Origin of the sequence: Flavobacterium sp. W22_SRS_FP1 (assembly GCF_052113685.1) — a bacterium.
Taxonomy (GTDB): Bacteria; Bacteroidota; Bacteroidia; order Flavobacteriales; family Flavobacteriaceae; genus Flavobacterium.
Genome location: NZ_JBGQOE010000026.1, coordinates 1 through 44,482 on the forward strand (window position 1 = coordinate 1; position 44,482 = coordinate 44,482).

General features: G+C 34.5%; 40 protein-coding genes and 2 tRNA genes. 31 read left to right on the top strand and 11 right to left on the bottom strand.

All coding sequences use genetic code 11. The features are described 5' to 3' along the window. The first annotated feature begins 1 nt into the window (after position 1). Positions 2-74, top strand: a tRNA-Gly gene (locus ACEN2H_RS12765). A 33-nt stretch (positions 75-107) separates the two neighbouring features. On the opposite strand, the gene pepE is transcribed toward ACEN2H_RS12765, so the two are convergent. Further along, positions 108-815, bottom strand: coding sequence for a dipeptidase PepE (pepE, locus tag ACEN2H_RS12770; protein ID WP_441732952.1), 708 nt, complete (start codon positions 813-815; stop codon positions 108-110). A 158-nt stretch (positions 816-973) separates the two neighbouring features. Here pepE and ACEN2H_RS12775 point away from each other — a divergent pair, with 158 nt between their 5' ends. From ACEN2H_RS12775 to ACEN2H_RS12805, 7 genes are all read left to right on the top strand, one after another. After that, positions 974-1,711, top strand: a complete 738-nt coding sequence (locus tag ACEN2H_RS12775) for a hypothetical protein (RefSeq protein ID WP_441732954.1) — start codon at positions 974-976, stop codon at positions 1,709-1,711. Next, the gene (locus ACEN2H_RS12780) at positions 1,683-2,423 is read left to right on the top strand and encodes a carboxypeptidase-like regulatory domain-containing protein (protein WP_441732956.1); all 741 of its coding nucleotides are present in this window, start codon (positions 1,683-1,685) and stop codon (positions 2,421-2,423) included. The genes ACEN2H_RS12775 and ACEN2H_RS12780 overlap by 29 nt, the downstream gene beginning before the upstream one ends. Beyond that, positions 2,413-3,168, top strand: coding sequence for a hypothetical protein (locus ACEN2H_RS12785; RefSeq protein ID WP_441732958.1), 756 nt, complete (start codon positions 2,413-2,415; stop codon positions 3,166-3,168). The genes ACEN2H_RS12780 and ACEN2H_RS12785 overlap by 11 nt, the downstream gene beginning before the upstream one ends. Continuing rightward, positions 3,165-3,668, top strand: coding sequence for a DUF6702 family protein (locus ACEN2H_RS12790; RefSeq protein ID WP_441732960.1), 504 nt, complete (start codon positions 3,165-3,167; stop codon positions 3,666-3,668). The genes ACEN2H_RS12785 and ACEN2H_RS12790 overlap by 4 nt, the downstream gene beginning before the upstream one ends. Before the next feature lie 62 nt (positions 3,669-3,730). Continuing rightward, positions 3,731-5,971 (top strand): M1 family metallopeptidase, encoded by a 2,241-nt coding sequence (locus ACEN2H_RS12795; protein WP_441732962.1) that lies wholly within the window; start codon positions 3,731-3,733, stop codon positions 5,969-5,971. A 106-nt stretch (positions 5,972-6,077) separates the two neighbouring features. Beyond that, a complete protein-coding gene (locus tag ACEN2H_RS12800) occupies positions 6,078-6,404 on the top strand; it encodes a Sec-independent protein translocase subunit TatA/TatB (RefSeq protein ID WP_441732964.1) in 327 nt (108 codons plus the stop codon). After that, entirely contained in the window at positions 6,404-6,973 is a 570-nt protein-coding gene (locus ACEN2H_RS12805; RefSeq protein WP_441732966.1) for a phosphatase PAP2 family protein, read from the top strand. Before ACEN2H_RS12800 ends, ACEN2H_RS12805 begins: the two co-directional genes overlap by 1 nt. A gap of 171 nt (positions 6,974-7,144) precedes the next feature. Here the strand turns inward: ACEN2H_RS12805 and ACEN2H_RS12810 are convergent, their stop codons facing one another. Beyond that, positions 7,145-7,786, bottom strand: a complete 642-nt coding sequence (locus tag ACEN2H_RS12810; RefSeq protein WP_441732968.1) for an O-methyltransferase — start codon at positions 7,784-7,786, stop codon at positions 7,145-7,147. Between the two features lie 80 nt (positions 7,787-7,866). Between ACEN2H_RS12810 and rlmN the strand changes: the two genes are divergently transcribed. Beyond that, positions 7,867-8,910 carry a 23S rRNA (adenine(2503)-C(2))-methyltransferase RlmN gene (rlmN, locus tag ACEN2H_RS12815; protein ID WP_441732970.1) on the top strand — a complete coding sequence of 348 codons (1,044 nt, stop codon included), beginning with the start codon at positions 7,867-7,869 and terminating at the stop codon, positions 8,908-8,910. A gap of 22 nt (positions 8,911-8,932) precedes the next feature. Continuing rightward, positions 8,933-9,910, top strand: a complete 978-nt coding sequence (locus tag ACEN2H_RS12820; RefSeq protein WP_441732972.1) for a polyprenyl synthetase family protein — start codon at positions 8,933-8,935, stop codon at positions 9,908-9,910. A 218-nt stretch (positions 9,911-10,128) separates the two neighbouring features. Here the strand turns inward: ACEN2H_RS12820 and ACEN2H_RS12825 are convergent, their stop codons facing one another. From ACEN2H_RS12825 to ACEN2H_RS12835, 3 genes are all read right to left on the bottom strand, one after another. Next, positions 10,129-10,758: a LuxR C-terminal-related transcriptional regulator gene (locus tag ACEN2H_RS12825; RefSeq protein WP_441732973.1), complete on the bottom strand. Its 630-nt coding sequence runs from the start codon at positions 10,756-10,758 to the stop codon at positions 10,129-10,131. Between the two features lie 69 nt (positions 10,759-10,827). Beyond that, positions 10,828-11,901: an ATP-binding response regulator gene (locus tag ACEN2H_RS12830; RefSeq protein ID WP_441732975.1), complete on the bottom strand. Its 1,074-nt coding sequence runs from the start codon at positions 11,899-11,901 to the stop codon at positions 10,828-10,830. Then, the gene (locus tag ACEN2H_RS12835) at positions 11,894-13,882 is read right to left on the bottom strand and encodes a sensor histidine kinase (protein WP_441732977.1); all 1,989 of its coding nucleotides are present in this window, start codon (positions 13,880-13,882) and stop codon (positions 11,894-11,896) included. The genes ACEN2H_RS12830 and ACEN2H_RS12835 overlap by 8 nt, the downstream gene beginning before the upstream one ends. 122 nt (positions 13,883-14,004) lie before the next feature. On the opposite strand from ACEN2H_RS12835, the gene ACEN2H_RS12840 reads away from it, so the two are divergent. The 3 genes from ACEN2H_RS12840 (at position 14,005) to ACEN2H_RS12850 (ending at position 16,030) form a co-directional block, all read left to right on the top strand. Further along, on the top strand, positions 14,005-14,760 hold the full coding sequence (locus ACEN2H_RS12840; RefSeq protein WP_441732979.1) for a response regulator transcription factor: 756 nt from the start codon (positions 14,005-14,007) through the stop codon (positions 14,758-14,760). A 162-nt stretch (positions 14,761-14,922) separates the two neighbouring features. Continuing rightward, positions 14,923-15,075 (top strand): hypothetical protein, encoded by a 153-nt coding sequence (locus ACEN2H_RS12845; protein ID WP_441732981.1) that lies wholly within the window; start codon positions 14,923-14,925, stop codon positions 15,073-15,075. A gap of 499 nt (positions 15,076-15,574) precedes the next feature. Next, positions 15,575-16,030: a hypothetical protein gene (locus ACEN2H_RS12850; RefSeq protein WP_441732983.1), complete on the top strand. Its 456-nt coding sequence runs from the start codon at positions 15,575-15,577 to the stop codon at positions 16,028-16,030. A 19-nt stretch (positions 16,031-16,049) separates the two neighbouring features. Here the strand turns inward: ACEN2H_RS12850 and ACEN2H_RS12855 are convergent, their stop codons facing one another. Together ACEN2H_RS12855 and ACEN2H_RS12860 are read right to left on the bottom strand one after the other, a co-directional pair. Then, the gene (locus ACEN2H_RS12855) at positions 16,050-16,406 is read right to left on the bottom strand and encodes a response regulator (RefSeq protein ID WP_441732985.1); all 357 of its coding nucleotides are present in this window, start codon (positions 16,404-16,406) and stop codon (positions 16,050-16,052) included. Between the two features lies 1 nt (position 16,407). Continuing rightward, positions 16,408-19,983, bottom strand: coding sequence for a PAS domain-containing sensor histidine kinase (locus tag ACEN2H_RS12860; protein ID WP_441732987.1), 3,576 nt, complete (start codon positions 19,981-19,983; stop codon positions 16,408-16,410). Between the two features lie 243 nt (positions 19,984-20,226). Here ACEN2H_RS12860 and dnaG point away from each other — a divergent pair, with 243 nt between their 5' ends. Continuing rightward, complete coding sequence (gene dnaG / locus ACEN2H_RS12865) at positions 20,227-22,209, top strand: DNA primase (RefSeq protein ID WP_441732988.1); 1,983 nt, start codon at positions 20,227-20,229, stop codon at positions 22,207-22,209. A 120-nt stretch (positions 22,210-22,329) separates the two neighbouring features. Here the strand turns inward: dnaG and ACEN2H_RS12870 are convergent, their stop codons facing one another. Continuing rightward, on the bottom strand, positions 22,330-22,959 hold the full coding sequence (locus ACEN2H_RS12870; RefSeq protein WP_441732990.1) for a LuxR C-terminal-related transcriptional regulator: 630 nt from the start codon (positions 22,957-22,959) through the stop codon (positions 22,330-22,332). A gap of 91 nt (positions 22,960-23,050) precedes the next feature. Then, positions 23,051-23,851, bottom strand: coding sequence for an NAD(+) synthase (nadE, locus tag ACEN2H_RS12875; protein WP_441732992.1), 801 nt, complete (start codon positions 23,849-23,851; stop codon positions 23,051-23,053). A 98-nt stretch (positions 23,852-23,949) separates the two neighbouring features. On the opposite strand from nadE, the gene gldB reads away from it, so the two are divergent. Both gldB and gldC read left to right on the top strand, forming a co-directional pair. Beyond that, entirely contained in the window at positions 23,950-24,906 is a 957-nt protein-coding gene (gene gldB / locus ACEN2H_RS12880) for a gliding motility lipoprotein GldB (RefSeq protein ID WP_441732994.1), read from the top strand. After that, positions 24,906-25,241 (top strand): gliding motility protein GldC, encoded by a 336-nt coding sequence (gene gldC, locus ACEN2H_RS12885; RefSeq protein WP_441732996.1) that lies wholly within the window; start codon positions 24,906-24,908, stop codon positions 25,239-25,241. The genes gldB and gldC overlap by 1 nt, the downstream gene beginning before the upstream one ends. A gap of 85 nt (positions 25,242-25,326) precedes the next feature. Here gldC and yihA read toward each other — a convergent pair whose 3' ends face one another. Further along, positions 25,327-25,947, bottom strand: a complete 621-nt coding sequence (gene yihA, locus ACEN2H_RS12890; RefSeq protein ID WP_441732998.1) for a ribosome biogenesis GTP-binding protein YihA/YsxC — start codon at positions 25,945-25,947, stop codon at positions 25,327-25,329. 31 nt (positions 25,948-25,978) lie between these two features. After that, a complete protein-coding gene (locus ACEN2H_RS12895) occupies positions 25,979-26,752 on the bottom strand; it encodes an alpha/beta fold hydrolase (RefSeq protein ID WP_441733000.1) in 774 nt (257 codons plus the stop codon). A 393-nt stretch (positions 26,753-27,145) separates the two neighbouring features. On the opposite strand from ACEN2H_RS12895, the gene ACEN2H_RS12900 reads away from it, so the two are divergent. From ACEN2H_RS12900 to ACEN2H_RS12970, 15 genes are all read left to right on the top strand, one after another. Then, positions 27,146-27,619: a division/cell wall cluster transcriptional repressor MraZ gene (locus ACEN2H_RS12900; RefSeq protein ID WP_441733002.1), complete on the top strand. Its 474-nt coding sequence runs from the start codon at positions 27,146-27,148 to the stop codon at positions 27,617-27,619. After that, a complete protein-coding gene (gene rsmH, locus ACEN2H_RS12905) occupies positions 27,594-28,502 on the top strand; it encodes a 16S rRNA (cytosine(1402)-N(4))-methyltransferase RsmH (RefSeq protein ID WP_441733003.1) in 909 nt (302 codons plus the stop codon). The genes ACEN2H_RS12900 and rsmH overlap by 26 nt, the downstream gene beginning before the upstream one ends. A gap of 100 nt (positions 28,503-28,602) precedes the next feature. Continuing rightward, a complete protein-coding gene (locus tag ACEN2H_RS12910) occupies positions 28,603-28,950 on the top strand; it encodes an FtsL-like putative cell division protein (RefSeq protein ID WP_441733005.1) in 348 nt (115 codons plus the stop codon). Further along, on the top strand, positions 28,941-30,944 hold the full coding sequence (locus ACEN2H_RS12915; RefSeq protein ID WP_441733007.1) for a penicillin-binding protein: 2,004 nt from the start codon (positions 28,941-28,943) through the stop codon (positions 30,942-30,944). The genes ACEN2H_RS12910 and ACEN2H_RS12915 overlap by 10 nt, the downstream gene beginning before the upstream one ends. After that, on the top strand, positions 30,941-32,404 hold the full coding sequence (locus tag ACEN2H_RS12920; protein WP_441733009.1) for a UDP-N-acetylmuramoyl-L-alanyl-D-glutamate--2,6-diaminopimelate ligase: 1,464 nt from the start codon (positions 30,941-30,943) through the stop codon (positions 32,402-32,404). The genes ACEN2H_RS12915 and ACEN2H_RS12920 overlap by 4 nt, the downstream gene beginning before the upstream one ends. Before the next feature lie 8 nt (positions 32,405-32,412). Next, positions 32,413-33,642 (top strand): phospho-N-acetylmuramoyl-pentapeptide-transferase, encoded by a 1,230-nt coding sequence (gene mraY, locus ACEN2H_RS12925; RefSeq protein WP_441733010.1) that lies wholly within the window; start codon positions 32,413-32,415, stop codon positions 33,640-33,642. 1 nt (position 33,643) lies between these two features. Then, positions 33,644-34,975 carry a UDP-N-acetylmuramoyl-L-alanine--D-glutamate ligase gene (gene murD, locus ACEN2H_RS12930; protein ID WP_441733012.1) on the top strand — a complete coding sequence of 444 codons (1,332 nt, stop codon included), beginning with the start codon at positions 33,644-33,646 and terminating at the stop codon, positions 34,973-34,975. 38 nt (positions 34,976-35,013) lie between these two features. Further along, on the top strand, positions 35,014-36,303 hold the full coding sequence (locus tag ACEN2H_RS12935; RefSeq protein WP_441733014.1) for an FtsW/RodA/SpoVE family cell cycle protein: 1,290 nt from the start codon (positions 35,014-35,016) through the stop codon (positions 36,301-36,303). Positions 36,304-36,354: 51 nt separating this feature from the next. Continuing rightward, positions 36,355-37,446, top strand: coding sequence for an undecaprenyldiphospho-muramoylpentapeptide beta-N-acetylglucosaminyltransferase (gene murG / locus ACEN2H_RS12940; protein WP_441733015.1), 1,092 nt, complete (start codon positions 36,355-36,357; stop codon positions 37,444-37,446). A gap of 48 nt (positions 37,447-37,494) precedes the next feature. Next, positions 37,495-38,844 carry a UDP-N-acetylmuramate--L-alanine ligase gene (gene murC, locus ACEN2H_RS12945; protein WP_441733017.1) on the top strand — a complete coding sequence of 450 codons (1,350 nt, stop codon included), beginning with the start codon at positions 37,495-37,497 and terminating at the stop codon, positions 38,842-38,844. Continuing rightward, entirely contained in the window at positions 38,831-39,553 is a 723-nt protein-coding gene (locus ACEN2H_RS12950) for a cell division protein FtsQ/DivIB (protein WP_441733019.1), read from the top strand. The genes murC and ACEN2H_RS12950 overlap by 14 nt, the downstream gene beginning before the upstream one ends. Before the next feature lie 7 nt (positions 39,554-39,560). After that, complete coding sequence (ftsA, locus tag ACEN2H_RS12955; RefSeq protein ID WP_441733020.1) at positions 39,561-40,943, top strand: cell division protein FtsA; 1,383 nt, start codon at positions 39,561-39,563, stop codon at positions 40,941-40,943. Positions 40,944-41,001: 58 nt separating this feature from the next. Continuing rightward, a complete protein-coding gene (ftsZ, locus tag ACEN2H_RS12960) occupies positions 41,002-42,936 on the top strand; it encodes a cell division protein FtsZ (protein ID WP_441733022.1) in 1,935 nt (644 codons plus the stop codon). Positions 42,937-43,250: 314 nt separating this feature from the next. Next, on the top strand, positions 43,251-43,700 hold the full coding sequence (locus ACEN2H_RS12965; RefSeq protein ID WP_441733023.1) for a GatB/YqeY domain-containing protein: 450 nt from the start codon (positions 43,251-43,253) through the stop codon (positions 43,698-43,700). 59 nt (positions 43,701-43,759) lie between these two features. Continuing rightward, a tRNA-Arg gene (locus ACEN2H_RS12970) sits at positions 43,760-43,833 on the top strand. Positions 43,834-44,482 lie beyond the last annotated feature (649 nt).

Genomic DNA, 44,482 nt, shown 5'->3' on the forward strand with positions numbered 1-44,482 from the left:
TGCGAAAGTAGCTCAGTTGGTAGAGCTCCAGCCTTCCAAGCTGGTTGTCGCGAGTTCGAGCCTCGTCTTTCGCTCTTCAAAGCCGAAACATTTATGTTTCGGCTTTTTTATTTGATATAACTCAGGTTTGTTTCATTCTCAATTTCCTCAGCAACTTGATTTTGCCTAAAAAGCCGAGCCGATAAATTCCCTTTTAAAAGTATTGTAGAGCCTTTTACGTCCAGCCAGCTGCCTTCTCTTAATCCTAAAACTGGAATTGTGTTGAAGGCGTGAAATTCTTTTATCCTCGTTTCTCTAGTCTCCCCCATATGTTTAGACTCTAAGTCAGGATCTGAATAATGTGCATTTATGTTAAATGGGATTAATCCTGTAGTTTGAAAACTTGGAGGATAAAGGATGGGCATATCGTTTGTGTTTTGCATGCTTAAGCCACAAATTACGCTCCCTGCACTTGTACCTAAATACGGGATTCCTTTTTTAATGGCTTGACCAAGTACGGTCATGATGTTGTTTCGGTATAATTCATTCACTAATACAAAGGTATTACCGCCTCCGGTAAATATTCCTTCTGCGTTTTCAATCGCTGAAGCTGGGTCTTTAAATTCATGAATGCCTTTTACACTTATGTTTATTTTAGCGAAAGCTAAAGAAGCTTTGGATGTATACTCTTCATGGGATAAGCCACTAGGTCGTGCGTACGGGATGAAAAGAACGGTTTTGCAGTCTTCGAAATGCTTACTCAATTCAGGTAAGAGGTATTCTAAATATCCGCCCCCGTGCAGTGTTGACGTACTTGCTATGATTATGTTTTTCATTTTTTTTCTTTGAAATTTATGAGTTAAAGGTATAAAATCAGGCTTGTTTTTTGGCTTGTTTTTTATTAACATTTTTTTACCAAGTCCTTAGTAGTTAATTTAGAAAGGCTTAGGATAATTTTACAAGTAATGAATAATTAAATGTAATTACAATGTAGATGGGTAAATTTAGTTGTGTCTTTTTTGTATTATTTGCAGCTGCAGCATTGGCACAAACAGCGATTCCAAGAAAATTAAGTGGAAAAGTGAGGACCAATTTTGGAACTCCAGAAGGTTTCTATGTGATAAACTTAAAAACGGAACAAGCAGAGATGACTGATGACGGAGGCTATTTTTCAGTACTAGCAACTGTTGGGGATACTCTACTGTTTTCGGCAGCGCAATTTAGGAGAACTCGGATTGTTCTGACTGTCGATGATTTTGTAGAAAAATTATTTTCGGTACAAATGGAGCCTATAATGAATCAACTGAACGAAGTTGTAATCAGGCGGTATAACAATATCAATTCGGTTTCCTTAGGAATCATTCCTTCAAATCAGAAATCGTATACAGCGGCAGAGCGAAAATATGCAACTGCAAGTTCAAGCAGATTGAATCCGATGGGACTTGATCCTTTGCTGAATTTCATTTCTGGAAGAACTACTATGCTTAAAAAAGAGCTCGTAGTAGAAAGGAAAGAAACTTATTTGGCAATGTTAGATAATATATTTGACGAAAATCACTTCGTAAAGAAGTTAAATATACCTTTGGCTTACGTGAAAGGGTTTGAATATTACGCCGTAGAAAATGAAAAGTTTACTAAAATTTTAAGTTCTAAAAACGTACTATCGACTGAATTCCTGTTAGCAGAGCTAGCCACAAAATATAATGAAATCATCGCTTGTGAAAACGAATAATACTTTCCTCTTCTTTTTGATACTACTTTTTCAGATTACTTTTGGTCAAACTTTTAGTGAAAGTGAGATTCACGGAAAGATAATTGTCGACTCAATTGCTGTCGAAGGAATAAATATAGTGAACACTTCTAATGAAAAAGCGGCAAGTTCAGATAAAAACGGAATGTTTTCAATTTTGGCAAAAGAGGGAGATGTTTTGGTTATTTCTGCTGTAAATCTTGTAACTTTACATAAGAGGTTAACCAGTGCTGATTTGGCTCTGGGAGTTATTGATTTTCAAATGACTTCTAATAGTATAAAGCTAGATGAAGTGATTATAAATGAGAATTCAAAAATCAGTGCTGTAAATTTGGGAATTGTACCTATCGGACAAAAAAAGTACACTCCTGCCGCAAGGAAATTATATACAGCAAGGTCTGGTTTGTTGGATAGACCTTTGAATTGGATGTCTGGACGAACCTCTATGCTTAAAAAAGAAGTTGCGGTGGAATATAAAGAGCAGCTTATGAATAGACTAAAGTATGTTTTTGAAGACAAGTACTACGTCCAGACGCTCAAAATACCGAAAGATTATATCAGAGGGTTTCAATATTATTGCATTGAAGACATCGATTTTGTTGCAGCTTTAAATGCTAAAAACAAGACACTTTGCATGTTTCTGATCATTACTTTAGCTAAAAAATATATTAAAACCATAGCAAATGAAAACTAAAATAGTAATAGTACTTTTGAGCCTGTTGAGTCAATTTTGCTTTAGCCAAATTGATTCAGCAATACCGTTAAAAGGACAAGTTAGAAATGATCTTGCACCTGTAGAAAATGTGATTGTTTTTAACGTAAATTCTAAAACAGGTGTAATTGTCAATAGTTATGGTTTTTTTAAGATTTTAGCTAAAGTTAACGACACCTTGGTTTTTTCAAGTTTGACGTTTAAATCTAAGAGGGTCGTCCTCACGGAAAAAGAGTTTATTGTTCCTGAATTTGTGGTAGAAATGGACGTTTTTACCAATGAGTTAGCTGAGGTGCTAATTCTAGCCAAAAAAGAGGTGAATCCCATATCTGGGGGTACCCAGAAATATGTTGACATGCAGTTTTTTGACGACGAAAGATCGTCGCCAAAAAACAGTACTATGTCTCGGGACGGAAGTATCGAAAAAGGCATGGACTTCGTGCGCATCTATAAAGATGTTTTGAAAATGCTTAGAAAGAACAATCCTGAGAAAGTTGATTTTTACAAGGATACTAGCTTTTCAGAGCTCGCCATAGAAAGGGTCAATTATGCTTTTTTTGCTAATACCTTAAAGTTAAATGATGATGAAATCAAGCTTTTTCTTGTTTTTTGCGAGAATGACCCAAAATCGAGAACTTTAATGGCTCCAAGTGATGAGTTCCAACTTATAGATTTCCTCATTTCAAAAAACAAGGAATACAAAAGAATTACTACTTTTGAAGAATGAAAAAAACAATCTTTTACTTACTTTTGGCAATCTTTTTTGTAACATTGACTTCTTTCAGTGTTCATAAATTCTACATGGGTATTTATCAAATAAATTATGCACCCGAAAAAAAAATGCTCCAAATTACAGCTAGAATTTTTGTGGATGACCTAGACAAAGCACTTGAGAAAAAATACAATAAAAAATTGCATCTAGGAACGCAAACAGAATTGCCTGCAGAAATGGTTTTGCTGAAAAAATACCTTGCTGAAAAACTTTCGATTAAGGTAAATGGAAAATACAGTACAATGAACTTTTTGAGTAAAGAACTAGAAGGGGATGTTCTAGTTTGTTATTTAAGTATTGATGGGATCAATAAAATCAATTCGCTGGAAACCTTTAATTCTATTTTAATTGATTGGAATTTAGAACAGCAAAACATTACGCATTTTACCATTTTGGGAGAGAAACAAAGTTTTCTTTTCACGGAATCTTCCACTAAGCATATGTTAAAATTCTGATTAAAGAATGGTGCTTTGTTAAAAAACAGTATTTTCACGTCCTAATTATTTTAATCCTACCCATGAAAAAAATCATATTATTTTTTATTCTTCCAGTAGCTTTATTTGCGCAAGAAAAAACAACAACGGTAACCTCAAAACAACAAGGTTCTTACGACACAAATAAGTTTAGTCAGATGTATGACTTATTAGCGACGCCTAATATGTTCCGTACGGCATCTGGTGCCCCCGGCCCTGCTTATTATCAACAACAAGCTGACTATAAAATTGATATAGAGTTGGATGATAAAAAGGCAAAATTGAGTGGTTCTGAAACTATTACATATTATAATAACTCACCAGATAGCCTTGAGTATTTATGGATACAATTGGATCAAAATCAAGCCTCGGAAGATTCTGAGTCTCCTTTGGCAGAAAGCGATAAAATGGATCAGACCTATCCAGCTTCAACTTTTGCTAACAAATTTTTAGAAAAAGGATTGGATCGTGGATTTAATCTAGAGTATGTAAAAGACGCTAATGGCAAAGCCATGTCCTATACAGTAAACCACACCATGATGAGAATCAATTTGGCTTCTCCAATGAAACAAAATTCAACAATCTCATTTTCTATCAAATGGTCTTACAATATCAATGATTATCAAAAAGACGGAGGTCGTTCTGGTTACGAGTTTTTTGAAAAAGAGGGAAATAGATTGTATGTAATTGCTCAATTCTATCCTAGAATGGCTGTTTATAATGATGTGGAAGGATGGCAAAACATGCAGTTTTGGGGAAGTGGAGAGTTTGCTCTTCCTTTCGGAGATTTTGACGTAAATATCACTGTTCCTGCTGATCACGTTATGGAAGCAACAGGGGAGTTAATGAATAGAAGTGAAGTTTTCACGCCGGCACAAGTAAAAAGATATGAATTGGCGCAGAAATCATTCGATAAGCCAGTTGTAATTGTTACGCAAGCTGAGGCTGAAGCCAGTGAAAAAGGCTTCTCTGACAAGAAGAAAACATGGAAATTTAGCGCTAAAAATGTTAGAGATTTTGGAATTGCTACATCTAGAAAATTTATCTACGATGCAATGGCAGTACAATTGAGCGATAAAGTAGTGATGGCGGCTTCCGTTTATCCTAAAGAAGCAAATCCACTTTGGGGCGAAACGTCAACAATAACCGTTGCGCATACTTTAAAAAGTTATTCTTCTCATACATTTGATTATCCTTATCCAAAAGCGGTATCTGTATCGGCAGAGGATCAAGGAATGGAATATCCGATGATTTGTTGGAATTTTGGGCGTCCAGATGCAAATGGAGTGACCAGCGAGCAAGTTAAAAACGGAATGATGGGAGTTGTGATACATGAAGTAGGACACAACTTTTTCCCAATGATTGTGAATTCTGATGAGCGTCAATGGACTTGGATGGATGAAGGCTTAAACTCTTTTATGGAGTTTATGGCTGAACAGGAATTAGGTACAGACTTTCCTTCTAGACGTGGTCCTGCGAAAAACATTGTTCCTTACATGAGTGGAGATCAAAAGTTCCTAGAGCCTATAATGTCTAACTCTGAAAGTATTATTCAATTTGGTAATAATGCATACGGAAAACCGGCTACAGGACTTAATATCTTGAGAGAAACCATTATGGGTAGAGAGTTATTCGATTATGCTTTTAAAGTGTATTCTAACCGTTGGAAGTTCAAGCACCCAACTCCGGAAGATTTTTTCAGGACTATGGAAGATGCGTCGGCAGTAGATTTAGACTGGTTCTTTAGAGGCTGGTTTTACTCAACTGATTTTGTTGACATTGGTATTAAAGAGGTGAAACAATATTATATTTCTGAAACACCAACTGTAGCACTTAAAGATGCAAAAGTAAGAAAAGGACGTTTCGGAGTTGATAGAGGCCCGTTTGTATATTTGATAGAAGAAAGTAACTCGGAGTTAAAATCAAATCAAAAGAAAGCATTAAAAATCGAGGATGTAAAATTGCTTTCGGATTATGTAAGTGCTCTTACTGCAGAAGAAAAAGGAGCTTTAAAATCACCAAAATACTTCTATGAAGTGGAGTTCAATAAACCAGGTGGTATGATAATGCCAATTCTTGTTGAAATTACTTATGAAGACGACACAGTGGATAATTTTAAATATCCAGCACAAATCTGGAGAAAAAGCAATGATAGCGCTAAGAAAGTATATGCTACTGAAAAAGCAATCAAGAAAATTCAAATTGACCCAAAATTGGAAACGGCAGATATTGATGTGACTAATAATACTTGGCCAAAAGAAAAGCTAAAAACAAAATTTGATTAAGTACCAGATAAAAAAAAGACTCTTTTAAGAGTCTTTTTTTTATGAAAAATTTAAAAGGCAAGAATTGAAAATTTGATATCTTTGCTGTAATAAAAAAATTAGAAATATGTTTGGCATTGGAGGAGGGGAGTTAGTTTTTATTATGTTTATTGTACTCATGCTTTTTGGTTCTGACAAAGTACCTGAGATGGCACGGACTATGGGTAAGGCCATGGCGCAACTAAAAAATGCGACTAACGATATAAAGAGTGAAATTCAGAAAGGAATTGAGTCCAATGGTCTTGATCAAAAGTCATTGTCAGATATGACGGGGAACATAAATTCCCAAATCAGCAAAGCCAAAGAGGACCTATTAGGAGACACGCTAACGCAAGCAAATAAAGTCAAAGAAGACATTGAAGATGCTACGGGACCAGTGAAACGTCAAAAATAATGATAGAAAAAATACTGTCGCTAGACACCGATTTGCTCATATATCTAAATAATTTGGGGTCTGCTAAATATGATGGGCTTTGGTTGATGATTACTAATCAGCTCAATTGGCTGCCTTTATTTTTGCTGTTATTATACTTTATATTTAAAAAATTAGGCACAAAGCAAAGTCTGTATTTGCTTTTGTTTGTTGCGCTTTTAATTACGTTTACAGACCAAGTTACGAACTTATTCAAAAATGGTTTTCAAAGACACCGTCCTTGCGATAACCCAGAAGTAAATTCTTTAATTAGAGTAGTACAATTCAGGGGCTCCTACAGTTTCTTTTCTGGTCATGCCGCAAACTCTATGGCAGTGGTCACTTTTTTATATTTTAATTTAAATCGCTATTTTAAATATTTTTACATACTCTTTTTGTGGCCGTTAATTTTTGCTTACAGTAGAATTTATCTAGGCTTACATTATCCTGTTGATATATTGTCTGGCTATCTGTTTGGAGTCTTTGCAGGATTTATATTTTTTAAATTACATCAAGCCATACAAAAAAAGTATTTTCCTCTGAAGTCTTAAGTATCTAATCCTACTCTACATTTTAATACATTGATTGAAAGTGGTTTTCGCAAGATCAACAAAAAAGAGCTTCCATCGGGAACTCTTTTTTGTTTAGGGAATTTGCATGGGAACTAGTAGAACTTACATCCCTCGTCTATGCTATTTTAAATCTAACCGGTATTGTTTATTCTACAAAACCCTGCTGACCGTTAATCCATCACGAATGGGCAATAAAACAGTTTCCACCCTTGGGTCATTTATCAATAAGTTATTATAGTCTAAAAGTACTTTTGTGCTGATGTCTTTAGGATTTAATGGCTCCAGCACTTTTCCACTCCACAGCACGTTATCAGATAGTATTACACCACCCTTATTCATTTTAGGTACAATGAGCTCAAAATAGTTGATATAGTTCTCTTTATCTGCATCTATGAAAACTAAATCAAATGTAACATCCAAATTTGGGATTATTTCTATTGCTTCTCCTAGATGCTGTACAATTTGTTTCCCCCAAGGGGATTTGTCAAAATGTTTACGCTGGAAATCAACGAGCTCCTCTTTGATGTCGATGGTGTGTAGTATTCCATTTTCTTGCATTCCTTCGCACAAGCACAAAGCCGAATAGCCAGTGAATGTGCCAATCTCAAGTATATTTATTGGTCGGATTAATTTTGATAACATGCTTAAAACACGTCCTTGAAAATGCCCGCTTAACATTCTAGGCAACAATATTTTCTGGTAAGTTTCTCTGTTTAGCGCAGCTAATAGTTCGGGCTCTTTTCCAGAATGTTGCTCGATATAGTCTTCTAAATCTTGGGAAATAAAGTGCATTTTTGATTTTTTTTCGATTTGGTTCAAAGTTATTAAATTATCAAAACAACAAATCAACAAATAGTCATTAAATTTGCAGCATGCAAATTGAAAAGAAAGACATACGAGCAGTATCAAAAGAACAATTACGCGAATTTTTTGTAACTAGTGGAGATAAAGCATTTCGTGGTAATCAAGTCTATGAATGGCTATGGAGTAAGGGGGCACACAGTTTTGAGGATATGACAAATATATCTATAGAAACGCGTGCGATGCTAGAGAGCAATTTTGTTATCAATCATATCAAGGTAGATACGATGCAACGTTCTGAAGACGGTACAGTTAAGAATGCGGTTCGTTTACATGATGGTTTAGTTGTAGAATCTGTTTTGATTCCTACTAATACAAGAACAACAGCCTGTGTTTCTAGTCAAGTGGGTTGCAGTTTAGACTGTAGTTTTTGCGCTACAGCGAAGCTAAAAAGAATGAGAAATCTGGAGCCTGGTGAAATTTATGACCAGGTCATTGCTATAGACAAAGAAAGTCTCTTATATCACAATCATCCGTTATCTAATATTGTTTTCATGGGAATGGGAGAGCCGTTGATGAATTACAACAACATGATGAAAGCCATCGACATGATAACTTCACCAGAAGGTTTAGGGATGTCTCCTAAACGAATTATGGTTTCTACATCTGGGGTGCCAAAAATGATTAAAAAGCTGGCTGATGACGATGTAAAATTCAAATTAGCGGTTTCCTTGCATTCCGGTATTGATGAAATTCGTGCCCGAATCATGCCTTTTAGCGCTAATTTTCCTTTGGCTGATTTACGTGAATCATTAGAATATTGGTACAAAAAGACCAAAAGTAAGATTTCTTATGAATACGTGGTTTGGAAAGACATTAACGATAATCAGGAATCTATAGATGCATTAGTAAAATTCTGTAAATATGTCCCTTGCAAAGTGAATTTGATAGAGTATAACCCGATTGATGATGGTGAGTTTCAACAAGCCTCTGAAGAAGCAACGAACGCTTATATAAGAGCATTAGAAGCAAATAGTATTGTTGTGAAAGTTAGGCGAAGTCGCGGAAAAGATATCGATGCGGCCTGCGGACAGTTAGCTAATAAGGAAGCATAAGAACAGTATATTTGAACTATAAATGAACGTTACTTCGCAAATAAAACAGCCAATCTTTAAAGAGATGGAACTTTTTGAAAAAAAGTTCTATGAGTCGATGACCTCGCAAGTGGCTTTATTGAATAGGATTACGTATTATGTCGTAAACCGAAAAGGGAAGCAAATGCGTCCCATGTTTGTTTTTCTCACAGCAAAGATGGTTTCTTCCGGGTCAGTCAATGAAAGAACTTATCGCGGAGCCTGTGTTATTGAGTTGATTCATACCGCAACATTAGTTCATGATGATGTGGTCGATGACAGCAATCGCCGTCGTGGTTTTTTCTCGATAAATGCACTTTGGAAAAATAAAATTGCAGTGCTTGTGGGAGATTATTTACTCTCAAAAGGGTTGTTGCTATCTATCGATAATGGGGATTTTGACCTACTTAAGATTATTTCTGTCGCTGTTCGCGAAATGAGTGAAGGTGAATTACTTCAAATTGAAAAAGCGCGAAGACTTGATATCACGGAGGATATTTATTATGAAATAATTAGGAAAAAGACTGCAACGCTTATCGCTGCCTGTTGTGCCCTTGGTGCTAAATCTGTTATTGAAGATGAGAGTCAGGTAGAGAATATGCGTAAATTTGGGGAACTCATAGGAATGGCCTTTCAAATCAAAGATGACTTGTTCGATTATTCGGAGGAAGCTATTGGGAAACCCACAGGGATCGACATAAAAGAACAAAAAATGACTTTGCCACTGATCCATGTTTTGAATTCCTGTTCCTCAAGTGAAAAAAGCTGGTTGATCAATTCTATAAAAAACCATAACAAAAATAAGAAGCGGGTAAAGGAAGTGATTGCTTTTGTTAAAGATAATAATGGTTTGACCTACGCTGAGAGCAAAATGGTAGAATTTCAGCAGGAGGCGCTTTTACTATTAAATAATTATCCCGACTCAGAGTATAAAGATGCTTTAGTCTTGATGGTAAATTACGTTATTGAAAGAAAAAAGTAATTTTATTTTTTTTAAGGGATTTTGGTGGAAGCTTTTTTTTGTTTCAATAGACTGCATTTACAGATGCTATTTATATCACTGCTTCCACAGAATGAGTAAATAAAAAAAAATTTTTCTCTAGTTTTATTTCTTGTAAATCATCGTCATTGCCATTACCCCATTTAGAAGAACAGGATAATAGGCAATGATTTTAGATTGTAACTAGTAAGGGATATTATCTATATCACTTCTAGTATTTTTGCTTTATTTACTAAATCTACTAAATTTGTGACGTTAAGCTTTACTAATAATCTTAATTTATAGGTGCTTATCGTCTTCTCATCTAGGCGTAGTATTTCAGCAATTTCATGATTTTTTTTCCCTCCACTTAGATAACGTAGAACTTCAGCTTCTCTGTTAGAAAGTTTACGATGTAATCGTTCGCTTTTATTTTGACCCGCTATTAATAAAAGGTTCTTTTTAATGGTTTCATCCATGATAATCAGTCCTTCATTAACTTCTACAATAGACTTTGCTAAAATTTCTAGTTTTTCGGTTTTATGAATATATCCTGACACACCCGCTTTGATATAGTTTGAGGCATAAATCTTCTCTGAAATATGGCTAAAAATTATAATTTTTGTTGCAGGATATGTTTTTAAAACTGTTTTAATTTCAAAAATACTTGAAAGACCTTCTAGTTCTAGATCTAAAATTAAAACATCAATATCTTTTGTTTTAAGTAATTCTGTAACCATTGAAAATTTGTTGACATTAGCCATAATGCTAATATCTGGATGGTTTTCGAAATATGATTTTATACCCTCATGTATTGCGGGATAATTATCGGCTAAGCATACTTTTATCATGGTATTTATTTATTAGGTTGTTAATGAAATAATTATGTTTACGGTGAATTTATTTTTCTTAGATTAAAACTAGGTGGATATGGGGAGTTCTATTTTTATTGTTGTGCCCTCTTTTTCTTTAGAACTAATACTGAAAACTCCTTGGAATTTTTTTACAATAATTCTGCTAAGAAAAAGACCTAATCCTAGACCCTGCTGCTCCTTCTCGTCTCTGTTAAACTGTTGTGTGGCTCCAATTTTATTTAATTCATTTTCACTAAAACCAATGCCAAAGTCTTTAATAACTAATTCATAAAAATCGTTACTATTTATAGTTCCAGAAACCATTACGTTTCTATTGTCGGGTGAAAATTTTAAAGCATTATCAATTAGCTCAAAAAGAATGAATTGTAAATACTTCTCGCAAATTTTTAGATTTGCTTTGTCAATTTCATAAATGATTCTTTTTTCTTGATTTTCGTATCCGTCAGCTATTTTCGTTTTTACTATTAAAAAATCATCTAATATTGCCGTAGTTGAAGTAGTATCAAATACAAGTGTGTCGCTCTTGAGGTTTTGAAAATGCATTACGTTTTGCATAGTCTTATGCAGTCTTGCCCCAGATATTTTTATGGCTTCATAAAATTTAAAAACATCTTCTTGATCAAGACCTTTATTATCGATCAAAAGATCTATGGAGCCTAAAATTCCATTAAGTGGTGTGTTTATTTCATGTGAGAAGTGTTTTTTATCACCTAAATAAATATTCCTGTTCGCGTTTTTTATTTTTTCAAAGCGCTCAATTCTTGACTCTATTATTTCGATTAGATATTTTATGTTAAAAGGTTTTGGTACGTAATCATCGGCGCCTTGATTCAGGTATTTTCTCATCTGGTCCTCTTCTAATTTTGCAGTTAAGAAAACAAAAGGAATAGAACTCAGAAGAACATTTTCTTTTACTAATTCATGAAAAGCATGTCCGTCCATCACAGGCATCATCATGTCGCTTATAATCAAGTCAGGGAACCAGTCGTTTAGTGTTTGTAACGCTTTTTGACCATTTGAAGCCGTTTTGACTTCATAATTATGATGTGTCAAAAGCTCTAACATAGTTTCTCGTAAGTTTGCATCATCATCAACCAGCAGAATTTTACGTTTATTCATAAGGGAATTTCAATTTTATGGTTGTTCCTAAATTCTCTTTAGTTTTTAATGTGATAGTCCCGTTTAACAAAGAAGTAAACTCTTTAACTATTGATAAACCAAGGCCAGAGCCTTGGATGGTATTTGTATTTGAGGCTCTAAAAAAAGAAGTGAACAACTGTTTGATCTCATCTTCGGGTACCCCAACGCCATGATCAACGAGCTCTATTTGCACCTCGTTCTGTAAATAAATTATTTTTAGGGATGGATTAGTTTTGCCGATAGAATATTTAAAAGCATTATCAATCAAGTTTGTTAAAATCTGAATTAATAATAATTCGTTGCTACAAATCGTTCTTTTTTCTCCTTTTGTGGTTACCCGTAATGTTCTTTCGTCACTATTACTCGAAAAGTATGTCTCCTTTAATCTAGTAGTTAATATATCAAGGTCTATTGTTTTTATCTCTATTTTTGTTTTTTGAGATTTGTATTTAGCAAAGACTAAAATATTATTCATTAAGCCTGTCATTCTATCGACCTCTTTTTTTATTCGAGCCGTAATAGGTTCAATTAAAAGAGTAGTTTCCTTTTCTAAATTGCTGGTTTTAAGTTCTAGTAATTCAGTATTTGAATAGATTACAGTCAATGGGGTCCTAAATTGATGGGATGCCATTACAACAAAGTCCGACTTCATCTGAGTCAATTCTTTTTCTTTATCGAAATTTATTTTCTCTTTTAATGTGGCTTTGATTCGTTCAGAAACATTTCTACTACAAGTTTGTAGACCAATTACATTATTTTCATTATCAATAATACTTTTTGAGGTCGTTTCTAACCAAACATAGGCATTGTCACGTGTTCTAAAGCGATAAGTTAAAACTTCGTGTTTGTTAGTTTCTATATATTTTTTATGGGCTGCGCTGACCATGATTATATCATCAGGATGTATATAGTCAAAAGCATTTTTATTAATCATCTCGCTAATTTCATAACCTAAAATTGTCGTGTATGATTTTGAAATATAGATGTATTTTCCATATTTGTCGTGTTGACAGATTATATCCGAGGAATTTTCGGTGATAAACTTATATTTCTCTTCTGACGACTGTAGTTGGATTTCTTTTTCTTTTAAAGACGTTACATCAATATTAGTACCTATCATTTTCTTGAGAGGCCCGTGATTACCTCTCATTACTAAACCAGAATATCTGATCCAGACCCAATGGCCTTCTTTATGTTTCATTCTCAATAAACCGGTGAACTTATTTGAAATATTGGCCAAGTAATCAGCAAGGTTTTTTTCTAACAGAGCGGCATCTTCTGGATGCGTGTTGCTTCTCCAAAATTTATAGGTTTGTTCGACTTCATTTAATTCATAACCAATCATTTCGGCACAACTATAGGAGTAAGTAGGAGTATATGTTGTGAGATCTAATTCCCACATAGCCTGATTAGTGCCATTCATATAATAATTTAAGTTTTCTAATTGAGCTCCTAAGGAGTCAACTATCGAATCTTTATAGATTCGTATTCCAATGTTTTTAGACAAAAGCTCCACTGATTTAACTTCAGCTGTGCTCCAATGTATTTTTTGGGATTTTTCAAAGCCTATAAAACCCCAAGGTTTGTCATTACTGATTATAGGAAATAGAAAATAGGTCTCTATGTTTCTGGATCTCATCATCTCTCTAAGAGGCAGGTGTTCCGACTCTTCGGTATCGCTCCGTATAAGTTGTCCCAAGTTAAAGGTCTCTTTTTTTTGAGAAAATAGATTTTTTAATTTTTTTTCTAGATTTTCATTGTCAGAGAAATCTTTGTCGTTTTTAATCTTATTTACATGACGGTTAGGTATTTTTTCAAGTTTGCAGTTATAAATATAACATTGATCCATAGAAAGAGTGTTACACAAAATAGAAACGCATAGTTCTAGGGCGTCATCTAATATTGATTTCTCTAATACGGCGTTGTTAACTATTGCAAATCCTAAAAAACTATCTTTCATTTATAGTAAAAAGCTTAATAAGTTATAAATGTATTTTAATTTATTTTTTTTTTGTATTTTGTAACTCTTAAATTAAAAACTTTAAGCTATGTTTTAAAATATTAAACATATATGTTTGTAAAATGATAACACCAGCCATTAAAATAGTCTTAATCGAAGATGATCTAAATCTAGGGTCATCTATTTTAGAATTTCTTGTTTTAGCAGGATTTGACGTTCATTGGTTTAAAAATGGTATTGAAGCGCTTGATTATTTACAAAACAATATACCTGATATTATCATTAGCGATTTGATGTTGCCTTTGATGAGCGGGGAAGAGTTGTTTCTGGAAATTAGGAAATCAAATAAGTTTAATACGATACCGTTTATTATGATTACTGCAAATGGAAATGAAGAGGTGCGTTATAAGCAGTTAGAAATCGGCGTGAACGATTATATAATGAAGCCTTTCAAAGTAAAGGAGATGATTTTTAAAATAAATAACATTTTAGCTCTAAAAAAACAAATAGAAAATAAATTTACTCCTGACCCTTTTTCTAAAGTTACTATAAAGCTGTCTGAAAAGGACTTTATGTTGTCTCTCAATTCTATTTTAGCTGAAAACATTAGATCAAAAATTGAAATAGTAGAAATTGCAAACTTATTGCATGTCAGTAAATCTACATTAGATAAAAAAATCAGAAAAAGAACTAATAAAAATATAAGTCAATATATTCGGGAATTTAAATTGGAATATGCGATTAAACTTATCAATCTTGGGGAAAGGAACATTCAGTTTTTAGCAGACCAAACAGGTTTTAATTCTATTTCCTATTTCTCGACCAGTTTTAAAAATTATAAAACTGAAAGTCCTTCCGATTATATAAAATCTCTTTAAGATCAATTTACTCTGGCTCACCACTTAGATTTTAAATCATTTACTAATAATTTTAGTTTATGAATCAATAATGTTTACAATTTAATTTTTAAGATTAGTTTTAATTCGTAATTATCTTTATTTCTAAAGATAATGTCTTACTTAATATTTAATTTGCACGCTATGATCATCATAAGACCTACAGACGAAAGCTATAAGAAGATAGAGGAAAGAATCACCAATCTTAAAGTGAGTAAGGAAGTAATTTTCATTTCATTTATTATTTTCATTTCTATTTTTGTATCGTCGATTCTCTTATACACCGTAACGCCTTAGTTGTAATCAGTGTAAAAAGCAATCCCACTATTATTTTATAATGCTAAAGAGAATAAGAATGCTAAGCGAAGTTCTTTTGAGCATAACTTTAGCTGAGCTCCATGTGATATTCAGTCGAAATTCAGGTTTAACATAAAGGATATTCTATACTATTTATAGCAATAATCCGTTATGAAATCACTTAAATCTAGGCTTCCATATTGTTCTTAGGGGGTTTATATTTTGTTTGGTTGCTAAATAAATATCCTACATTCAATATTAAAAAGAAGCTTCTCTTAGTTTAAATTAAATTATGAGTAAAGGTTTTTAAATTATGAATTAAAACCGATAAAAATTGAGTTTTGTGTTTTATGTTTGAAAGATGATTTGGGTACTTTCTTATCAAACAGCTTACTTAAAGTTTATTGGGGGCAATAAATTTAGTTGATTATTTACAATTTTTTGTTAGGGTAAGCTGTTTTGATAAGTATTTTAGGCAAAAAATAAAAACTTGATAATTATGGGTTTAGATAGTACTTCGCAAAATACAGATAACGGAAATCCTTTTTTTTATATACAAGGCTCGCTTGTGATTATTGATGTCAACGGAGAAAAAGCAAACTTTAATTTTGATCAAATCACTAATGTACGATTAATAAAAAATAGGGCGGTGTCGTTAAATCGCTTGCTATTTTTTATAGTAATATTTTTTTTTTCTTGTTATATTCTATTTTTTAATAATCAGTTTTTAATTCAAGTAGCGTCGCTTTTTATAAGTACTGCAGTTATAACATCGTTCTTGTGCATCAGGCCTTTTTCCTACAAATTATTGGTTAATAAAGGTTTAGATGGATTTAGTGAGTTTTTAGTTCCTAAAAAGCACTTGGCTTTCGCAAAATCTTTCGTTTTTATTTTTAAGGAGATTAAAGGGTACGAGATTAATAATCAGTCGGGTATTTTTAATTATGTGGCTTAAACAAACAACAAATAAACTGTTATTTAGCTAAAGCATAGTTGATTTTTGAGATCAATTCATTGTATTTAAATGGTTTGCTCAAGTATCCTTTTATACCTAGGCTAATTAATTCCTCTGGCTGTTCAGTTTTCGCAGAAATTAATAATACAGGTATATCTGAATATATTGATTTTTGGTGTTGTTTTAAGAAGCTATAGCCGTCCAGAATGGGCATCATTATGTCACATATTATCAGGTTTGGTTTTATTTGCTTCACTTGTTCAATTCCCTGCTGTCCATTTTGCGCTTCATGAACTTCGAAGCCGCCATGAGTTAATAGTTCACATAATGTTTCTCTAAGATTCTTTTCATCGTCTATTATTAATATTTTCTGCATGTTACTTATCTTTGATTAGTGGAAAGCTCATTGTTATTTTTGTTCCTTTTCCTAATTTGCTTTCGAGAGTAATTGTTCCTTTGTTTTTCTCTACAAAGGTCTTAACAATATATAAGCCTAGACCTGTTCCAGCAATACCGTCAGTGTTACTTGCTCTAAAGAATGTGTTAAAAAGTTTATCTTGGTCTTTTTTGGGAATTCCAATACCATGATCAATAATCTGAACCGTACATGTTGTAGCAGTAGATGTAATATTTAACTCTATATCTTTCGAATTAGGAGAGTATTTAAATCCGTTACTTAATATGTTGGAGATAGAATATTCCATTAAATTTCTATCTGCAAGAACTAAGAAATTACTACCTACAAACTTTACTTTTACCTGCCCTTTATCCTTTATTTCGGTAAAGTTCTTATCTATTGTTTCTGTGCAAAGTGTTTTTAGATTGAACAAGCTAGGATTGTAAGTTGTTTTTCCAGCATCCTCTTTAGAAATGGTTAATACCGCATTCATCAGCTCTACAAGTCTGTCAATTTCTTGAGTTATAATATCAACTCGTTTCTGTAAACGGGGGTGGTTTTCTACCTGTGGTGCTTCTAGGTACATGTTTATTAGTTCCGCACTAGTTCTAATTGTAGTCATAGGGGTTCTAAACTCGTGAGAAATAGTAGAGACTAAATTAGTTCGTAACTCATTTAGTTTTCTTTCTTTTAATAATGCTTCTTCAACATTGTGTTGTGCTGCTAATTCTTTGGTCACATCTCTTCCGTTAGTCTGAAATCCTACCGCAATTCCGTTTTTTTCAAGTAAACTTGTAGTTATTTGCAACCATATATAGCCTCCATCGGCGTGTTGAAATCTATAATTATCACTTTTGGAAACCTTATTTTGCCAAAAATCCTTCGTTCTAATGCTTTGCTGAAACCTTTCTAAATCTTCTGGATGAACAAAATCGCTAGGAGCTTTACCGATTAATTCTTCCGGTTGATACCCAACTAAATTTTTTAAAGAGGGGGAAACATATTCAAATAAAGTTTTTAAATCATGTAAGCAGACTAAGTCTACAGTATTGTCGGCAATTAGTCGGTATAAGTTTTCAGCTTCGTCGAGCTGAATTTGTTTGTTTGCATTCTTTTCGTCTAACAATAGCTTATTTTCATCCTCTATTTTTTTTCGATTGGTAATATCTATAAATTGGCATATATACTGCTGGTTTTTTTTAATAAGTGAAACGGATAGGCTTATCCATACCGTGCTTTTATTCTTATTTATAAACCCTATTTCTGCGGTAAAACTTGGTATTTTATGAGAATCTAATTTTGCCTTGTAGATTAAATATTTCTGAAAATCATTCCTATACATTATGTCTTCAAAGCGTAGCAATTTCATTTCAGAAATGGTATACCCCAGAATTTTAGAGAGCCTAGTGTTTATTTCAGTGTAATATCCGTCGCTATTTATAAATGCCATACCAGCTGCTGAGTCATTGAAAGCGTCCTTGAACTGTTCTTCGCTTTGTCGCAATTGATCTTTCAGCGCTCTTTTTTCTGTTATGTCTTTCATCGCTCCAATAATCCTAATTGCTTCTCCTTTTTTGTTGCGAAGAATATAAGCAGTATCTTTTACTACCGCGTAGCTATTGTCAGGCTTGAGATGTCTATATTCCTGTTCCCAAAAGTCAGTATTGCTCAAAATAGTCTCATTCAAGCTTCTGTATGTTTCGTGTTTGTCTGACGGGTGCAGCAAATTGGAATTTTCACCTATATCGTACAGGCTGTTATTAAATTTAAAACCAAAAGTTTCATAGTAACCGTCTCCGTAAAACACTTTTTTTGTAGCTAAGTCCCAGTCGTATATTACATCCGAAGTCGCTTTATTTGCATATAGAAATCGTTCATTACTTACTCTTAATTCATTTTCAGCATTTATTTGATTACTTATCTCTTTAAAAGAGCACACTACATAAAGCAAGGATTTGTTATCATTAAAAACGGGATTAGCATCAACAAGTAGCCACACAAGATCATTTGTTAAGGGACGATAAATGCCCATGACTACCCTTGTTATTTGTTTTAATTCTTTAATTGCTTTTAGTATTGGAAGATCCTCACTTTTAAATTCCTTCCCGTCTGGATACATTATTTTCCAGTCTGGATCACTAGGAGTTTTTCCTAGCAGTTGTTCCTCAGACTGACCTAACATTTCGCAAGCGGCTTTATTATTTTTAGTTATTATTGAATCTGGACCTACAACTAATATTCCTGTGTTTACATTTTCTAGGATGCTTGTTAGTAGTTTTTTACTTTCAATTATTTCGTTTTCATTCTTTACGCTTTCAGTGATATCAGTTCCAAATCCCACCATCATCTCTAATGTGCCGTCTTCATTAAAAACAGGGTTGTACTTTCTGTTATGCGTCGTTATAGAGCCATTACTTTGGGTGATTTCATCCTGCCATTCGATTAACTTTTTGGACTCCATTGCTTCTAAAAATTTTGAAAAACGGAGTTCTGCAAAAGCAGGATCTCGGGCCGTATGAATGGCATATTCAAAATCATCTTTTCCGACGATGAATTTACGCAGCTCATCGTTTTTGATTGCTGTTGGATTTAAATAAACGTATTTATAGTTTTTATCAAAGACTGCCACTCCAGTAGGGAGGCGGTCTAATATTTTGATATAAAAATCTTTTTGGCTTTCAAGCTTCTGTTTTGATTCTAGATGCTCGGTAATGTCCTTGCAATTCCCCACAAAATAATAGCCTTTTTTTGTGTCCACTATTTTTAAAATGGCGCTATGCCAGACATAGCTACCATTTTGTTGCTTTATGCGATAGGTTATTTCTTCTTTTAATGTTTTTCTTTCAGTTAAATTCACCACAGCATTCATGCAAATGTTCATGTCGTCTGGATGAATAAAACAACTAAAGCTAGATCCTAAAACAGCGCTTCTCTCATGACCTAAAAGGGTTTTCCAGTTTTTTGAAAAATAAGTTATTATTCCTTGCTCATCAAACTCATAAACGACTTCTACGGAGTTTTCATAGTGGGAATCAAATAGGTATTCTTTTTCTTTAAGAGTGTTTTGGAGTTCATTATTTTCATTCCTTGCGTTGATTAAGAATTGGATATTAGTAATCGATTGAGAAATTATTTTTAATTGTAAAGGGGAAAGTATTTTTGGCTTTACATCCATTACGCTTAGTACACCAATTACTTTTCCTAATTTATTTGTTACTGGGAAGCCTGCGAAAAAAACTAATGGCGTAGAGTTGTTGCTTAAATATCCTAGTTTAACATCTTTATCTTTGTCGCTATTAGGAAGTATATATGGTTTATTTTGTACAGCAACAGCTTCGATAATGGAAAGTAAGTCATCAGTAATATCGCTATTGAAACCGAGATTATAATTATTTGACTTACTATCATCATTGATATCCTTAATATTTAAATAAACATAAGGGACTTCAGATAAATCAGATATAAATGATAAAATGGAATCAAATTGATTTTGAAAGTTATTCTCAACAAAAATATTTTTGTCCTTTTTATTTTGGCTTGGAGATGGTATTTCCATAAAGATGATTATTATGGGGCAGTAAATTGCAATTTATGATTTGGGTTACTACAAAATAAAGCATATTTTATCATATATAAAAGTAAAATTAACAATAATTCTACTTCGTTATTCGTTTTTAATAATTGATGTAGAGTGGTTTAGTTAATCAAAATGCGATTAAAGTTTTCAGTAATTTATTTAAATAATAGATAATTTTGTCGAGCTAAACTTTGTAACTTTGAAGTTCTAAAAGTTTAAAAATTGATTTCAAAAGCGACTATAGATACTGTTTTCGAAACAGCTCGAGTAGAGGAGGTTATTGGGGATTTTGTCCAATTAAAAAGGGCCGGAAGCAACTTTAAAGGATTGAGTCCGTTTTCTGATGAGCGTTCTCCGTCATTTATGGTTTCGCCTGTAAAACAAATATGGAAAGACTTTAGTACAGGTAAAGGAGGGAACTCAGTTGCTTTCTTGATGGAGCACGAGCACTTTACCTATCCAGAAGCCATTCGCTATTTAGCCAAAAAATACAATATTGAAATAGAAGAAACGGAGCAAACTGAGCAGGAAAAAGCCAATACCGATGTTCGAGAGAGTATGTATTTAGTTTCTGAATTTGCTAAAAGTTATTTTCACAAGACACTCTTAGACTCGGAAGAAGGTAAGGCTATAGGGTTGTCTTATTTTAAGGAAAGAGGGTTCACTAACGATACTATCAAAAAATTTAGTTTAGGATATTCTCCTGAAACCTGGGATGCTTTTACCAAAGAAGCTTTGGGCAAAGGTTATAAGTTGGAGTTTCTAGAGAGTACTGGTTTAACTATAGCTAGAGAGGACAGGCCATTCGATCGGTTCAAAAACCGCGTGATGTTCCCAATACAGAGCATGTCAGGAAGAGTTCTCGGTTTTGGGGGAAGAATACTCTCAAATGATAAAAAAGCGGCAAAGTATCTGAATTCACCTGAAAGTGATATTTATCATAAAAGTAAGGTTCTGTATGGAATTTTTCAAGCGAAACAAGCGATTGCTAAACAAAATAATTGCTTTTTGGTCGAAGGCTATACTGATGTCATTCAATTTAACCAGTCTGGAATTGAAAATGTGGTCGCTTCCTCTGGAACAGCGTTGACTCCGGATCAAATTCGGCTAATCAATAGATTAACTAAAAATATTACCGTTCTTTTTGATGGTGACGCGGCAGGGCTTCGAGCTTCGGTTAGAGGAATCGATTTGATTCTGGAAGAGGGAATGAATGTGAAAGTCTGCACTTTTCCTGATGGCGAAGATCCGGATAGTTTTGCCAAGAAGACATCTTACGATGATTTAGTGGCCTATTTGGAAAATAACGCAAAAGATTTTATTCAGTTCAAAGCCTCTCTTTTGATGAATGAGGCGAAGAATGACCCCATAAAAAAAGCCGATTTGATTCGGGACATGGTGTTGAGTATTTCCAAAATACCGGACAGAATCCAAAGGGAAATATACGTCCAAGAATGTTCGCGAATTATGGATATTTCAGAGCAAGTTTTGGTAAGCACTTTGGCACAATTAATTCAGAAAGATGCTGTGGGCGCTGGTAAGAAGCAAAAGCAGGATCAAGGACAAAAGTCTTTTGAAGTAATAAAAAACGAAAATCCCCAGACGATAGAGAAAATCGATGTTTTAGGTAATGTAGAGCGAGAAATAATCAGAATTCTGCTGTTATATGGAAATAGAACTGAAAATTTTGAGGAAATCCTAATGAAGTCTAACGGCGAAGGAGAGATTATTGAAGTTTCAGAGTTCAAAGAGTTGAAGGTTTTTCAAAAGATATTTTTAAGTCTACAGGAAGATGAGGTAGAGTTTGCAAGCCCCATTTTTAGGTCCATATATGAAGATTTAATTAAGTATTATCTTCAAAACGAAAATTCAGGGATTGAAAAGTACATTAATCATTTACAGTCTGGTGTGCCGCAAGAGGTTACTACCATAATGATGGAAGACGAAAAGTATGTATTACATGACTGGATAGGTCAAAATATATTTCCAAAAACTATTGAAGAAACATTAAATCAAGGAGTGTCTGACACTTTATTTACTTTAAGGTGGTTCTTGATTAGCGAAATCATTGAAAATTTAAAAAACGAAATGTCAAATGAACCAGGCTCAGATAATATGGAATCATTATCCATGGTGATGAGTTATATTGAGCTTAGAGGTAAGTTTTCAAAAAAATTAGGTAGGGTTGTGGTTCGTTATCATTAAGAAGCTCCATATCCTCTGAACTGGCTTCAGCTAATATGGAGCATTAAAATATGGCGGCTCACTAGTATTGTTCAATCACTTTGGTTTCAAAAAGTAAGGAAATGTTTCGGCAGAAACCTGCTAAACGATTTCTAGTTTTTTTGCTTTTTCCACTAAATCAACTAGATTGGTTACATTCAACTTTGTTAACAATCGCAATTTATATGTGCTAATTGTTTTTTCATTTAGGTTTAGAATTTCAGCAATTTCATGATTCTTTTTCCCACCACTTAAATAGCGTAGCACTTCAACTTCTCGATTAGATAATTTTCGATACAAGCGCTCACTCTTGCTTTGTTTTGCAATTAAGGCAAGGTTCTTTTTAACGGTTTCGTTCATGATGATCTTTCCTTGACTGACTTTAACAATAGACTGACCTAATGTTTCTAGTTTTTCTTTCTTGTGTACAAATCCAGAGACACCCGCTTTAATGGCGTTTGGCGCGTAAACTTGCTCTGAAAGACTGCTAAAAATAATAATTTTCGTTTTTGGAAAGTTTTTCAAGATTGATTTAACTTCAAAAATACTGGAAAGGCCCTCCAGTTCCAAGTCTAATATTAAAACATCTATTTCCTTAGTAAGGAGTATATCGCGAATCATCAAAAAATTACCAACATTGGCAACTATCGATATTTCTTCATGATCTTTAAAATAAGATTTCACTCCAAAATGCACTACTGGGTAGTTATCGGCTAAACAAACTTTAATCATATTTCTGTTATTTAAGAGTTATTTGTCAAAATTATACGATAAATTTAACAACAAAAAAAACATTATCGGTAATTTTATGGGTAAATAGCCGTTAATTCCGATTAACTAAGCAAACTGGTATATTTTTCATTTTATGTTGGTTGTTTTTGTTTAACTGTTTGTAAATTTCATAAACATTTTTTTGTCTTCCAGAAAAATCATCAGCAGTTTTACCAGCTTCATCTTGATGCATTGCCCATTCTAACTCATCATAGTTAGCGCCTAATTGTTGTTCGTCTGTTTTTTCGTCACCAAAGAGACCGTCTGACGGAGCTGCATTCAGAATTGATTCTGGAACGTTTAGGTAAGCGGCTAATGTAAACACTTCGGATTTCATTAAATCGGCAATTGGGCTTAAGTCTACTCCTCCGTCTCCATATTTTGTGTAAAAACCGACCCCAAAATCTTCTACTTTATTTCCGGTTCCCGCAACCAGTAAACCTTGAACGCCCGCAAAATAATATAAAGTTGTCATGCGCAGTCGTGCTCTTGTGTTTGCCAGAGTCAGATTCAGTTTGCTCTCTTCAAAATCAGTAGGGACTTCGTTCTTAAACGTTTCAAAAACTGAAGTCAGATCTGCCTGGACGTTTGTTACGTTAGGAAATCTTTTTTTTAATTGTTCAATATGTTCGCGGCCGCGGCTCACATGACTAGGGTGTTGATGAATGGGCATTTCTACGCATAAAACATCCATGCCGGTTTGTGCACACAATGTTGAAGTGACGGCTGAGTCAACACCACCTGAAATGCCAATAACAAATCCTTTAGTTTTAGCATTTTCAGCATAGGTTTTAAGCCAGTGTACAATTTGAGTATTCACTTTTTCAACTTGTATAGTGTTTTTTTTAGTCATAATTGTTTAACTTTTTAAAAGGAGGAATGTATATTTGCAAAAGCGATGATTGACCTCTTCTTTTGTGTGATTTTTCGTTGGCAAAATTAATTAAAAAAATGAAAATATACCTAATTTCTAGTGTTCTAAGTTTATTTATTTTGTCTTGCGGACAAAAAAATAAAATAGAGAAAGCCGTTGATGAAATTCCGGTAAAAATAGAGGTGGACCGTTTTCATAAAAATTTTTTCGAAGCGCAACCTGAAGATTTAAAGAGAGTAAAAAATCAATATCCGTTCTTTTTTCCATCAGGAACAGAAGATGCTATTTGGTTAGATAAAATGCAAGATCCATTATGGCGTGAACTGTATAATGAAGTACAAAAAAAGTATGCGGATTTAGAACCTTTGCAAAATGAAGCTGTAACTCTTTTTAAGCATGTTAAATATTATTTTCCGGAGACAAAGATTCCCAAGCTAATTACAGTAATATCTGAAATGGACTATAATAACAAGGTGATTTATGCTGATAGTTTGGTTATTATTTCTCTCGAAATGTATTTAGGCAAAGAACATAAGTTTTATCAGTTCCCAAATTACATCAAGCAGAATTTTGAACAAAGTCAAATGATGCCAGATGTTGTTTCTAGCTTTTTTAAATATAAAACAGTTCCTAATCAAGATAAAAGCTTGCTTTCTAATATGATTTATGCTGGTAAAGAGTTGTATCTTAAAGATGTGTTGCTGCCAGATTACAGTGATGCTGACAAAATGGGGTACACCGCGGAACAGATAAAATGGTGTAGTGAAAATGAGAGTTATATTTGGCGTTACTTCATAGAGAAAGAATTGCTTTATAGTGACGATCAAAAACTAATTCCCAGATTCATAAATATGGCTCCTTTTTCTAAATTTTATTTGGAAATTGACAATGAAACTCCAGGTCGAGTAGGGGCTTGGGTAGGATGGCAAATTGTTCGCTCATATATGGAAAACAATGAGGTACCTTTGCAACAATTATTAAATGAGAATACTAAAGAAATATTTGAAAAATCAAAATACAAACCTAAGAAGTAATGTCAGAGAAAAACAAATCAGAAATTAAGATTGTCGTAGAATTAGATGAAAACCAAGTTCCGGAAAAGCTGCTCTGGTCCGCAAAAGACGGTGGAGTTGAACTGGAAGAATCCAAAGCGGTGATGCTTTCAGTTTGGGACAGTAAATCAAAAGAAAGTTTGCGTATCGATTTATGGACAAAAGAAATGCCTGTCGATGAAATGAAGATCTTCTTTCATCAGACACTAGTTACTATGTCGGATACTTTTTATCGTGCTACCGGTGACGAAAAAATGACCGATACAATGAAGCAATTTTGTGATTATTTTGCTGAAAAACTGGAATTGAAAAAATAAGCCAAATTTATTATATGAAATAAAAAATCCCAAAACTTATGATTAAGTTTTGGGATTTTTTGGGTTGATTAAAAACGAAATAGTTTTAAAATTGATTCTTGTTTTTGAAAACTTCTTGATTTACTTCCTCTATATAATTCAGCAGTTCATCTTTTCCTAGAGACTCTGTAGCCGATGTCACAAAATAATGAGGCATTTCTGCCCAGTTATTCGCGAACATATTCTTTTTATAAGCAGCAATATGGGAATCAATTTTTACTTTGCTGATTTTGTCTGCTTTAGTGAAAACAATGCAAAAAGGAATTTCGCTCTCTCCCATATACCCCATAAATTCGATATCAATTGCCTGTGCCTCATGTCGAATATCTATTAAAACAAAAGCACAAACTAATTGCTCTCTGGTTTCGAAATAATCAGTGATAAATTGCTGAAAAACGGACTTGGTTTTTTTAGACACTTTAGCATACCCATATCCTGGTAAATCTACTAAGAACCAGTTATTATTTATTAAGAAATGATTTATTAGCTGTGTTTTTCCCGGTCTTCCAGAAGTTTTAGCAAGTTTTTTGTGGTTGGTCAACATATTGATTAATGAGGACTTCCCAACGTTTGATCGGCCTATAAAAGCATATTCTGGCAAAAAATCCTTTGGACATTTTGAAACGTCTGAATTGCTAATTACAAATTCGGCTGTATTAATTTTCATTTTTTCTAGGTGTAAAATTCTCCTTTTAGGACTAGCGTGCTTTTAAATGCGTATGTGTTAGCCAGTCTTCCAATAATCGGTTAAATTCTTCAGGATGTTCCATCATCGCCGCATGACCGCATTTGTCAATCCAATATAAAGTGGAATTAGGTAGTAAGTTATTAAATTCCTCAGCTACATCTGGAGGTGTAACTTTGTCATTCTTCCCCCATATAATACAAGTTTGAACGTGCATTTTAGGTAAGTCTTTTGCCATATTATGGCGAATAGCACTTTTGGCAATTGTTAGTGTTTTTATCAATTTTACTCTATCATTAACAGTAGCATAGACTTCATCAATAAGTTCTGGGGTTGCTATTTTGGGATCGTAAAATACATCTTCGGCCTTTTTCTTAATGTATTCGTAGTCTCCTCTTTTAGGGTAGCTATCGCCCATGGCACTTTCATATAATCCTGAACTACCAGTTATTATCAGTCCTGCAACTTTTTCAGGATACATTTTAGTATGGTATAATGCAATATGGCCTCCTAGCGAATTTCCCAAAAGAATTACTCTTTCAAAACCTTTGAAAGTGATAAAGTCTTTAACGTATTTTGCGAAATTTTTAACGTTGGTTTTTAAAATATTTTGGGTGTAAATAGGTAAATCAGGTATGACTATTTTGTATCCTTTTTCAGAGAAATAACTGGCAACGGCATCGAAATTACTTAGACCTCCCATTAGGCCGTGTAAGATTACAATTGGCGTTCCTTCTCCAGCCTCATAATAGCTGTATTTACCTTCTTTCTTATAATTTTTTTCCATGTTTTTAAATGGGGATTTTCAATTTTGACAAATATAGGATTTAATAAATTAAAATGAATTTTTGGGTACAATTTTTAGGTTTATTGCTGCCTTTTTTTGTTGTTTTTAGTTCAAATAAAAATTGGCGTCTTCTAATATGGGATTTTCGTAAAATTATTTGTTATAAATAAGTGCTGTCGCTTGTTAAATACCTGCTTATAAACACCTCTCTTTTTTCTTTATTTTGAATATTCTTTGCTGTAAGTTGTCAACTGTCTAACAGTCTGATAGTCCATAAATTAAGCTGTTTCCGCCAAAAGCGGTTAAACTTATCAACAAAGTGGTAAGTAGTGGTAGAAAGTGGTAATTTTTTTCATATTTTTGCTTTAGTTCATTTCTAAAAAGAAAACTCATTTGATTACAATAGTCGGAACATATGAATGTAAGGTAGATGCTAAAGGAAGAGTGCTGTTGCCGGCGCCTTTAAAGAAGCAATTGGCCCTTTCGTTACAAAACGGTTTTGTTTTGAAGCGCTCTGTGTTTCAACCTTGTTTGGAGTTGTATCCTATGGCTGAGTGGGATTTGATGATGTCAAAAATTAATAAACTCAATCGATTTGTAAAGAAAAACAATGACTTTATACGCAGGTTTACCGCAGGTGTAAAGATGGTGGAAATAGATGCTTTAGGAAGGTTATTGGTCCCGAAAGACCTAGTTACTTTTGCAAGTATGTCCAAAGATATTGTTTTTTCTTCGGCAGTGAATATAATTGAAGTATGGGATAAGGATTTATACGAAAAATCGATAAATGGCGAAGATGTAGATTTTGCCGAGTTGGCAGAGGAAGTAATGGGAAATATAAATGACGACGACAATGGAATATCATAATCCGGTTTTACTAAAGGCATCAGTAGATGGTTTAAATATTAAGCCTGACGGCGTCTATATAGATGTTACCTTCGGTGGGGGTGGGCATTCTAAGGAAATTTTAAGTAGGTTGGGACCAGAAGGGAAGTTATTTGCTTTTGATCAGGATGAGGATGCGTTAGCTAACGCATTGCCCGATGAAAGATTTGTTTTGATAAATGAGAATTTTCGACATATAAAAAGATTTCTGCGCTTCTCAGGTGTGAAAAGTGTTGACGGAATTTTGGCTGATTTGGGTGTTTCATCTCATCAATTTGATGTGCCGGAGAGAGGATTTTCGACTCGTTTTGACGCAGAATTGGATATGAGGATGAGTCAGAAAAACGATCTGAATGCTAATAGAGTCGTGAATGAATACGATGAAGCAAATTTGAAAAGAGTATTCTTGGATTATGGAGAGTTAAAAAATGCTCCAATCTTAGCGAGAACAATTGTAGAGTCAAGAGAACAGCAAGCAATTACTACTACGGATGAGCTGAAAGAGGTTTTGGCAAAATTTTTACCTGAAAGAATCAGGAATAAAATTCTGGCTCAAATCTATCAGGCTATTCGAATTGAAGTGAACCAAGAGATGGACTCTTTAAAGGAGTTTCTTGAGCAGTCGCTGGAAATATTAAATCCGGCAGGAAGGCTGAGCGTTATTTCATACCATTCATTGGAAGACAGATTGGTGAAACGATTTATGAAAAATGGAATGTTTGAAGGAGAGCCTGAACGCGATTTCTTTGGTAATTTTTCGGTTCCGTTTAAAACCGTTGGAAAACTAATCGTTCCAGACAAAGAAGAAATCAAGTTAAATAATAGAGCCCGAAGTGCTAAATTACGAATAGCCGAAAAAAAATAGTCTCTGTATTTAAGAGCAGGAGGGTCCAAAGCAGAATAATAGATACTAATTTTTAATATCTAGTCATCCTCAATTTTGGGGGAAAATCGGAAAAAGACAAATGAAAAACGGTTTTATAAACATATTGAAAGCGCGGTTTCTTATAGACGATCATGCTATCAAAAATTGGCGATTTATTGTTTTTCTTATCGTTTTGGCCATAATTATGATTGCTAATACACAACAATACGAACAGAAAGTATTTAGGATTGCCGCACTGACAAACGAAGTAAAAGAATTACGCTCCGAGTTTGTTGATAGACGTTCGCAATTGATGAAATTAAGAATGGAATCGACCGTTTCTGAAAAGATGATTGCGAAAGAGATTTTCCCATCAACGGTGCCTCCAGTTAAAATTAAAGTGATAAAAGAAGAGAAAAAAACCTTCCTTAAAAAAATATGGCAGTAGAAGATAAACACATATCATATAGAATCTACTTGGTTGCTTTTGCTATCTTTTTAATAGCGATCGCGATTGCCGTGAAGTTGACAAATATACAGTGGGTTGAAGGGGACTACTATAGAAAATTAGCTAAAGAAAGAACAGTTAAGAATTTTATTATTCCGGCAAATAAAGGGAATATCTATTCGGCAGACGGCAGCTTATTGGCGACTTCAATACCTAATTATACAATTCGTTTTGATGCGCTGGCTCCTAAAGTGGAGAATTTCGAAAAAAACGTAGTGGCATTATCGGATTCTCTGGCTATATTTTTAGGTAAATCAAGTGGTTTTTATCAAAACGAACTTAGAAAGGCGAGAGCCAATAATAACAGGTATTATCTAATCGCTCGTGGGTTAAGTTATACAGACTATATAAAAATCAAGGAATTTCCTTTATTTAAATTAGGTGCGTATAAAGGTGGAATTATTATAGAACAAAAAACAATCAGGGAGCATCCGATAGGTAAAATCGCGGAACGAACCATTGGTTATGAAAGAGAAATAGCTGAAAATACTTTTTCTGGGAAAGGTATTGAGTGGGCATATAGAAAATACCTGAATGGGAAAGACGGTAAAATTCTAAAACAAAAAATAGCAAAAGGACAATGGAAGCCAATTCGTGACATAAATGAAGTGGATCCGCAAGATGGTTATGATGTGATATCTACTATTGATGTTTATATTCAAGACATTGCCCATCATGCTTTATTAAAACAATTGCAAGAGTACGAAGCAGATCATGGCTGCGTGGTTGTGATGGAGACAGAAACAGGACACGTGAAGGCAATTGCTAATTTAGGAAGAGCCAAAGACGGTACTTACTACGAAACTACTAATTATGCCGTGGCTGAATCTGGTGAGCCTGGGTCCACATTTAAGCTAGCCGATTTGATGGCTATATTAGAGGACAAAGTGGCTGACACAAGTACGGTTTTTGACACAAATGGCGGGGAGATTCGCTATTCAGGAAAAGCGGTTAGAGATTCCCATAAAGGGGGATATGGAAAAATATCTCTAGCGAGAGGATTTGAATTATCGTCAAACACGGTTATGGTACAAGCGGTTTATGACAATTATCAAAATAATCCCGAAAAGTTTGTCAATCATATTAATTCATACGGTTTTAACAAAAAACTAAAAATGGATTTTAAAGGAGAAGGAAGAGCGTATATTCCTCAACCTAGCGATAAGAATTGGTCTAACATATCACTTCCCTGGATGGCTTTCGGCTATGGGGTTTCGGTAACGCCAATGCAAACATTGGCATTTTATAATGCAGTGGCAAACAATGGTGTCATGGTTAAGCCACAATTTGTTTCTGAAATAAAAGAGTGGAACAAAACCATCAAAAAAATGGATAAAGAGGTAATCAATGAAAGAATCTGTTCACCGGAAACCATTTCGAAATTAAAAGCTGTATTGGTAAATGTGGTCAAAAAAGGTACAGCTTCTAAATTGTATTCCAAGGATTTCTCGATGGCTGGAAAAACGGGAACAGCTCAAGTGAATTATGCAAAAGACGGGGGTGCGGGAAAATATTACTCCTCTTCTTTCGTAGGTTATTTTCCGGCTGACAAACCTAAATATTCTTGCATAGTGATGGTTCATAAGCCCAGTACCGTAAACAATAATTATTATGGAGCAGATGTGGCGGGTCCGGTTTTTAAAAGGATAGCGCAAAAGATATTCACCGATGTACCTTCTACAAATGAAATTAAAAATTTAAATAAAAAAATTCCCAAACAGGAAAATAATTTTAATGAATATTTTGCTCGTTTGCAAAAACCACAGCAATTAGTACCAAATGTTAAGGGAATGCCCGGAATGGATGCGATTGCTTTGCTAGAAAATCTGGGTGTAAAAGTCAATGCTGTGGGTATGGGTAAAGTAAAAACACAATCGCTTCAGGCGGGTCAGGATATAATTAAAAACACAACTATAACACTTGAATTATTGTGATTATACTAAAAGACATATTGTACAAAGTAGCTATCGAATCCGTTAATGGTTCGACTAATGTTGCTATTGGGAAAATAGAATTTGATTCCAGGAAAATAGAAAAAAACGATGTTTTTGTTGCTATTCGTGGTTCCATTTCTGATGGTCACGATTATATTCAAAAAGCGATAGAACTTGGTGCTGTTGCAATTGTTTGCGACAGCTTTCCAGACAAATTCGAGAATGGAATCACATACGCCCAAGTTAAAGATACAAACAAAGCGCTTGCGTTCATGGCGGCAAATTATTTTGAGGATCCTTCGAAAGATTTAAGGCTTGTAGGTATAACTGGCACTAATGGTAAAACTACAATAGCGTCACTTTTATATCAATTATTCAAAAAGGCAGGATTCAAGGTGGGACTTTTGTCCACTGTTAAAATTTTAGTTGACGATAAAGAATATAAAACCACTCATACAACTCCGGATTCAATAACGATCAATCATTATTTACGAGAAATGATTAAAGAAGGAGTTGAATATTGTTTTATGGAGGTAAGTTCTCACGGAATTCATCAAAAAAGAACTGAAGGCTTGCATTTTGTTGGGGGAGTTTTTACTAATTTATCCCACGATCATTTAGATTATCACCCCACTTTCGCAGAATATAGAGATGTAAAAAAATCATTTTTTGACCATCTTCCAAAAACAGCTTTTGCTTTATCTAACATCGATGATAAAAATGGTGCGGTACTATTGCAAAACACAGCCGCTAAAAAACGCACTTATGCTTTAAAAACGTATGCTGATTATAGAGCACAGATCCTTGAAAATCAATTGGGGGGTTTGTTGTTAAAAATAGAAGGAAATGAAGTTTGGGTAAAACTGATAGGTACCTTTAATGCTTATAATGTTTTGGCCATTTATGGTACGGCCATCGAACTTGGATTAGAGAGTCTAGAAACACTTCGCTTGCTTTCTGAACTAGAGAGTGTTTCTGGTAGGTTTCAGTACATAATCTCTGCTACAAATGTTACAGCGATTGTTGACTATGCACATACCCCAGATGCGCTTGAAAACGTACTGAAAACTATAAATGACATTCGCACTAAAAAAGAGCAAGTTATCACTGTTGTAGGTTGTGGCGGTAATAGAGATAAAACAAAACGTCCAATAATGGCTGGAATTGCATCTGAATTAAGCGACAAAGTGGTTTTAACATCCGATAATCCTAGAAATGAGGATCCAGATGTAATTATCGCTGAAATGGAATTAGGTGTTGAGGCTCAAAATTTTAATAAAGTATTAGCGATTACAGATAGAAGACAGGCTATAAAAACGGCTTGTCAATTGGCTCAGCCAAATGATATCATCATAATAGCGGGTAAAGGACACGAGACTTATCAAGAAATCAAGGGAGTTCGAAATGACTTTGATGACATGAAAATAGTTAAAGAGACATTAGAACAACTTCATAAATAGTAAAAAACATGCTGTATTATTTATTTGAATATTTAGATAAAACGTTGAATGTTTCCGGAACGGGGGTTTTTCAATATATCACTTTTAGATCGGCATTAGCTTTTTTATTGTCTCTTCTGTTGTCTACGGTTTTTGGTAAAAGAATTATAAATTTTTTACGCAACCAGCAGGTAGGGGAAACAGTAAGAGAGTTAGGTTTAGCGGGACAAAATGAGAAAGCGGGAACACCAACTATGGGCGGGCTTATCATCATTTTTGCTACCCTAGTGCCAGTTATGCTATTTTCGAAACTACACAATATTTACATTGTTTTACTGATAGTGACGACTTTATGGATGGGAACTATTGGTTTTATTGACGACTATATCAAAATTTTCAAAAAAGATAAAGAAGGCTTAAAAGGTATTTTTAAGGTTTTTGGACAAGTAGGATTGGGATTGATCGTGGGAGTTGTCCTTTACTTTAGTCCAAATGTCACGGTTCGAACAGATACGGGTAAGAACGATATTTTTAAAGCTACCACTGAAAATGTGATAAAGGAAAGTCCGGTTGAAGAAAAATCAACAGCGACTACAATTCCTTTTTTCAAAAACAATGAATTTGATTATGCAGAGTTGTTGGCTTGGACTGGTGAAGGTTATGAAAAATGGGCATGGCTTATTTTTATTCCAGTTGTGATTTTTATTATTACAGCAGTTTCAAATGGCGCCAATTTAACCGATGGAATAGATGGGCTCGCGGCGGGAACTTCTGCTATATCCGTATTAGCATTGGGGATTTTTACTTTCCTTTCTGGAAACATTATTTTTTCGAATTATTTAAATATAATGTACATACCCAATTCGGGCGAAATGACGGTGTTTATAGCGGCATTTGTTGGGTCATTGATTGGTTTTCTCTGGTACAACTCTTATCCTGCGTCAGTATTTATGGGGGATACTGGAAGCTTAACTATTGGAGGTGTCATTGCGGTACTGGCCATAGCGGTTAGAAAAGAATTATTGATTCCATTATTGTGCGGTATATTTTTAGTCGAAAACTTGTCGGTAGTTTTGCAAGTTGCTTATTTTAAATACACCAAAAAGCGCTTTGGTGAAGGCAAAAGAATTTTTCTGATGGCTCCTTTGCATCATCACTATCAAAAGAGAGGCTATCATGAAAGTAAAATCGTAACACGATTTTGGATTGTAGCTATAATGTTGGCCATACTTTCCATTGTTACCCTAAAATTAAGATAACATGAGGCTAGTTGTATTAGGTGGAGGAGAAAGCGGAGTGGGTACAGCCATTCTAGGCAGAAAAAAAGGATACGATGTTTTTGTGTCTGATTTTGGTAAGATAAAAAAAAAGTACAAAGAAGTTCTTATAGATAATAGCATAGCTTGGGAAGAAGAAAAACATACAGAGGATCTGATTTTGAATGCTGATGTGGTGATGAAAAGTCCCGGAATTCCTGAAAAAGTCCCAATTGTAAAAAGACTGATAGAAAAAGGTATTCCCGTGATTTCCGAAATTGAGTTTGCTGCTCCTTTTACAAAAGCGATCACGATTGGGATCACAGGCAGTAATGGAAAGACCACCACCACAATGTTAAGCTATCATTTGCTTAAATCCGCTGGATTGAACGTAGGTTTAGGAGGGAACATAGGGAAAAGTTTTGCTTGGCAAGTAGCCGATGATCAATTTGATTCTTATATACTTGAGTTAAGTAGTTTCCAGCTCGATGGAATCGTGAATTATAAGCCACATATTGCCATAATTACTAATATTAGTCCTGATCATTTAGATCGATACGATTATAAATATGAAAATTATATTGATTCGAAATTTAGAATAACGATGAATCAAACAGAGGAAGATTACCTCATATATGACGCAGATGACAAGGCCATTACGGAATGGTTAAAAAACAATAAAACGAAAGCTAGATTAATCCCTTTTTCATTGACAAAAACATTCAGCGAAGGAGCATTTATACAAAACAACAAAATGGAAGTAATTATTAATAAGGATGAATTTAAAATGGAGACAGAATCTATTGCCTTAGAAGGAAAACATAATATGAAAAATGCAATGGCAGCAACTTCTGTGGCTAAATTAATGCAAATAAGAAAAGCAACGATTCGTGAAAGTTTATCAAATTTTCAAGGTGTAGAACACCGTCTTGAAAAAGTATTGAAAATTCAGAATGTTGAATATATCAATGATTCAAAAGCAACAAATGTGAATGCCACTTTTTTCGCACTGGATAGCATGAATAGCCCTACAGTATGGATTGTCGGGGGAGTTGATAAAGGGAATGATTATAATGAATTGATGTCTTTAGTGCGAGAGAAAGTAAAGGCGATTGTTTGCCTAGGGGTAGACAACAAAAAAATAATTGACGCTTTTGGAAATGTTGTTGATATCATGGTCGAAGTGTCGAGTATGAGTGATGCAGTGAAAATGGCGCAAAGATTAACTGAAAAAGGAGATACTGTTTTGTTATCACCAGCCTGCGCGAGTTTTGATTTGTTTGAAAACTATGAAGATAGAGGAAATCAATTCAAACAAGGAGTGCACAATCTATAAGCGTAACTAATAATAGTTTTATAACTAAAGCAATAGAAATGAAACAACTGATAAGCAAGTTAAAAGGAGATAAAGGGATATGGTCATTCGTGGCTTTATTAGCTTTGTTTTCCTTTATGCCTGTTTTTAGTGCTAGTAGTAATTTAGCGTATTTGGGACATGGAACGGGAAATACATTAGGCTATTTAGTAAAGCATTTTGCACACATATGCATTGGTTTTGTGATTATTTATGCGGTTCACAGAGTACCATATCATTATTTCAGGGCTATTTCCAAAATGGCATTACCCGTGGTCTGGATATTATTGATCTATACTTTGATTAAAGGGACTGTTATAGCGGGTGCAAATGCCAGTAGATGGATTCAAGTTCCTTTTATAGGGATATCGTTTCAGACATCAACATTGGCATCTGTGGTGTTATTTATATTTGTAGCTCGTTATTTATCAAAATCGAGAGAAACCCCGATAACTTTTAAAGCCTCAGTGTGGCAGCTTTGGTTACCGGTATCTTTTACATTAATTCTTATATTACCTGCTAATTTTTCTACAACAGCGCTAATTTTTGCCATGGTGCTCATGTTAGTTTTTGTAGGTAAGTATCCGTTAAAATATATCGGAGTTATTATAGGGTCAGGAATTCTATTTCTTAGTTTTTTTGTTTTGCTAAGTAAAGCATTTCCGGACTCTAGGGTTTTTAGTAGGGTGCAGACTTGGGAAAGTAGAATTGAAAATTTCAGCACCGATAAACCCGATGAAGATGATTATCAAATCGAGAAGGCAAAAATTGCAATTGCATCAGGAAAAATTTATGGATTGGGTCCAGGTAAAAGTATTCAAAAGAACTTTTTGCCGCAGTCTTCATCAGATTTTATATATGCTATTATCGTTGAGGAGTATGGACTTGTAGGTGGACTAATGGTTCTTATTTTATATTTATTACTGTTATTTCGATTTGTTGTTGCCTCGCACAAAGCCAATACGCTATTCGGAAAATTAGTAGTAATAGGGCTAGGATTTCCTATGATATTTCAGGCGATGATTAATATGGCGGTCGCGGTGGAATTGTTGCCTGTGACTGGGCAGACATTGCCGCTGATAAGCAGCGGTGGAAGTTCTATCTGGATGACGTGTTTTGCACTTGGGATCATCATAAGCGTTACTAAAAAAGAGGAAGAGATAGCTGAAGAACAAAAAGATGCCGCCAAAAGAGAAGAGGCACTGAATAAACTAATCGATGCCGAGTTGGCGTCTGAAGATGAAGATCCGGATAATTATTCTATTGAAGACAAAGCGACAAATCCGATGAAAGCGGTTTTAAACAAATAATATTTTTATAAAATTAACTGTTTTTCAAAAACGTAACAACTTTTATTTCAGATGAAACAATATAAATTCATATTAAGCGGTGGAGGAACAGGTGGACATATTTACCCAGCAATTGCTATAGCCAATGAATTAAAATTTCGTTTCCCGGATGCTGAATTTCTTTTTGTGGGAGCCAAGGACAAGATGGAAATGCAAAAAGTGCCTCAGTCGGGATATCAAATAAAAGGTTTATGGATTTCTGGTTTGCAGCGAAAAGTCAGTTTGCCAAATTTGATGTTTCCTTTCAAGCTGGTTGATAGCTTATGGGAATCTAAAAAAATATTAAAGCGTTTTCAACCAGATGTTGTAATTGGTACCGGTGGTTTCGCCAGTGGTCCATTATTAAAAATGGCAAGTATGATGGGCATTCCTACGGTGATTCAAGAACAGAATTCATTTCCAGGAATTACCAATAAGCTACTAAGTAAAAAAGCCGATGTGATATGCGTCGCTTATGAGAATTTGGAACGGTTTTTCCCTGAAGAAAAAATGGTTTTGACCGGAAACCCGGTTCGCCAAGACTTAATTGATATCGAAAGTAAAAGAACAGAGGCGATCCAGCATTTCAATTTGGATCCAAATAAAAAAACCTTGTTGGTTCTAGGCGGAAGTCTTGGTGCAAGAAGGCTGAATCAATTGATTGAAAAGGAGCTGGAGAATATCGTTTCTCAAAATGTCCAAATTATTTGGCAATGCGGGAAGTTATATTTTGAAGAGTATAAGAAATACAATGCTAATAATGTACAAGTTTTTCCTTTTATAGAGAGAATGGATTTAGTTTATGCAGCCTCGGACATTGTTATTTCTCGTGCGGGAGCCTCATCGGTTTCGGAATTATCTATTGTTGGAAAACCAGTGATTTTCATTCCTTCTCCTAATGTAGCTGAGGACCATCAAACGAAAAACGCAAAATCAATTGTAGATAAAAAAGGGGGTCTTCTCTTGAGGGAATCCGAATTGGATGCTGAATTTAGTCTTGTTTTTGAAGCTTTGTTAAAAGATCAGGGGAAACAAAATCAATTAAGTGAGAATATTAAACAATTGGCGATGCCTGAGGCGACAAAAACAATTGTCGATGAAATTGTAAAATTAATTAAAAAGTAAAAATCATAAAGTCATAGGACTTTACGAGATTAAATAAAAAAATAGTAAATGAACTTAAACCAAATACAGAACGTCTATTTCATCGGAATCGGTGGCATCGGTATGAGTGCTTTGGCTCGGTATTTTAAAAATATCGGGAAGCAAGTTTCAGGTTATGACAAAACCCCAACTACTTTAACAAAGGAATTGATAGAAAGTGGGATTGCGATTCACTTTGAAGACAGTATAGATTCTATTCCGAAGGATTATCTTGTCGAAAACACCTTGGTGATTATTACACCTGCAGTTCCCAAAGCACATTTGGAGTGGAACTATTTCGTTGAAAGTGGTTTTCATGTCAAAAAAAGAGCAGAGGTTTTAGGAATAATAACAAAAGACACTTTTTGTTTTGCGGTTGCGGGAACACATGGAAAGACTACCACCTCTAGTATCTTAGGGCATATTTTGTACGAGACCGGAGCTGATGTTACTGCTTTTATCGGAGGAATTGTAGAAAATTATAATTCAAATCTGATTGGTGACGGTAAAACGATTACGGTTGTCGAAGCGGATGAATTTGATCGTTCTTTTTTGCATTTGCATCCTAATATTGCCTGTATTACTTCGATGGATGCCGATCATTTGGATATTTATGGAACGAGTGATGCAATCGAGGCATCATTTTTAGAATTTGCGGGCAAAGTGAAAGACAAGAGCAAATTGTTTATAACTAAAGACCTTCCGTTATTAGGTGTTACGGTGGCTGTAAACGAAGAAGCTGTTTATAGTGCTTTTAATGTTAGAATTGAAGATGGAAGTTATTTGTTTGATATAAAAACACCAAAGGGAGTCGTACTCGATTTCCGTTTTGGCTTACCTGGAAAACATAATTTAATGAATGCTTTAATGGCTATTGCAATGGCTGAAATATTCGGCACCCCAACCGACGCCATTGCAGTAGCCTTAGCTTCATTTAAAGGTGTTAAAAGAAGGTTCTCATATCAAATAAAAAAAGAGAACTTAGTGTACATTGATGATTATGCACATCACCCAACAGAGATTGATGCAGTTCATCAGGCAGTACGCGAGTTATACCCCAATAAAAAAGTTTTAGCAGTTTTTCAACCGCATTTGTTTAGCAGGACTAGAGATTTTGCAGATGAGTTTGCGAAAAGTCTGTCCCGATTTGACGAAGTTGTTTTAATGGATATTTATCCTGCGCGTGAATTGCCAATAGAGGGCATAACATCAGAATGGCTTTTAGATAAAATTGATAATAAGGATAAAAAAATTATTTCAAAAGAGGGCTTAATAAAGGCTATTTTGAAAAGTAATGCTCAAGTCATCGTTACTATAGGAGCGGGTGATATAGGTGAGTTGGTAGTATCAATCAAAGAAGCGTTAAATGAAAATATTTAATTGGACAAATATCAGATTAGTGCTCATGCTTGGTTTAGTAATTTTCTTGTTTTCTTTTACTTCAAAACGAAATGAAAACAGAAAACTCACTAAAGCTGTGGTTGTTTTTATAGGGGATAACGCACTTTTTATAAAACGAGAAACGGTTAATAAATTGTTAATAGAAAATAAAGAGAATGCATCAAGCATTCAAAAAGATAAATTAGATTTGAATAAGCTGGAAAGAACACTAGATTCAAATGATCTGATTCAAAAATCGGATGTGTTTGTTAGCATTGACGGTGTCTTAAAAGCAATGGTAAAACAAAAGACTCCTATAGCTAGAGTTTTGAATGATGAGGACTCTTTTTATATTGATTATGAAGGGGATAGAATGCCGCTGTCAGAAAACTTTACCGCTAGAGTTCCGCTTGTTTCGGGAGTGATAAATAAAAAAAATAACGAAGAATTAGCCCAGTTATTTCGGGTGATTTATGACGATGATTTTTTGAAAAAAAACATCATTGCTGTCCAAATTATGCCAAATGGAAGCTTAAAAATGCTTAATAGAAACTTTGAATATCAAATTGATTTTGGTAGCATCATAGATTCGGAGCGAAAATTTAAAGATTACAAGGCCTTTTTTCAAAAAGCAGTTTTAGATAGTTCGTTATATAAATATAAAAAAATTGACCTCAGATTTACAAAACAAGTAGTTTGTACTAAATAAATAGATAATGGAAAAAGAGAATATTGCAGTAGGTCTAGATATTGGGACAACTAAAATTGTTGCCATGATTGGCAAAAAGAACGAATATGGTAAGCTTGAAATTTTAGGAGTTGGTAAATCCAAAAGCTTAGGAGTTGCTAGAGGAGTAGTAAATAATATTACTCAGACGATACAGTCTATTCAGCAAGCGATACAGGAAGCTGAAAATAATTCAGGCTATAAAATAAAAGATGTTGTTGTAGGTATAGCTGGTCAGCACATTCGAAGTATTCAGCATACGGATTATATAAGCAGAAGCAATCCTCAGGAAGTGATAGGAGGAGACGACATTCAGTTGCTGATTGACCAAGTCAATAAATTAGCTATGTTGCCTGGAGAAGAAATTATTCATGTTTTGCCGCAAGAATTTAAAATTGACGGACAATCTGAAATTAAAGAGCCTATTGGGATGTACGGAGGAAGGCTAGAATCTAGCTTTCACGTAGTGGTAGGACAAGCTTCATCGATACGTAACGTAGGTCGGTGTATTCAAAGTTCAGGAATTGAATTGTCTGGTTTGACATTAGAGCCATTAGCGTCATCGGATGCAGTTTTGAGTCAAGAAGAAAAAGAAGCGGGTGTTGCTTTAATAGACATTGGAGGAGGAACAACAGATTTAGCCATTTTTAAAGATGGAATTATTCGTCATACTGCGGTAATACCTTTTGGAGGAAATGTAATTTCTGATGATATAAAAGAAGGCTGTTCTATTATTGAAAAACAAGCCGAATTATTGAAAGTTAAATTCGGGTCGGCTTGGCCGGGTGAAAACAGAGATAATGAAATCGTTTCTATTCCAGGTTTAAGAGGACGAGAGCCGAAAGAAATTTCTCTAAAAAATCTGTCAAAAATAATTCATGCCCGTGTGGTTGAGATTGTTGAACAGGTTTTTGCAGAAATAAAAGCATATGGACATGAAGATCCCCGGAAAAAATTAATTGCAGGGATTGTACTTACCGGTGGTGGGGCACAATTAAAGCATATTAAGCAATTAGTGGAGTACATAACTGGAATGGATACCAGAATTGGATATCCAAACGAGCATTTAGCAGGCGATTCAGATGAAGAGTTTTCAAGCCCATTATACGCCACGGCAGTAGGTCTAGTGATGAATAGCATAGAGAATAAAACACAAAGTGCAGTTAGAAAAGGGGCTGAGATTAGTCCGCCAAAAGTAGCGTCATACCTACCGCCAGTTGACGAAGATCAGGATAGAAGGCAGGAAGAGCAGGAAGAGACGGAAAATAAGAACAGTCGGAAAAAGGAAGAGTCTACAGGAGATAAAATAAAGAGATCATTTTTTGATCGCTATGTCGACAAGATTAAAGATTTTTTGGACAACGCAGAGTAGGGCAATGCCCAAAACAAAGAATACAACAATTAATAATTAATATCAAAAACCAAATAAAATGATGAGCAACTCAGAATTTGGAAGTATTTCATTTGATTTACCAAAAAACCAATCAAATGTAATCAAAGTAATTGGTGTAGGTGGAGGCGGAAGTAACGCAATAAACCACATGTTTAAACAAGGAATTAAAGGGGTGGACTTTATCGTTTGTAATACTGATTCTCAGGCATTACAAAGCAGTTCAGTTCCCAATAAAATTCAGTTAGGAGTCAACCTGACTGAAGGACTCGGTGCCGGTGCTAACCCTGATGTAGGGCAACAATCAGCTATCGAGAGTATTGCCGAGATTGAAAAAATGTTGGATCGCAATACTAAAATGGTTTTCATTACTGCAGGAATGGGTGGTGGTACTGGAACAGGTGCTGCACCAGTAATTGCTCAATTAGCGAAAGAAAGAGAAATTCTTACTGTAGGTATCGTAACGCTTCCGTTCTTATTTGAAGGTAAAGTTCGTCAAGAGCAAGCTAAAATAGGTATCGAAAAATTACGCAAGCAAGTAGATTCTTTAATAGTTATTAATAATAATAAATTAAGAGAGGTATACGGAAATTTAGGTTTCAAAGCTGGATTTTCAAAAGCAGATGAAGTTTTAGCAACAGCCTCAAGAGGAATTGCAGAAGTAATCACCCATCACTATACCCAAAATATAGATTTAAGAGACGCTAAGACTGTTTTGTCTAATAGTGGGACCGCAATTATGGGGTCTGCTGTCGCTGAAGGCGAAAACAGAGCAAAAGAAGCGATCGTTTCCGCATTAGATTCTCCTTTACTAAATGATAATAAAATTACAGGTGCCAAAAACGTATTGTTGCTCATCGTTTCGGGTTCTAATGAAATCACTTTAGATGAAATAGGGGAGATCAATGACCACATTCAAACTGAAGCAGGGCACAATGCCAATATTATTATGGGTGTTGGTGAAGATGAAACTTTGGGAGACTCCATTGCAGTAACTATTATTGCAACGGGCTTCGATATTGAACAACAAAACGGAATCGTAAACACGGAGCCTAAAAAAATAATTCATACGCTAGAGGACGAACAAAGAAGTGTTCATAATCTAACGAAAGATGCAGTTCCCGCATTCGACTTGAATAATGATTCTTCAAAATCAAATTCTGATGATAGAATAGTTTTTGAATTATTGGAAGACAAAGTTGTACCAGAGGCTATTGTTCCTGTTCCGGGAAATGAAGATTTATTGGCCATCTCCGAGTTTATTAAAAACTTAGATGTTACTTTCGAAATTGTCTCTCCAATCAAGGAGGTAGATTTTACTTTTACAGCGCCAAAAGCTGCTGAAGTAAAGCAAGTGCAACAGCCAAAAGCACCAGAAAGAGAAGAGCAAACTGTTTTTTCTTTTGATTTGCCATTAGCCAAGCCAGAGCCCGTTGCAAAAATTGAAGAGGAAAAGTTGTTGTTTCAATTAACAGATGAAACACGTGACATTAAAGTAAATCAACCTGTTGAATTTGTTCCTGTAACTGAATTGTCAGAAAAAGGAATCATTAAATATTCTCTTGAAGAATACATGGAAGCAGATACTGATTTTGTAGCTGCTAAACCCGCTGTAAAATCGGTGGAAGAGATTATTCCTGCTGAGATGAACATTACGATGAAGCAAGTTGATGTATCTGCAAATACGGATTCAAAGCTTGAAGAGATTTCTCCGATGGAAATGACAATCGAAGAAACATTGAGACTTAGAGCGGATGAAAGAAGAAAAAAATTGAAAGAGTTCAATTATAAATTTCATAATAATGTTTCTAAAATTGATGAGTACGAAAAAGAGCCTGCTTATAAAAGATTAGGAATAGACATATCAAATACAAAGTCAAACAATACAAATTCAAGGATTTCTGTTGGAACAGATAGCAATAATGATGTGCAGTTGCGATCTAACAATTCCTTTTTGCATGACAACGTAGATTAAACAAAGTAATTCATGTAGAGATAACCCGAAAATTGAATTTAATTTTCGGGTTATTTTTTTTATCTTCGCGCACACAATGAACGGGATAATCAATTTGGGTACATTCTAGCTTTGGTTTAAAGAGTTTTTTACAATAGAATATCCATAGGGCGTAAAAGCTCTTCTGTCCGATGCTGTTTAAAATCAAAAGAGAAGACTTTATTTAAAAGGCTTGTCACTATTACCAGATGATAGCGACTTGGCACAAAAGACCCTGTTTTAAAGGTTTGCATTTCAACAATCAATTAAGAGATTACAAATTAACAATAAACAATATGAGTTTAGCAGTGAAAATCATGGACGATTTAAAAACCGCCATGAGAGCCAAAGACACAGTAGCACTAGAGGCTTTGAGAGCAATCAAATCGGAGATTCTTTTAGCTCAAACGGCATCAGGATCAAAAGAAGAAATAACTGAAGATGATGAGGTTAAATTACTTCAAAGATTAGTAAAAACCCGTAAGGAAAGTGCTAGAATTTTTACAGAACAAAACCGTTTGGATCTAGCTGAACCAGAATTAGCGCAAATTGCCGTAATCGAAAAATTCTTACCCGCACAATTAAGCGAAGCAGAAGTAGAAGCCGTAATCGCAGCAATCATTGCTGAAACAGGAGCGACAGGCATAGCATCAATGGGGAAGGTTATGGGATTGGCATCTGCCAAATTGGGAGGAACTGCTGAAGGAAAGATGATTTCTACAATCGTAAAGAAATTGTTAGTTTAATACAATATAGAGCTGTGATTAACGGTTTGCTTTTAAAATCGTTAATCCATCTCAAAAAAGGCTGCGTAGTTCAACTGGATAGAATATCAGATTTCGACTCTGAGGGTTGCAGGTTCGAACCCTGTCGCGGCCACTTTTTAAAACGTAAACTGTTTAATTTTAACGGTTTGCGTTTTTTTGCTTTTAGGAATAGTCAAACCATTGTCAAACCATCTCAAAAACGCGCTTTAGGCTTAAAAGTTGAACTAACTATTAGTATAAGGTACTAGATTCAAAACCTGTAGTTTAGCAATATTTTAGTAAAAATCCAAGAGAGTGTATTAGTGAAACTATGAATATTAGTACAATTATTTTATTTCGTTTGTCAATAATTATGCTGTACCCATTTTCCTAACAAGCACGAAAACGGAAACAGCGCCAATTTTATCAAAAAACGAATTTCATGATTTGGCAGTATGTGAAGGGGAACTTTTGGTTGGGATTGTAACTACAAAAGATTTGATTAAATGTTTTTTAGAGCTGCAGAGTGCATCGAAATAAAAGTATTTAGCCCATAATAAATTAAGGTTTGTAAGGGTGTAACTGTTTGATAATCATTAACAAAAATTCTACTAGTAATAGTATGATAAAGCTTGTTCCCACTTTATTTTTAATATGAAACTAAGTAAGCTTTTGTGTTATTTTATCTGTTGTGGTTTTATTTCTACTAGATTCAATTAGTTAATGCAACTCTCAGGAAAAGGGATAGGATAATTTTTTCAAAAGAAAGGACATTAAAGTCC

Coding starts and splice junctions, on each gene's coding strand:
- nadE (WP_441732992.1), bottom strand. CDS start 23,851: ATGACTAAAAAAAACACTATACAAGTTGAAAAAGTGAATACTCAAATT.
- ACEN2H_RS12810 (WP_441732968.1), bottom strand. CDS start 7,786: ATGCACTTTATTTCCCAAGATTTAGAAGACTATATCGAGCAACATTCT.
- ftsA (WP_441733020.1), top strand. CDS start 39,561: ATGGAAAAAGAGAATATTGCAGTAGGTCTAGATATTGGGACAACTAAA.
- ftsZ (WP_441733022.1), top strand. CDS start 41,002: ATGATGAGCAACTCAGAATTTGGAAGTATTTCATTTGATTTACCAAAA.
- yihA (WP_441732998.1), bottom strand. CDS start 25,947: ATGAAAATTAATACAGCCGAATTTGTAATTAGCAATTCAGACGTTTCA.
- ACEN2H_RS12850 (WP_441732983.1), top strand. CDS start 15,575: ATGGGTTTAGATAGTACTTCGCAAAATACAGATAACGGAAATCCTTTT.
- ACEN2H_RS12860 (WP_441732987.1), bottom strand. CDS start 19,983: ATGGAAATACCATCTCCAAGCCAAAATAAAAAGGACAAAAATATTTTT.
- ACEN2H_RS12845 (WP_441732981.1), top strand. CDS start 14,923: ATGATCATCATAAGACCTACAGACGAAAGCTATAAGAAGATAGAGGAA.
- gldC (WP_441732996.1), top strand. CDS start 24,906: ATGTCAGAGAAAAACAAATCAGAAATTAAGATTGTCGTAGAATTAGAT.
- murC (WP_441733017.1), top strand. CDS start 37,495: ATGAACTTAAACCAAATACAGAACGTCTATTTCATCGGAATCGGTGGC.
- ACEN2H_RS12790 (WP_441732960.1), top strand. CDS start 3,165: ATGAAAAAAACAATCTTTTACTTACTTTTGGCAATCTTTTTTGTAACA.
- pepE (WP_441732952.1), bottom strand. CDS start 815: ATGAAAAACATAATCATAGCAAGTACGTCAACACTGCACGGGGGCGGA.
- ACEN2H_RS12835 (WP_441732977.1), bottom strand. CDS start 13,882: ATGAAAGATAGTTTTTTAGGATTTGCAATAGTTAACAACGCCGTATTA.
- ACEN2H_RS12950 (WP_441733019.1), top strand. CDS start 38,831: ATGAAAATATTTAATTGGACAAATATCAGATTAGTGCTCATGCTTGGT.
- ACEN2H_RS12805 (WP_441732966.1), top strand. CDS start 6,404: ATGATAGAAAAAATACTGTCGCTAGACACCGATTTGCTCATATATCTA.
- murD (WP_441733012.1), top strand. CDS start 33,644: ATGAGGCTAGTTGTATTAGGTGGAGGAGAAAGCGGAGTGGGTACAGCC.
- ACEN2H_RS12840 (WP_441732979.1), top strand. CDS start 14,005: ATGATAACACCAGCCATTAAAATAGTCTTAATCGAAGATGATCTAAAT.
- rsmH (WP_441733003.1), top strand. CDS start 27,594: ATGACGACGACAATGGAATATCATAATCCGGTTTTACTAAAGGCATCA.
- mraY (WP_441733010.1), top strand. CDS start 32,413: ATGCTGTATTATTTATTTGAATATTTAGATAAAACGTTGAATGTTTCC.
- ACEN2H_RS12910 (WP_441733005.1), top strand. CDS start 28,603: ATGAAAAACGGTTTTATAAACATATTGAAAGCGCGGTTTCTTATAGAC.
- ACEN2H_RS12775 (WP_441732954.1), top strand. CDS start 974: ATGGGTAAATTTAGTTGTGTCTTTTTTGTATTATTTGCAGCTGCAGCA.
- rlmN (WP_441732970.1), top strand. CDS start 7,867: ATGCAAATTGAAAAGAAAGACATACGAGCAGTATCAAAAGAACAATTA.
- ACEN2H_RS12825 (WP_441732973.1), bottom strand. CDS start 10,758: ATGATAAAAGTATGCTTAGCCGATAATTATCCCGCAATACATGAGGGT.
- ACEN2H_RS12780 (WP_441732956.1), top strand. CDS start 1,683: ATGAAATCATCGCTTGTGAAAACGAATAATACTTTCCTCTTCTTTTTG.
- gldB (WP_441732994.1), top strand. CDS start 23,950: ATGAAAATATACCTAATTTCTAGTGTTCTAAGTTTATTTATTTTGTCT.
- murG (WP_441733015.1), top strand. CDS start 36,355: ATGAAACAATATAAATTCATATTAAGCGGTGGAGGAACAGGTGGACAT.
- ACEN2H_RS12935 (WP_441733014.1), top strand. CDS start 35,014: ATGAAACAACTGATAAGCAAGTTAAAAGGAGATAAAGGGATATGGTCA.
- ACEN2H_RS12895 (WP_441733000.1), bottom strand. CDS start 26,752: ATGGAAAAAAATTATAAGAAAGAAGGTAAATACAGCTATTATGAGGCT.
- ACEN2H_RS12800 (WP_441732964.1), top strand. CDS start 6,078: ATGTTTGGCATTGGAGGAGGGGAGTTAGTTTTTATTATGTTTATTGTA.
- ACEN2H_RS12855 (WP_441732985.1), bottom strand. CDS start 16,406: ATGCAGAAAATATTAATAATAGACGATGAAAAGAATCTTAGAGAAACA.
- ACEN2H_RS12795 (WP_441732962.1), top strand. CDS start 3,731: ATGAAAAAAATCATATTATTTTTTATTCTTCCAGTAGCTTTATTTGCG.
- ACEN2H_RS12915 (WP_441733007.1), top strand. CDS start 28,941: ATGGCAGTAGAAGATAAACACATATCATATAGAATCTACTTGGTTGCT.
- ACEN2H_RS12830 (WP_441732975.1), bottom strand. CDS start 11,901: ATGAATAAACGTAAAATTCTGCTGGTTGATGATGATGCAAACTTACGA.
- ACEN2H_RS12965 (WP_441733023.1), top strand. CDS start 43,251: ATGAGTTTAGCAGTGAAAATCATGGACGATTTAAAAACCGCCATGAGA.
- ACEN2H_RS12820 (WP_441732972.1), top strand. CDS start 8,933: ATGAACGTTACTTCGCAAATAAAACAGCCAATCTTTAAAGAGATGGAA.
- ACEN2H_RS12785 (WP_441732958.1), top strand. CDS start 2,413: ATGAAAACTAAAATAGTAATAGTACTTTTGAGCCTGTTGAGTCAATTT.
- ACEN2H_RS12870 (WP_441732990.1), bottom strand. CDS start 22,959: ATGATTAAAGTTTGTTTAGCCGATAACTACCCAGTAGTGCATTTTGGA.